Genomic DNA, 57,112 nt, shown 5'->3' on the forward strand with positions numbered 1-57,112 from the left:
TCGAGCTCGCGACATCCAACCGCCCGACGAAGATCGTGTCGATCTACGGCGGCAAGGCGTACGAAGGTCAGATCGAACAGCTCAAAGCCGGCGCGCAGATCGTCGTGGGCACCCCCGGGCGTCTGCTCGACCTCGCCTCGCAGCGCCTGCTCTCGCTCAAGAACGTCAGCGAACTCGTGCTCGACGAGGCCGACAAGATGCTCGACCTCGGCTTCCTCGCCGACATCGAGAAGCTCGTCGCCCAGACGCCGCCGACCCGGCACACGATGTTGTTCTCGGCCACGATGCCCGGCCCGATCGTCGCGCTCGCGCGCCGGTTCATGACCCGCCCGATCCACATCCGGGCGACCGATCCCGATGAGGGCCTCACCCAGGCGAACATCAAGCACCTCGTCTACCGGGCGCACTCGCTCGACAAAGACGAGGTGATCGCCCGCATCCTCCAGTCCGAGGGCCGCGGCAAGACGATCATCTTCACACGCACGAAGCGCGCAGCAGCCAAGCTCGTCGAAGAGTTGAACGACCGCGGCTTCAACGCCGCTGCCGTGCACGGCGACCTGAACCAAGACCAGCGCGAGCGTGCGATGGCCGCGTTCAAGGCCGGCAAGAAAGACGTACTCATCGCCACGGATGTCGCGGCTCGAGGCATCGACGTCGATGACGTGACGCACGTCATCAACCACACCATCCCCGACGACGACAAGGCGTACCTGCACCGCGTGGGCCGCACCGGCCGCGCGGGCAAGACCGGCATCGCCGTGACCTTCGTCGACTGGGACGACCTGCACAAGTGGGCGCTCATCAACCGCGCCCTCGAGTTCGGCCAGCCCGAGCCCACCGAGACGTACTCGTCGAGCCCGCACCTGTTCCACGACCTCGACATCCCGGCCGGCACCAAGGGTCGATTGAAGCCCGCCTCCGCGGTTGCCGCACCGACCCGCTCTGCGACGGCCGGTCGCAGCGAGGGTCGTTCTGAAAGCCGTTCTGAGGGGCGCGCAGAAGGCCGCTCAGAGCGGTCGGATGCCGCAGCGGAGCGCGCACCCCGGAACCGCACCCGCAGTCGCACCCGCGGCGGTAAGCCCGCCGGCGAAACCGCGGCGCCGACCGAGTCCGCAGCCGCAGCGCCCGAGGCATCCTCGGCCGAAGTCGCCGTCAAGGAGCCCGGCACGGGCACGCACGACGGCAAGGGTCACGAGCACCACGACGGCAACGCGGCTCCGCAGCGTCGTCGCCGTCGTCGCGCGCCTCGCACGGGTGGCACTGCTCCGCAGGCCTGATCGCGCAGCAACCTGTCTTCGGCCGCGTCACCGGGCCCGACTCGAATTCAAGACGACCCGAAGAGCGGATGCCACGAGGCATCCGCTCTTCGTGCTCTGAGGCGCACCACGCTTTCGCCACACGCGCCGGGCGGACCTGGCCCGACAGAGGTGATCGGCCGCGGTGGTGGTCACGGCACTGCGCTACGGCAGCACGGGGGCCGAACCGCGAGCCTCGGCGATGATCGCCTCGACGACGTCGGGGGCCGTACGGCACTCGCCGAGCCGGTTGGGCTTGCCGGTGCCGTGATAGTCGCTGGAGCCCGTCACCCGGAGCCCGAACCGCGCGGCGAGTTCGCGCAGCCGGGGCTTCGCGTCGTCGCGATTCTCGGGGTGGTCGATCTCGAGCCCGAAGAGACCGGCCTCGACGAGCTGCTCGAGCCGCGCGGGCGGGATCACCCGCTCAGCGCCGCGCGTGCCGGGGTGTGCGAGCACGGGCACGCCGCCGGCGGCGCGGATGAGGCGCACCCCAGTCAGCGGATCGGGTGCGTAGTGCGGCTGGGCGTAGCCCGCGCGCGGATGCAGGATGCCGTCGAACGCCGCGGAGCGGGTGGCGACGTGACCTCGGGCCACGAGTGCGTCGGCGATGTGCGGGCGGCCGATCGTCGTGCCTGCGGCGGTCTGGGCGAGCACGTCGTCCCAGGTGAGGGCGTAGTCACGCCCGATGCTGCGTACGATCGCTTCGGCGCGCGTCATGCGCGACTCCCGGATGCGAGCTGTCTCGGCGAGCAGCGCCTCGTCGAACGGATCGATGAGGTAGGCGAGCATGTGCACGCTCGTGTAGCCCTCGCGGGTCGAGAGCTCCATGCCGGGGATGAGCGCGACGCCCGTCTCGGGCACGGCGGCCGCCGCTTCTGCCCAGCCGCTGGACGAATCGTGGTCGGTCAGTGCGATGCCCCAGAGGCCGGCGCGAGCCGCCTGCCGCATGAGCTCGGCGGGGGCTTCGGTGCCGTCGGAGACCGTCGAGTGCGTGTGCAGGTCGGCTTCGCCCGCGACGACGACGGTGGGTTCTGGCATCCTGCCATGCTATCCGTGGCCCGTCGGTGACCGGTCTCACCGGGGACTCCCAGCCGATCGGCAGCGCGTTGCCCGGCGCCGAGCATGCGCGCTCGCCTAGGGTGGATGGAATGCTCCCCCGCATCCTCGGCTGGGCCATCGTGCTCGGCACCGCCGTCGTGGCGCTCATCCTCCTCTGGCCGCAGGGCTTCGGTCTGCAGAACCAGTGGGTGGCGACACACGTCGTCGCACTTCGCGGCACGGCTGCCGCTGGTGGCGTCGTCGCACTGGTCGTGTTCCTGTTGCTCGCGCTCGCACGGCCGTTGCGCGTCTTCGCATTCGCCATGGCCGCGGTGTTCGCGCTCTTCGCCGCGGGCAACGTCGCAGTGCTGACCTCGCGCGGCTTCGGCGGTTCGAGCACCGAGTCCGGCCCCGACACGGTGACGGTGCTTTCGTGGAACACGCTCGGCGAGGTGCTCGAGGCGTCGACGATCGCCGATCTCGCGATCGAGCGCGGCGCCGATATCGTCGTGCTGCCCGAGACGACCGACCCGCTCGGCGAAGAGGTGGCGATCGAGATGCGCGAGGGCGGCAGCCCGATGTGGGTGCACACGCTCGCGTACGACGACGTCGCGAAGGCGCGCTCGACGACCATCCTGATCAGCCCCGACCTCGGCGACTACGACGTCGTCTCGGCCGATGTTCCCGGCCCGCCCGGCAACACGAACACCCTGCCGAGCGTCGTCGCCGACCCGGTGAGCGGCGACGGACCCCGCATCGTCGCCGTTCACGCCGTCGCACCGATCCGATGGGAACTGCGCAACTGGCGCAGCGACCTCGACTGGCTCGCCGAGCAGTGCGCCGGCGAGAATGTCATCATGGCGGGCGACTTCAACGCCACAGTCGATCACTTCGCCGGTCACGGTATCGACGGCGGCGACATGGGCCGGTGCTCGGATGCCGCGGTCGAGGCCGGTGCCGCGGGCATCGGCACCTGGCCCACCGCTGTACCGCCGTTCTTCGGCAGCCCGATCGACCACGTGATGGCGACCCCGAACTGGAGAGTCGAGGCGTTCGAGGTGCTCGACGGGTACGACGACGCGGGCAGCGATCACCGGCCGGTCGTCGCGACGCTCGTCGCCGCCGACTGAGCTCCTCGCTCGCTGAGCCCGTCGACATGCTCAGGGAACCGAGTTCGCGAAGTGGGAGAATGGTCGTCATGGCCAACACCAGCGACACGTCCACGACCGAGACGACGGCTCCGGCCGCGACCGAGAGCGAAAAGGGCGGCCGCGATGCGAACCGCTCGACGACGCCCGGTTCCGAGGGCTTCAAGAACTTCATCGGCAGCGGCTGGGCCGAGCGTGATGAGACGCTGCCCACTGCCCGTGAGCAGGCCGCCTTCGCCGCAGTTCGCCGCGCGAAGGTCTCGACGGCATTCACCGGACAGCGCCTGATCGTTCCCGCAGGTGACATGAAGCAGCGGGCGAACGACACCGACTACCCGTTCCGGGCGCACTCGGCGTTCGCTCACCTCACGGGTTGGGGTTCCGACTCGGAGCCCGGCGCGGTGCTCGTCTTCGAGCCGACGACCGACGGACACGAGGCGACCGTCTACTTCCGTGAGCGCGCGGGCCGCGACTCCGAGGAGTTCTATGCGAACCCCGCGATCGGCGAGTTCTGGATCGGCGCGCGTCCGTCGCTCGCGCACGTCGCCGCCGACCTGGCGATCGCGACGCGCGGCCTCGAGGAGTTCGACCGGGTGATCGACGCCGTCGACACGGCGACGCTCGTGCTGCGCGAGGCCGACGCATCCGTCACCGAGCGCGTCGACCATGCCCGCATCCGGTTCGCCGCCGAGCAGGCGCTGTCGACGAACGCGTCCGACGCCCCGTTCTCGCTCGAGGTGGGCGGCAAACACGAGCCAGATGGCGAGCTCGCTCAGGTGCTCTCAGAGCTGCGGCTCGTGAAAGACGAGTTCGAGATCGCCGAGATGCGCGCCGCGATCGATGCGACGCAGCGCGGCTTCACCGAGGTGCTCGAAGAGCTGCCCCGCATCACCGCCGAGGTGCGCGGCGAGCGCGTCATCGAAGGCGTGTTCGCCACCCGCGCCCGACTCGACGGCAATGACGTCGGCTATGGCTCGATCGCCGCGGCCGGCCCGCACGCGACGGTGCTGCACTGGACCCGCAACGACGGCCCGGTGGTGCCCGGTGACCTCGTGCTGCTCGACGCCGGCGTCGAGATGGACAGCTACTACACCGCCGACATCACCCGCACCTTCCCCGTGAACGGCACCTTCTCGACGGTGCAGCGTCAGGTCTACGAAGCGGTGCGCGAGGCTGCTGACGCGGCGTTCGCGGTCGTGAAGCCGGGCGGGATCTTCCGCGAGGTGCACGCCGCCGCGATGCAGGTCATCGCCCGGAAGACCGCCGAATGGGGGTTCTTGCCGGTGTCGGCTGAAGAGTCGCTCGAGCCCGAGAATCAGTTCCACCGCCGGTACATGGTGCACGGCACGAGCCACCACCTCGGTCTCGACGTGCACGATTGCGCGCAGGCACGGCGCAACATGTACCTGGACGGCGTGCTCGAGCCCGGCATGGTGTTCACGATCGAGCCGGGTCTCTACTTCCAACCCGATGACCTCACCGTGCCCGCGGAGTTCCGCGGCATCGGCGTGCGCATCGAAGACGACATCCTCGTCACAGTGGGCGGCGCCGAGAACCTCTCATCGGCGATCCCCCGCACGGCCGACGAGGTCGAAGCTTGGGTGCGCGGCACGCTCGTCTGAGTAACGCGTACGACTGCGCACCGCAGTCGTACGCGAGAACGCCGCCCGCGCACCGAGCATCGAACGTGCACATCTCACCCGTGGCCGGGCGGAGACTTGCACGCTCGTTCAGGCCGTCGTGCGAGCGGCGCGACGTGCCTGCCACCACGCCCAGAAGCGGCGAGCTGGCGCTTCGTGAACGCCGCGAGGCGCTTCGCCCACGCGAACTCGGTACCGAGGATCGCAAGACCCAGGAAGACGACGAGCCAGCCCGGCCCGGGCAGCGGCACGAGCGCAAGCCCGAGGAGGGCGATCAACCCGCCGAACACGCCGACGATCACGCGATACGCCCGGCGCAATGCGGGTCGGCGTTCGATGCCGCGACGGATGCCCCGGAGCATCCGCCTGATCGGTCGGTCGCTCCGCTCGCCCTCGGCGATCTCGCGGTCGAGCTCTGCCTGCGTCACCATGCGGTCACGATATATCGCGAGTCTGGGAAAGAGCTGCCGGGCGCAGCAGAGTCGCGCGGCGGCTCAGCGCTCCGAAGCGGGCGGTTCCGATGCGGCAGCGTCGGTGTCAGCCTCGGGCGCAGCGGATGCCTCATCGCCGCTCTCCGCCGTCGGCGCCAGCTCCCCGTAGCGCGGTCGGGCGGGCGCCTGCGCGGCACGAGCCGCATCGGCTTCGGCCCGCCGCGCGGCATCCGTCGCCTCGCCGTAGCTCTTCGGCTGCGACGTGGGTGGCTGCGGCTGCGACGCCGATCGCTCGGGTGCCGGCGCGTCGACGCCGAGCACACTGCGGGCACGCTCGACATGGGCCGTCTCGGCGATGATCGCATACCGGCTCGCGAGCACCTGCATGACCGACGTGAAATCGCGTCGACGCCGATTCAGCGAATAGGAGACGACGCTGAAGATCATGCCGAACCCGGCGCCGATGAGCACCGCCGAGATGAGGATGCCGACCGAGGCGCCGGTCGGCGCGAAGATGAAGAACAGCAGACCGAGGAACGTGCCGAACCACGCCCCCGACAACGCGCCGGCGCCTGCGGCCCGCCCCCAGGAGAGCTTGCCGGTGATGCGTTCGACGCTCGTCAGGTCGGTGCCGACGATCGCAAGCTCCTTCACGGGGAACTCCGCCTTGGAGAGCGCATCGACGGCAGCCTGCGCCTCGGCGTAGGTCTCGAAGCTCGCGACCGTCTCCCCCTTGGGCAGGGTCGGGAATGCTCGGCCCACACGTCCGCCGAACGGCGATTGATTACTCACCCGGTCATTCTCCCACGGCCACCTGCGCCACAGGCCGGGAAACGGACCGCACGCGGCATCCGGCACTAAGTTGGTAGGTGTGAGCGCCACGAGAGTCTTCGTCGCCCGACTCGCCGGGTGTGCCGTCTTCGACCCCGCCGGCGATCGGGTCGGCAAGGTGCGCGACGTCCTCGTCGTGTACCGCAAGAACGACCCTCCGCGGGTCGTCGGCCTCATCGTCGAGATTCCCGGCAAACGCCGCGTCTTCGTCTCGATCGGGCGGGTCACCTCAATCGGCGGCGGCCAGATCATCACGACCGGGCTCATCAATCTGCGTCGCTTCGAGCAGCGCGGCGGCGAGGTGCGCGTCATCGCCGAGATGCTCGGCCGCAAGGTCGCCTTCGTCGACGGCTCGGGCGAGGCGACGGTCGAGGATGTCGCCATCGAGGAGCAGGAACCCGGTGAGTGGGAGGTCGACCAGCTCTTCGTGCGCCGTCCGAAGGGGGCTTCGCCGTTCTCGAAGGGGCAGTCGGCGTACGTCACGTGGCGCGAGGTGCGCGAGATCAACCCTCCGGGTGAGGCGCAGTCGGCCGAGCACCTCATCGCGAGCTACTCCGAACTGAAGCCGGCCGACCTCGCGAACACCCTGCTCGATCTGCCTGCGCTACGACGTCAAGAGGTCGCCGAAGAGCTCTCCGACGACCGGCTCGCCGACGTGCTCGAAGAGATGCCCGAGTCCGACCAGGTCGTGATCCTCGCGGGCCTCGGCGACGATCGGGCCGCCGACGTGCTCGACCACATGCAGCCCGACGACGCGGCCGACCTCATCGCGCAGCTCCCCGAAGAGCGCGGGGAGCACCTCCTCGAGCTCATGGAGCCCGAAGAGGCCGAAGACGTGCGCTTCCTCCTCTCTTACGGGCCCGACACCGCGGGCGGTCTCATGACGACCGAGCCGATCATCGTCTCGGCCGATGCCACCGTCGCCGAGGGGCTCGCGCTCATCCGCCGTCACGACCTGCCGCCCGCGCTCGGCGCAGCGGTCTGCGTCACCCTGCCGCCGTACGAGGCGCCGACGGGGCGATTCCTCGGGCTCGTGCACTTCCAGCGGATGCTCCGCTACCCGCCCCACGAACGCCTCGGCACCCTGATCGACCAAGGTCTCGAGCCCGTTCGCGCCGACACCTCAGCCGCCGAGGTCAGTCGCATCCTCGCGAGTTACGACCTCGTCTCGGTGCCGGTTGTCGATGAGAAGCATCGGCTCGTCGGGGTGGTGACGATCGACGACGTGCTCGACTACCTCCTGCCCGATGACTGGCGAAGCCATCCCGAAGAAGCCGAGGTAGGGCGCCGCGCAGCAGCGCGAGCCCAGCTGACGACGGGGAGTATCCCCATCCCACACGGAAGGAGGGCAGGAGATGGCACGCGCTGACGCTGACGAGCGGCGATTCGACACCCCGAAGGGCATCCGCCGTTCCCCATCCTTCCGTGGTTCGGGCGACAGCGACCGGTTCGGTCGCTTCACCGAACTCGTCGCCCGCGGCATGGGAACCCCGGGGTTCCTGCTCGGGCTGTCGGTGTTCGCGATCGGCTGGATGGTGTGGAACACCTTCGCCCCCGAAGACCTGCGCTTCGACTCCATCGCGATCGGCTTCACGGCCCTCACGCTCGTGCTCTCGCTGCAGGCTTCGTATGCCGCGCCGCTCATCCTGCTCGCGCAGAACCGTCAAGACGATCGCGACCGCGTGCAGATCGAGCAAGACCGGCAGCGTGCTGAGCGCAACCTCGCCGACACCGAGTACCTCGCCCGAGAGGTCGTCGCGCTCCGTCTGGCCGTGAAAGACCTCGCGTCGAAGGAGTTCATCCGCGCCGAGCTCCGTGCGATCCTCGAGGAGCTCGACCGGCGCGACGAGGAGGACGCGGAGCATGCAGCACGCTGATGCCGGAGCGCCCCGGGTCCCCGGATCGCCCGACGCGGCGACGGTCGAGGCCGCGGTGCGCGCCGCGCTCACGGGCGTGATCGACCCCGAGATCCGCAAGCCCGTCACCGAGCTCGACATGGTCGATCGGGTCGTCGTCGGCGACGATGGGCGCGTCGAGGTCGGCATCAGACTGACGATCGTCGGATGCCCCGCATCCGACCGCATCGAACGCGACGTGCGGCAGGCGGCCGAGACGGTCGCCGGCGCCGGCAATGCCGACGTCGTGCTCTCGGTGATGACACCCGAGCAGCGCGCCGCCCTCACCGAGCGCCTCCGCGGCGGGCGTGCCGCCCGCGGCAATCCCTTCGGCCCCGGCAGCCTCACCCGCGTGATCGCGGTCACGAGCGGCAAGGGCGGCGTCGGCAAGTCCACGATCACCGCGAACCTCGCCGTCGCCCTCGCGGCGCGCGGGCTCTCGGTCGGCCTCGTCGACGCCGACGTGCACGGCTTCTCGATTCCCGGGCTGCTGGGGCTCGTCGACGAGTCGGGGCTCGCGGCCCGGCCGACCCGTGTCGACGAGATGATCCTGCCGCCCGTCGCGCACGGCGTGAAGGTCATCTCGATCGGCATGTTCGTCGAACCCTCCGAAGAGGGCGGGCGGGCGTCATCCGTCGCCGTCGCCTGGCGGGGACCGATGCTGCACCGAACCCTCTCCCAGTTCCTCACCGACGTGTACTTCGGCGATCTCGACGTGCTGCTCGTCGATCTGCCGCCCGGCACCGGCGATGTGGCGATCTCGCTCGGGCAGCTTCTGCCGAACGCCGAGGTCATCGTCGTCACCACGCCGCAGCCCGCCGCGGCCGACGTCGCCGAGCGTTCGGGCGTCGTCGCGCGTCAGACCGGTCAGAAGATCGTCGGCGTCGTCGAGAACATGGCCGGCTTCGCGCAGCCCGACGGCGAGGTGTTCGACCTCTTCGGCGCCGGTGGCGGCGCGATCGTCGCCGAACGCCTCTCGGCGGGCCAGCCCGCCCCGGTGCCGCTCCTCGCGAGCGTGCCGCTCAGCGTGGCGCTGCGGCGCGGCGGCGACGACGGGCTGCCGGTAGTGCTCGCCGAGCCCGACGACCCAGCCGCGCGCGCGATCGAACAGGTCGCCGCGCAGCTCGCCGCCCTCCCCCGCTCGCTCGGCGGCCGCCGACTCGACGTCACGGTCCGGTGACTGGATGCCGCGCGCCCGCCTGAACCTCCGGCCCGCGATCCTCCTCGCCATCGCGACCGTCGGCTCGGTCACGGTCGGACTCTCGGGGTGCACCCCGCAGCCGGAGTCGCCGTCGCCCCTGCCCGACGGGCTCTCGGTCAGCATCCAGCAAGGCCGCCTCGACATCGAGGCGCACCAGCTCGTCGTTCGCGTGGCGAACGATGGCGACGCGCCCGTCACGGTCGAGCACCTCGAGGTCACCTCGCCGACGCTCGCGCCCGGAATGGTGCGCGACGAGCCGTTCACCGTGGCCGCAGGCGACGCGCTGCAGGTTCGCATGGATCTCACCACGAGCGACTGCGAGGTCGACGCCGGGGCGACGACCGATGCGGAGCCGGTCGTCGACGTACAGCTCGACGTCTCGACGGAATCGGGCCGTTCATCGGGCGGGCTCACCGCCGACGACCCCTTCGGCACGCTCACCAGGGTGAACGGCGCCGACTGCCTCGCCGAGTCCGTCGACCTCGTCGCGGCGATCGAGATGCCCGAGCATCTCCGTTCGACGGGCAGCGGCACCGAGCGGCGCGCGTTCATCGACGTGCTCGTCGCGCCCGCGGCATCCGTTCAGGCTCAAGACGACGGCGGCGCCGGATCGTTCGTCATCGACCGCGTGTACGGCACGACCCTGCTGAACGCCGAGGCCGGCGTCGACTGGCCCGTCGGCGCCGAAGTGACGACCGGCGGCGAACCCTTCACGATCTCGTTGCCGGTGCGTCCGGCTCGATGCGACGCGCATGCCATCGCCGACGACAAGCGCGGCACGATCCTGCCGATCGAGATCCGCGCGAGCGATGGACACGCGGGGCGACTGGACCGTTCGTCGGGCGACACCCTGAAGGCCGAGCTCTACGCCTACTACGGCGAGCGCTGCGCGTTGCAGTGAGGTGCGCACGATGATGTCCGCCAGTGGCGTGCCGGTGCGGGGCTGGGTACAGTTCGAAGATGAGCAATGCGAACACGACAGACGATTCACGTGCCCAGGTGCTCAACGCCGAAATCGCGCGGTATGCGCAACGCGGTTGGCAGGTGCAGTCGTTGGCCGCCGGCCAGGCCGTGATGTCGCGGAACAAGCGCATCGGCTGGTTCTGGAACCTGATCCTCGTGCTGCTCACCGGCGGCCTCTGGCTGATCTACGTGATCTATCGCGCTCTCAACCGCAAGACCGAGACGGTGATCATCACGGTCGACGCCGCCGGCAGGGTCCGCACGAGCTGAACGTGCTTCAGGGACCGCGTGCACCGCTCCGGAGCGGTGCCGCCGTCAGCCCTCCGGCGTAGCGGCCGCGTCGCTCGGCGGCTCCACCACGCGTGCAAGCAGTTCGACGAGCAACCGTTCGGTGAGCGGGCCGGGCAACGCCTCGACGAGCGCGAGCACGGGGGCAAGACGATCGGGCAGCGCACCAGTCGCATTTTCTCCGCCGAGCAGCCCGAACGCACGGAGCAGCCGTGCCGCGCCGTCGGAATCGAGCCCCGCGGATGCCGCTGCGAGCGACGCAGCACCGCCTGGCAGCGTCGGCGCGAGATGTGCCACGAGCGCGTTGCCGTCAACGGGCGGCTCGCCGCGCACGGCGTCTGCTGCGGCGACGAGAGCGGCAGAGAGTTCGGGAAGCACCGCCTCGGTCACCGGCGTCACCGTGAGGTGCGTCGTATGCGGCAGGCGAATGCCGTCGGCCTGAGTGAGACCGGGCTGCAGCTGCAGGTGCCAGCCCTCGGCACGCGCGGCATCCGCCCAGTGATGCGGATCGACCCGGCGCGGCGCCGGCACGCTCTCGTCGGTGGCGACGGCGAAGAGCGGCCCGGTCGGCGCGCCGACCACCCGCAAGCCTTCGATGCCGTCGACGACTGCGCGGAGCGCATCGGTCGCGCGCGCGGTGCGCGCGATGAGCGAGGTGAAGCCGTCTTCGCCGAGCGCCTCGGTGATCGCCCACGCCGCTGCGAGCGGTCCGGCAGGTTTCGAGCCCGTGAGCGTCGGGTTGACGACGGGGTACCCGGGCCAGGCCGTGGTCGCGAAGTACTGGTGGCGCTGGCGGTCGCGACCCCGCGTGAGCAGCACCGAGACGCCCTTCGGGGCGTAACCGTACTTGTGCAGGTCGGCCGAGAGACTCGTGACTCCCGGCACCCGCAGGTCCCACTCGGGCAGCGACTTCGGCCAGAAGGCGAGCGCGAACCCGCCGATGCACGCATCGACGTGCAGGGCGATGCCTCGCCGTGCCGTGATCGCCGCAACGTCGACGACCGGATCGAGACCGGCGAACGGATAGGAGGGCGCGCTCACCACGACGAGCGCGACGTCGTCGCCCAGGCGTTCCTCGAGCGCGGCCACGGAGACCGCACCCGTGTCGGGGTCGACGGGCACCAGGTCGAGCTCGAGGCCGAAGTACTCAGCGGCCTTGTGGAAGGCCGCGTGCACGGTGACCGGCGCCACGATGCGCGGCACCCGCGGGGAGCCCGCGCGGGCTTCTCGCCACACGTCACGGGCGGACTTCACCGCGAGCAGGCAGCTCTCGGTGCCGCCCGAGGTGACCGAACCGACGATGTCGTCGTCACCCGCCCCGCCCAGCACTCGCCGGGCGAAGCCGACGAGACCCGACTCCATCACGGCGACCGAGGTGAACGTCGTCGGGTCGAGGCCGTTGACGGGTTGCACGAGACGAGCGGCGCGGGCCGCGAGCTCGTCGAGCTCCGGCAATCCCGAGTCGTAGACGTACGAGAGCACGCGGCCCCCGTGAGTCGGCGCATCGGCGGCGCGCAGCGCTTCGAGTTCGACGAGGATATCGGATGCCTCGCGTCGGAAGCCGAGCATCATGCCACCACCGTTTCGTTCGCCGCTGCGGCATCCGCCTGGATGTCGCCGCGTCTGAGCGGATATCGACGAAGCGCGACGAGGCTCGCCCCGACGAGCAGTGCGGGGATCACGCTGAAGCTGATCGCGATGCCGACGACGGCCGCCGGCGACTGCGTGACCACCTGCGAACCGGTCGACTCGACGTACCCCGTGATCGCGAGCACGATCGTGAGCACCGTCGCGCCGAGCGCCATGCCTGCCGTCTCCCCGGCGGTCCAGACGCCTCCGAAGCTGCCGGCGCGCCCGACGCCGTGCAGACGGGCATCGTGCGAGATGACGTCAGGCAGCATGGCCATCGGCAACGACTGCATGCCCGCATAGCCGGCACCCGCGAGCGCGACCGGGAGGTACACCCAAGCGCCCGGTGCCCAGATCATGCCGACGAGGCTCAGCGCCGCAATGCCGAAGAGCGTGCTCGCGAACGCGAACCCGCGCTCTTTGCCGACGCGCGCCGCGATCGCCTGCCAGAGCGGGGCGCACAACACGGCGGGCGCGATGAGTGCGACGAAGAGCAGCGTCACGGCGCGCTCGTCGCGGAGCACCCAGGTCGCCACGAACTGGGCTCCTGCGAGCATGAGTCCCGTCGCGAGCCCTTGAAGTACGAACGCGGCGAGCAGGGTGCGGAACGCCGCACTTCGACGCAGTGCGGCGAGGCCCTCGGCGTAGCCGGCGCGGAGGTCGCGCCCCGGCGGGGCATCCGTGGAAGCGATGCCCTTGGCCGCCGTCGATGTCGCGACGAACATGCCCGCCCCGATCACGAGACCGGCGACGAGGGCCATCACGAGGTAGCCGGTGTGCTCGTCAGCGAACGCGGCCCGGAGTTCGGGTCCGCCCGCGCCGAAGAGCAGGATCGCGATCGTCAACACGACGACTCGCCACGTCAGCAGCCGCGTGCGTGCGTCGTAGTCGGCGGTGAGCTCGGCGGGCAGCGCGATGTAGGGCACCTGGAAGAGGCTGAACGCCGTGGCCGTCGCGAGGAAGGCGACGAAGACCCAGATGCCGGATGCCGCGGGCGCGAGCCCCGCCGGAACCGCGAAGGTCGCGACGAACCCGATGGGAAGAGCGAGAGCGCCGACCACCATCCAAGTGCGCCGGGTACCTGTGCGGGCGAGCGCACGGTCGCTGCGTTCGCCGATCCACGGGTCGATCACGACGTCCCACACCTTCGCGGCGGTGACGACGAGACCGGCGATGAGCGCGGTCACGCCGAGCGTGTCGGTCAGGTAGTACACGAGCACGAGCCCGGGCAGCGTCGCGAAGCCACCGGTGCCGATGGAACCGATCGCGTAGCGGGTCACGACACCGCGGGAAATACTTCGCTCCATTGCGGCCATGGAGGCAGTGTACTCATCCGGCGGCGAAGTGGGTCAATTGTCCTAGACTGTGCCCATGCGCGCCCCCACGGCCTCCCTTGAACTGTTCGAGAGCCTCACCGACGATGTCGTCGCCTCCGGCTCCGAGACCATCCCCGTGCCGACCCCCTCGACTGGCGAGACGCTGCACGAACTGCCGCGATCGAGCGCCGACGACGTGCTCGACTCCGTCGCTCGCGCCCGTCTCGCGCAGCTCGCCTGGGCCCGAGCCGGTTTCGCCGAACGCCGACGCGTGCTGCTGCGCGCACACGACCTCATCCTCGAGCGTCGGGAGATGCTTGTCGACCTCATCCAGCTCGAGAGCGGCAAGACCCGCGGTCAGGCGTTCGAAGAGATCTTCGCCGCCGTCTCGGTCACCCGGTACAACGCGCTCGCCGCACACCGAGTGCTCGGCGGCCGACGGGTGCGCTCAGGGCTCCCGACCGTCGCGACCACCCGTGTGAGATTCGCTCCCAAGGGCGTCGTCGGCGTCATCACCCCGTGGAACTTCGCGCTCAGCCTCGCCGCCATGGACGTCGTGCCCGCTCTCGCGGCCGGCTGCGGTGTCGTGCAGAAGGCCGACGACCAGGGTGCGCTCTCGATTCTCGCGCTGCGCCGCGCGTTCATCGACGCGGGCGTGCCTGCAGCGCTGTGGGCGGTCGTCACCGGCCCCGCGGCCGAGGTGGGCGAAGCACTGACGGATGTCGCGGACTACATCTGCTTCACCGGCTCGACCGCGACCGGCCGCACCATCGCAGAGAAGGCCGGCCGGCGACTCGTCGGCGCTTCGCTCGAGCTCGGCGGCAAGAACGCCCTCCTCGTGCTCGACGACGTCGACCCGGTGACGGCCGCGGCGAATGCCGCACACGCCGCATTCTCAGCGATGGGCCAGGTCTGCGTATCGGTCGAGCGCATCTACGTGCACCAGAAGGTCGCCGGTGCGTTCCAGCGCGCGCTCGTCGACTGGCTCCGCCGCGCGAAGCTCGGCTCCGGCCTGGACTTCGACGCCGACTTCGGATCGCTCGCGAGCGCCGCACAGCTCGCTCGAGTGCGAGCCCACCTCGACGACGCCGTCGCGAAGGGCGCGACCGTGCTCGTCGGCGGCAACCACCGACCCGACATCGGACCGTGGTTCTTCGAACCGACTGTGCTCAGCGGCGTCACCCCCGAGATGCACGTCTACGCCGAGGAGACCTTCGGTGCGATCGCCTCGCTCTACCTCGTCGGCAGCGACGAGGAGGCGGTGCTCGCGGCGAACACGAGCGACTACGGCCTGAACGCGGCCGTCTTCACCACTTCGGCCCGACGGGCCCGACGTGTCGCCGACGCCCTCCAGGCCGGCAGCGTCAACATCAATGAGGGCTATCGCGGGTCGTTCGCCTCGGTGGCCGCGCCGATGGGCGGGGTCAAGCAGTCCGGCCTCGGCCGGCGAAACGGCGAGATGGGCCTGCTCCGCTTCGTGGAGCCGGTTACGATCTCGTCGACGACCGGACTCCTGCAACTGCCCCGCTCGGCGGGCGAGTACAAACAGCAGGTGCCGCTCCTCCTCCTGCTGGCGCAGGCCATGAAGACGCTGCGGATGCGCTGAGGCGGAACACTGCCGACTCCGAGACGGTGCCGACCCCGAGACGGTGCCGATCAGGTCGCTTCGGAGTCGAACGGTGCCGTCTCGTCGGCGCCGAGTGGTTCCCGCTTGCGCTCGCGCTGCAGGTAGGCGGAGTTCTCGTTGACCGAGGCGCGCGCCACGACGGGCGCCGCTTTCTCGTCGGCGAACGGGTCGGCGTCGGTCAGTGCTTCACGAATGATGCGACGTGGATCGTACTGGCGCGGGTCGAGCTTCTTCCAGTCGACATCGTCGAAATCGGAGCCCATCTCGTCACGCATGCGGTCTTTCGCACCGTTGGCCATGTCGCGCAGCGATCGCACGAGTCGGCCGAGTTGCGCCGCATAGTGCGGCAGCCGCTCTGGCCCGAGGAGGAAGACGGCGATCACCCCGATGATGAGGAGCTTCTCGAACGTCAGACCGAACACCCCTACAGGATAGTCGGCGGCGAGGCGTGCAGAGACCATGCCGCCCGCGCTCTAGGCTTAGGGGCTGGAAGAGTCATCCCGGGGAGCCGCCACGTGTCCGATCACGACCTGAACTGGAAGTACGTCGACGACTCGGTCGCCGTGACCGAGTCGATCGCCAAGGCGCGCCAGCAGTCACTCGAGCTCGGCATCGAACCGGTCTCGCCCGCTGTCGGCGCGCAGCTCGCCGTGCTCGCCGCCGCTTCACGCGCCGAGTCGATCATCGAGGTCGGCACCGGCGTCGGCGTCTCAGGGCTCTGGATGCTCCAGACTGCACGCCGGGCGCTGCTGACCTCGATTGACACCGAGACCGAGTACCAGCAGCATGCCCGCCAGCACTTCGCCGATGCCGGCATCGCGGCCGCACGCGTGCGCCTGATCGCGGGGCGCGCGAGCGAGGTTCTGCCCCGCATGAACGAGAGCTCGTACGACATCGTCTTCATCGACGCCGACGCGCCGTCGGTCATCGAGTACGCCGAGCACGGACTGCGCCTCGCCAAGCCCGGCGGCATCGTGCTCGTGGCTCGCGCCCTCTGGAAAGGTCGAGTCGCCGACCCGGCGCGTCGCGACGAGTCGGCGAGCGCCTATCGCACGCTCGTCGCCGAGCTCGCGACCTCGACCGCGGTCGCAACGGCCATCTCGCCGGCAGGCGACGGACTGCTGCAGATCGTGAAGCTCGGCGCCTGACGCGCGCGCCGACTTGACCTCAACAGAGGTTGAAGTTGGAGACTCGCCGAATGGAAGCGATTCGCCTGCACTCGTTCGGCCCGCCCGAGAACCTCGTCCTCGAGCATGTTCCCGACCCCGCACCCGGCCCCGGCCGAGTCCTGATCTCGGTGCGCGCGCACGGCGTACACCTGCTCGACACCACGCTGCGTCGCGGCGAGACCAGCGGCCCGCTCGGGCTCCCGACGCTGCCGACGATTCCCGGCCGCGAGGTCGGCGGCACGGTGGTCGAGGTCGGCGAAGGGGTCGACCCTGCGTGGATGGGGCGTCGCGTCGCCGCACATCTCGGTGCGACGCCCGATGGCGGCGGGTACGCGCGCCTGGCCGTCGCCCCGGCCGAGGCGCTGCATCCGATTCCCACCGGCCTCGACGAGGCGGAGGCGGTCGCGATGATCGGAACCGGCCGCATGGCGGCATACACACTCGAGATCGCCACGCTCCGCCGCGGTGACATCGTGGTCGTGACGGCCGCGGCAGGTGGCCTCGGATCGCTGTTCGTACAGACAGCCCTCGCCGCGGGCGCGCGCGTTGTGGCACTCGTCGGCGGTGAGGCGAAGGTGCGGGTCGTCGAGTCGCTCGCGCCCGATGCAGGGGCACGCCTGACCGTCGTCGACCACCGGCTCGCCGATTGGCTCCCGACGACCGGAACCGCACTCGGAGCCGCCGACGTCGGAGCCACCAACGTCGGAGCCACCATCGTCTTCGACGGTGTCGGCGGCGAACTGGGATCCGCGGCCGCATCGTTGCTCACCTCAGGCGGTCGGCTCGTCGTCTACGGCTGGGCATCCGGAGCGGCGAACCCGTTCGCCGAGGCCGACCGCGCAGCCACCGCCGGCATCGAGATTCGTCCGGCCGTCGGGCCGGGCGCGCCCCGGCCGGGCGACATGCGACCGTATCAGGAGCGTGCGCTCGCACTCGCGGCCGCGGGCACGTGGCAGGTGCTGACCCACCGGGTGCCGCTCGCCGAGGCCGCGCGAGCGCACCGCGAGCTGGAGGAGCGGCGGACCACCGGCAAAGTCGTACTCGTCTGACGGCACGTGACATACCCCGTGACACGACTCGAGCCCCGAGGCGACTCGGGGCTCGATTCGAGGAGTGACGTTGACTCAGGCGGGCTTCACAACGCCACCGAGGACGTCGTGCAGCTCCTTGGCCTCAGCGTCGTTCACCGAGACGACGAGGCGCCCTCCACCTTCGAGCGGAACTCGAACGATGATGAGCCGACCCTCCTTCACAGCCTCCATTGGCCCGTCTCCGGTGCGTGGCTTCATGGCCGCCATTGAGCTCCCCTTTCGTGGCTGAGCTTCTATTATCGGCCATCACAGGCGGCGCTGGGAAATCGCCGCGAGTTTGTGGGCAACCCGGTTGAACCGATTCGACAGCTTGAGCGAAAGGTCGAGGCAGCGGATTCGTGCTCCGATCAGGGCGGCGTCCAGTCACGGCCGTCGATCCCCCATGCGATGAGCAACCAGCCCAGCTGCAACAAGAGGGAAAGCGCTACCACGCCCCAGCGGTACCATCCGGCCCGCGGCTGCGCCAACGCACCCAAAATGGGGAACATCGGAGCCAGGATGCGGAAGGTGCTCGACTGCGGAAAGAACACCGCGAGGAGGTACAGCGCGTAGCTCGCCAACCAGAGGCGGAGGTCGATGCCGAGCCGGCGCACCGCAGGCAGGAACAGCACGAGCGCGAACCCGATGATGAGCGCAGCCACCGCGATCGTTCCGAACGGCTGGCCCAGCCACCAGTCGCCCGACTGGAACCAGGCCGTGAACGGCACGAGCTCCCGGTAGCCGATGTAGGCCGAACGCCAGGCGAGCTCTGTGGCGGTGTACCCGTGCAGCTCGCCGGTCACGGCCCACACGATGGCCGGCCACGCGAGGCCGACGAGGCCGGCGAACACGGTCACGGATGCCGCGAGCACGCGTTCCCGCATCGAAAACGGGTCGTGCTTCCGCGAGAACCACCGCCACAGCCAGTGCAAGCCGAGGGTGAGCGCGAATGCGAGCGCACCGGGGCGCGTGAACGCCCACACGGTGATCACGGGCACGAGCCATCCGTAGCGTCGATCGACGAGGAGGAGCAGCGCGAGGGCGAGCCACAGGAGGCCGAGGGATTCGGCGTATCCGAACTGCATGATCGGCGACGCCGGTGCCACCGAGAAGAGCACGACGGCGAAGAGCGCCCGGTCGGGCTCCATGAAGCGCGACATCAGCCGGTGCACGACGAGGGCGGCACCGAGTCCGGCGAGCAAGGCGATGACCGCGGATGCCGCATTCCACGGCACCCCGAACCAGGTCACGACTCCGACGAGCACCGGGTAGACGGGCAGGAATGCCCACGCGTTCTCGGCGACGTGCCCCGTCCCGGTGAGCGGCAGCTCGTGTGGATAGCCGCCGAGCCAGATGATCTGGTACCACCTGGCGTCCCAGAGGTTCGCGTACTCGAAGTAGCCGGGCTTCGCTCCGGTCCACGGGTTCGCGCCCTGCGCGCTCGCCATGACGAGCACCATCACCGTCGTGATCACGCGCGCGCCCAGGTAGATGAGCGCGACCTTCGCCCACCAGGGCGCGATCCGCCAACGCACGCGAGGCGACCAGCGCGTCACGCGGAACGGGTCGGATTCGCGGAGGGCGTCCGACGACGTGCTCATGCGTGCCTCGTTCGGATCGCCGCGCTCAGGCGGTGGCACCGGTCAGCCAGGCTCGGAGCGCGACCTCGACGTGCCGGATCTGCGACACCTCGACCCGCTCGTCGTCGGCGTGCGCCTTGAGCGGGTCACCGGGGCCGAAATTCACCGCCGGAATACCGAGGGCGCTGAAGCGCGCGACATCCGTCCAGCCGTATTTGGGGCGCGCCTCGGCTCCGACGGCACGCACGAACTGCTGCGCGAGCGGGTCGTCGAGTCCGGGCCGCGCGCCCTCGGCGCTGTCGACGATGGTCACCTCGGCGCCGGAGAAGAACTCGCGCACGAATTCGGACGCCTCGGCGACGCTGCGGCTCGGCGCGAAGCGGTAGTTGACGGTGAGCACGGCGTCGTCGGGGATCACGTTGCCCGCAATGCCGCCCGAGATGAGCACGGCGTTCAGCCCTTCACGATAGGCGAGGCCGTCGACCTCGACCGTCTCGGCCCGGTACTCGGCGAGGCGGGTGAGCACCGGAGCGAGCTTGTGGATCGCGTTCTCGCCGACCCAGCTGCGCGCCGAGTGCGCCCGCAGCCCGGTGGTGCGCACCTCCGCGCGGAGGGTGCCGTTGCAGCCGCCCTCGACCTGCCCGTTGGAGGGTTCGCCGAGGATGGCGAAGTCGGCCTCGAGCAGATCGGGGCGGGTGCCGGCCAGCATCCCGAGCCCGTTGAGGTCGGCCGCGACCTCTTCGTTGTCGTACCAGAGCCAGGTCACGTCGACGATCGGGTCGGTGAGCTCGAGCGCGAGCTTCAGCTGCACCGCGACACCCGCCTTCATGTCGACCGTGCCGCGCCCCCAGAGGTACTCCACGCCGTCTTCCGTCTCGAACCGGGTCGGCAGATTCTCGTTGATCGGCACGGTGTCGAGGTGCCCGGCGATCGCGACCCGCCGTTCGCGGCCGAGGTTCGTGCGCGCGACGACGGTGTTGCCTGAACGGATGACCTCGAGATGGGATGCCCCCGCGAACGCCTGCTCGACGAGGTCGGCGAGCAGCGACTCATCGCCCGACACGCTCGGCACATCGCAGATCGACTGCGTGATGGCGACAGAATCTGCGCTCAGATCGAGCGCGAGTGGTGATGCGGCGGGCATTCCCCGAGTCTATGCGCGGTGGTCGGACCGGCGCGGCAGCGCTGCGGTGTGAACGGGCAGTCGCCGGCAGCGACCGACTCGGATGCACCGAGAACTCGACGGCCCCCGCGGGCCTCAGTCGGGACCATGGCCTCAGGAGATATCGTTTCGTTGCTCCGACGCACGTCGAGGAGGGTCATGCGGGACGCACACGCGCACGCACAGGGGGTCACACTCGCCCAGGTCGCCGTTCGCGCCGGGGTGAGTCTGAAGACGGCATCACGGGCGCTCGGCGGAGAAAGGTACGTGAGCCAGGAGACCCTCACGAAAGTCCTTGCCGCAGCGGCGGCCCTCGGCTATCGACGCAATGCGGCGGCGAGCATGCTGGCAAGCGGACACCTCGCCGAGTCGATCGGGCTCATCGCCGGCGACTTCACCAATCCGTTCTACTCCGCGCTTGCACAGAGCGTGGAGAACGATATCCGCCAGCAGGGGATGCACTTGACCGTCGCCACGTCAGGGGAGTCTGCGGAGCAGGAGCGGCGCATCGTCGACGACCTCGCCAGCCGTCAGGCCAAAGCGCTCGTCGTCGTCTCGGCCATGTCGGATCATGCCGACTACGCGCACGTACAGGCGCGCGGAGTTCCGGTCGTCTTCGTCGATCGCCCAGCGATCGATCTCGATGCTGATTCCGTCGTGTTCGACAATCGGATGGGCGGTCGCCTCGCCGCCCAGCACCTCCTCGACACCGGCCATACCCGAATCGCGTTCGTCGGCGATTACCCGTGGCTTCCCACCTATCGAAAACGACTCGAGGGCATGGCCGCAGTCCTCGACGGATCGGCGTCATCGTCATGGCGGGATCTTCTGCGGGATGATGCCCACGATGTCGCTTCATCCCGCGCACGAACCCGCGAGCTATTGGCGCTCCCGAAGCCGCCCACGGCGATCGTCGCGGGAAACAACCGGATCCTCCTCGGAGTCCTCGAGGAGATGTCGGCGATCGGCATGGGCGACGTGCCCGCCGTCATCGGCATCGACGAACCCGAATGGGCACGCGTCATGGGGATCACCACCGTGGCGGGAGACATCGAAGAGGTCGGACACCACGCCGCCCGCTTGGCCATCTCACGACTCGCCGATCGCACTCGTCCTGTCGAACACGTTGTGCTCCCGATGCGTCTCACTCCCCGCCGGTCGACGGAGAGACACGATCCCGAATCAGAGACCCTGCGCGCCGAGTAGTGCCGTGTCGGTGGCGTATGCCGCGCCGGTCATCGATGCTTCAAAGGAGAGCTCTGCCAGGATGACCGGGAGGCCCCGGTCGCGATCATCGATGCGGCTTGGCGTCGACCAGGCGTTCGTATGCCCTGACGAGACGGGACAGCGCCGCCACATACTCGTCGTAGGTGCTCGTCGCCGCGTCGAGCACGTCAGCCGAGGCGATCGCGTTCTGGAGCTTGCGATAGGACACCGGCGTGACCTCGTCGGCCTGGACTGCCTCGGCCTTCGCACGCCAGTCGGCGACCTGTTTGACGACCTTCCACTGCAGGTGGCCGGCGGCGACGTTCAACACGCGCAGCGCCTCTGCGACTCCGCCTGTCGTCGCGGCCTCGTCCGCGTCGACGGCCTTCGCGGCGTCGATCGCTCGAGTGAAGACCGCGAAGTCGGTCACGAGATACCAGCCCGCGTCGGCGGCGAGAGGCGAGTACTTCGTGATCGCCGTGTGCAACGCCGTCTTGTCGACGTCGTACTCGAGCGAGACCCAGTCGAGATTGCCGACGTAGGTCTGGGTGGCCGTCGGCGTGCTCTGGAGCGCGAAGTAGAACGTGTGGTTGCCGGTGATCTCGGACGGGAGCGCGACCCTCGCGGTGGCGTAGGTGCCCCAGCTCGAGCCTGTGGGCTGGAGCGGGACGATGACGAGCGGCTCGCCGGACATCTCGTCCACGTAGACGGCGAGTCGACCGTCGACCACCTTGCTCGTCGGCGCGTCGTAGCGCACGCTGAGCGTGGATGCGCTGCGAGTACCGAGGTCGACATCGCGGTAGCGGATCCACGCGCCGTCCTTCGTGCCGGCGAGCTGGCCACCCACCGATCCGGCCTCGGTCTTGAGGTCTGGACCCGAGAAGTCGGTCCCTTCCACGAGCCCCGAATCGTCGGCGTTCAGCATGCCGTAGCCCGTGCGGAGCGATTCGAACTGGACCGTCTTCGACGTCTCGACGGTATCCGCCGCAGACTGGAACTGGAACCAGTCGACGTTCGCGACCCAGCTCTGGCCCGAAGCGAGGGCACCCGTGAACGCGAAGTACACGTCGTTGACACCGGCGAGCTTCGCGATCTCATCCGCGGTGAACGTGTGCGCGAGCGCCGTGTAGTTCGCCCAGCCGTTCGTGGTGGGCAGCGGGACCGTGGTCACGAGTGGACCGGTCGCTGAGCCGGTGCGAATCTCGACCGCAGAGCTCGCCGATGCCGAGCCGGGGTTGTGAGCGTAGTCGATCACAACCGACGCGAGCGGGGACTCGGAGAAGTCGAGCCCGCGGAACGCGAGCCACGCCCCCGGCGAGACCCCGCCGACGTTGGTCCCACTGCCGCCGGCCTCGGTCTTGAGCGAACCACCGGACCACTGGTCGTAGCTCTCGGCCTGCAGCGCCCGGTAGCTGTCGCCACTGATCGCGAGGCCATCGGCCGCGGCCCGCAAGAGGGCGAGGGCCGTGGAAAGCGTGCGCTCCGACGAGGCCCCGTCGTCCAGCGCCGCCTTCGCCCTGGCGACAGCAGCGTCGAGCGTCGCGTACGTTGCCGCGGAATAGCCGTCGACCGTCACGAGGTGCGCATCGTCGTACAAGGACTGCAGCTCGGAGCGCGTGCTCGAGGAGGGTGACACGGTGAACGGGACGAGCGCCGTCGTCCCGGCACCGGTCACCTGGGCCGCTGTGGCACCCTCGAGTGCCGAGTCTGCGAACAGCGCTGTGAAGTGCGTGCTCGTCGTGCTCTCCGGCTTTCCCTTGAACGTGACCTGGACCGTGGTGTCGCTCATCCGCCTGACGGTGGCGTGGACGCCCGGGTCGAGACCGGGGAACGTGACGGCTCCCTTCGAGAGCGCAGGGCGGTTCTTGCCGGCGAACGTCGCGCCGCCACTGAGGGTGATGTCGATCGTGCTCCGCACGGCGCCGTGCGCGCCCGCAGTGAGGGTGGTGGTGCTCGGCGTCAGGAGGTGACCGGCGAACCGGACCTTGAGGGCGAGTTCCCGCTCGGCAGTGCTGGGCGCTGTGCCGGAGAATGCGTCGGGCGCGAAGGCGACGGCGAGCGCGTCGGTCGAATCATCGACGAGGTGGCGGGCCGCCTTGCCCGCCAAGGTCAGGTCGAGCGTATTCGTCCCCGACTTCGTCGCGACGAGCGTGAGGCCGGTCGGCACGCCGGTGGCCTCGACGTGCGAAGTCAGGTCTGAACCGATCTCGCCGGTGAACGTCGCCCCACTCACCTGCACGGCGATCGCGTCGTCGATCGAGCCGTCGTTCGCACCGGACTCCTCGAATACCTGCGCCGTCGTGGAGACGGCGTCCGCCGGATGGTACAGAGCGCTGCTGACATGGTCGTTGAGCGAGTCCGCCGCGACGCCGTCGGCTCCCCATGACGATGGGCTCGAGCCCATCGTGAAGTGCAGGATGCCACCCGCGTTCATCTCCGCGGCGGTGAGCCAGGTGCGGTTCAGCGGCTGGCCGTTGAGCGTCGCGCTCTGGATGTAGTGATTCGTCGGGCTGACGCCGGGCGCCTCGACGACGAAGTCCTTGCCCCCGGGGTACTCGATCGTCGTGCGGTCGAAGATCGGCGTCGTGATCTGGAACGAGTCGCCTCCGGCCATCACGGGATACAGCCCGATCGCGCTCGACACGAAGTACCCCGACATCGTTCCGGCGTCGTTGTCCATCGTCTGGAGCAGGCCCTTGGGATCGTTCTGGAACACCATGCGCTTCGACGGCGTCGTACTGCTGCCGTCGGCGGTGTAACGGACGCACACCGGCTCGGTGACCGCTCGGTACGTCCAGTCCTGCGTCTGTGCGGGCTGTCCGACGTAGTTGAAGAGGAATGGCGCGTGAACCGAGATCTCGTTGGCGAACAGGTGGAGATTGCGCGAGCAGTCGTCGGGCGCCTGGTTGCCGAAGAAGAAGTTCACGGCCTTCGCCGCCTCCGACTTGCCGCCCATGAGATCGACCATGCCGCCGAGGTCCTGGGCGTCGTACCAGTTGTACTGCCACAGCGTGCCCTGGTAGAGACCGCTGCTCCAGCTCTCCGGGTTCTTCACTGTGAAGCCCGCCGAATCGTCGTTGCTCGATCGCGGCATGATGAGGCCGACCTCGTCGACACCTGCCGCGACGCCGGTCGCCTTGGTCGCGTTGCCGTCCTTCGTCAGTGCGTCGGTATCGAACGCCTTCGCCCAGCGCGCGCCCTCGACGCGGTAGTGCTCGGCGTCGGTCGTCTCGCCGATCGCGTCGGCGATGACCGAAAGACCATAGGCGTCGTAGGAGTACCCGAGGAGACCGCCGCCGACGGAATCGAGGTTCGTCAGGCTCGCGGAGCTTCCGGTCTGCGCGACGAGCGCTGGGTACGCCTGTTCGAGCCCCTGCAGCTGGACGCCCTTCGAGATCGCATCCGCCACGACGACCGGGGCGCGCTCCCAGCGCACCGTCGGCACGGACTGCAGCAGACCCCCGACCGAGCCCTTCCCGCTCGTTGCGACGCCGGCGTAGAGGTCGACGAGCGACTGGACGACGTCGCGATAGACGTCGGGGAAGACCGAGGCCACGGCCGCGTACTTGTGGAAGTCATCCCACAACGACCACGAGTCGTAGTGCGTGTACCCCGATGCCTGGTAGATGACACCGTCAGCACCCCGGTACGTCCCATCCGTCGATGTCGCGTTCATCGGGGTGCCGGCGAGCCGGTAGAGGTGCGTGTAGAACTGTGCCTTCAGATCGCCCGTGGGGTCATTCGTCGCGGTGGCATCGACGTCGACCTTGCCGAGGCGATCGTTCCACTCGTTCTTCGTCGCGGCGCGGACCTCGTCGAACGTCTTCCCGCCGACCTCGACGGCCGCGTCGCGTTCCGCTTGCTCTGCGCTCACCGCGGAGAGCGTGACCCGCAGGCCCACGTGCTCGCCCGCAGCGGCGTCGAAGTTGAGAACGGCCCCGATGTCGGTGCCGTTCTGGGTGGTCGCGGTGGAGCTGAGCCCAGCGCCGCCCCACGTCTGGACGGAAGACGTCGGAACCGTGGTCTCCGCGTAGTAGTAGAGCTTGTACGACGAGTTGTAGAAGAAGCCGGTGAAGGAACCGGAGATCGTCGTGTTGCCGTGCGTGCTCGCCCCGATCGTGAGGTCGGTGGCTTTGCGACCATTACCGGTGTGCTTGAGGTCGACCACGAGGGAGGCGTGGCCGCCGGTGCCGAAAGCGTAGTCGTGAACGCCCGTGCGAGTAGCGGCGGTCACCTGGGCGTCGATGCCCTTGCCCGACTCGTCGAGGCCGACCCGGTAGAAGCCGGCCGTCGCTGTCTCGTCCTTGACGCCGTCGGTCGTCCGGATCGCCTTGCCGTAGCTGCTCGTCGAAGGCCGGGACGTGTAGCTCTGGTAGGTGGGCACGACGAGCACATCGCCCGCCCCTCCCCCACCCCCGACCCCGTCGAGTGCGAGGTTCGTGAATCCCAGGAGCGTGCGAGCCGTGTACTCGTACCCCACGTGGTTGCCGGGCGTTGTCGTCGGGGTGACGGTCGCCAGCCCATACGGAGCGAACGCCCCGGGGCCGTCCTGGCCGTGGTCGCCCTCGGTGCCGATGAACGGATTGACGTACTGGCTGTAGTCCGTCGAGTGTGTCGAGGCCTGTGCCGCATTCGCCGGCCCTGCCAGCGGTAGGACGGCCGACACGAGCAGCGCGAGTGCGATGGGCAGAGCGGCGAGTCGTGAACGGGCGGCGCGGATCGACGGTGCGTTGTTCACCTGGGGCGGATCCGGATAGGACAGCGCTGTCATGCGGTGAAGTTTAGCAGCCACTGCTCGGCCGTGTCCTGCACTCCATCCATCGCATCCATCGCTCCTCGGTCAAGAGCCGGGCCGGACACCCCACGTCACACGCGCAGCGCATCGCTACTCTTGAGGCATGCCCGCGAACGACGACGCCATCACTCCTCCCCGCACGGCCTCCGCCACCGGGCTCGCGACGATCGCCGGCGACGGCACGGTGCTCGACGCGTGGTTCCCCGCGCCGAGGCTCGGGACCGAGGCGTCCCCTCTCGCAGCTGAGCATGCGGCGCTCGCGGGCGACGATGCACGCCGCAACGTGCGCGTCGAGGCCGTCGACGTCACGATCGACCTCGACGCACCGCCCGCCGGCACCGCCGACGCCTATCTCCGGCTGCATGTACTCTCGCACCTGCTCGCAGCGCCGAACACCGTGAACCTCGACGGCATCTTCGCCCACTTACCCGCGGTCGTCTGGACGAACGCGGGACCGGTGCATCCGAAGGACTTCGACCGTTCGCGGCCCGCCCTGCAGCGCGCCGGCATCCAGGCGACGAGCCTCGACAAATTCCCGCGGCTGCTCGATTACGTCACTCCCGACCGCGTACGCATCGCGGATGCCGCTCGGGTGCGCCTCGGCGCGCACCTCGCTCCCGGTACCACCGTCATGCACGAGGGCTTCGTGAACTTCAACGCCGGCACGCTCGGCACCTCGATGGTCGAGGGCCGCATCTCCCAAGGCGTGGTCGTGGGCGACGGCTCCGACATCGGTGGCGGCGCGTCGATCATGGGCACTCTCTCGGGCGGCGGCACCCAGCGTGTCACGATCGGCGAACGCGCGCTGCTCGGCGCGAACTCCGGCATCGGCATCTCGATCGGCGACGACAGCGTCGTCGAGGCCGGCCTCTACGTGACCGCGGGCACCAAGGTCGTGCTGCTCGGCGGGGCGGGTGCACGCCCCAGCACCGTGAAGGCCGTCGTGCTCTCGGGGGTGCCCAACCTCCTGTTCCGTCGCAACTCGCTGAACGGTCAAGTCGAGGCCATCTCCCGCACCGGCGAGGGCATCCTGCTGAACGCATCACTGCACGCCTGAGCTGCAGGGCTGGGCTTCGGTTGCCGATGCCGAGCCGTCGACCTTCTCGACTACAGTTGTGACCCAGGCCGCCGCGGGGCGGTCTCGTCTTGCGCATCACGAAGGAGTGGCGTGGGTACCGACGCACCGAGAACCCGCCGGCATCGGGGAGTGAGCTTCCTCATCGGTCTGCTCGTCACCGTGCTCGTGCTCGCCGTCGTGGCGTCCGGCGTCGGCTGGTGGACCGTGCAGCGGTCGTTCCCGACGACGAGTGGTCGCATCGAGGTTCCGGGCCTCACCGCGACCGCCACCGTCTACCGTGACGACGCCGGCATCCCGCAGCTCTATGCCGAGACCGACCACGACCTCTTCTTCGCCCAGGGATACGTGCACGCCCAAGACCGGTTCTGGGAGATGGACTTCCGCCGCCATGTCACCGCCGGCCGTCTCGCCGAGCTGTTCGGCGAGTCGCAGGTGGGCACCGATGCGTTCATCCGCACTCTCGGTTGGCGAGGCATCGCCGAGCAGGAGTACGGCCAGCTCGACGGGGTGTCGAAGGCGTACTACGACGCCTACGCCGAGGGCGTGAACGCCTACCTCGCCGAGCGCAGCGGCGCCGACCTCTCCCTCGAGTACGCCGTGCTCGGTCTGCAGCGCCCCGGCTACTCCCCCGAACCATGGTCGGGCGTCGACTCGATCGCATGGCTGAAGGCGATGGCGTGGGACCTGCGCTCGAACCTCGGCGATGAGATCGATCGAGCACTCCTGTCGACCGTGCTCCCGCCCGAAGAGGTCGCGCGGCTCCACCCCGATTTCGCCTGGGGGCAGATGCCGACGATCATGGGCCCGCCGCCCGCTGCGGCGCCGGCAGCGCTCTCGGTCGCGCCGCTGGCCGCGACCGATGACGACCCGACAGGCGAGGGCGATTCGAGCGAAGCGGATGCCGCGGCATCCGGACTCGGCTCCGACTACGCCGCTGCACTCACGAGCCTCAGTGCGACGATCGACGGAGTGCCCGAGATGCTCGGGCCCGAGGGCGGCGACCTCGGTTCGAACTCGTGGGTCGTCTCCGGCGCTCTGACCGAATCCGGGCTCCCCCTTCTCGCCAACGATCCGCACCTCGGCCCGGCCATGCCCTCCATCTGGACGCAGATGGGCCTGCACTGCGTCACGATCAGCGACGCGTGCGGTTTCGACGTCGCGGGGTACTCCTTTTCGGGCCTGCCCGGCATCATCATCGGGCAGAACGACAGCATCGCCTGGGGGTTCACCAACCTCGGACCCGATGTCGCCGACCTCTACCTCGAGCGCATCGACGGCGACGCATACGAGCTCGACGGCGCCCTTGTACCGCTCACCCTTCGTGAGGAGACGATCGACGTCGCGGGCGGCGATCCCGTCACGATCACCGTGCGATCCACCGCACGCGGACCGATCGTCACCGATATCGGCGAGGACTTCAGCGCGGTCGCGAGCGAGTTCCCCGCAGCATCCGGCCAGACAGATGGGCAGTACGCGGTCTCGTTGCAGTGGACCGCGCTGACAGCCGGCAACTCGGCCCGTGCGATCTTCGCGCTCGACCGCGCGCGCGACTGGAACGCGTTCCGCGCCGCCGCGGCGCTCTTCGACGTGCCGGCGCAGAACCTCGTCTACGCCGACGTCGCGGGCAACATCGGCTATCAGGCCCCGGGTCGCATCCCGGTGCGCAAGTCGGGCGACGGCACGATGCCCCTGCCCGGTTGGACGAGCGCCAACGGCTGGGAGGGCACGATCCCGTTCGATCAGCTGCCGTCCATGCTGAATCCCGCCGCCGGCTACATCGTGACGGCCAACAACCCGGCGGCCGGGCCCGACGGCCCGATGCTCACGGAAGATTGGGACTACGGCTATCGTGCTTCGGCCATCGACCGGATGCTTCACGCACAGCTCGACGCGGGTGAGAAGCTCACCGTGGACTCGCTCGCGGAGATCCAGCTCGACACGAGCGACGCGAATGCGAACGCCTTGCTTCCGCAGATCGCCGCGCTCGATCTCACGGGCGATGCCGCGCGCGGTGCGGCCCTCCTCGACGGTTGGAACGGCGACGCCGATGTCGACAGCGCGCAGGCCGCCTACTTCGCGGTCTTCTGGCGCACGCTCCTCGACGGCATGTTCGCCGAGCTGCCCGAATCGACGCGGCCGCAGGGCGGCGACCGTTGGTTCAACGTCGTCGGCACCCTCCTCGGCGAACCCGATGCATCGTGGTGGACCAACGACGACGAAGGAGTCGTCGGCCGCGATGCGATGATCGCGCACGCCCTCGAAGCGGCATGGAGCGAGGCTGAAGACCGCATGGGCGGCGACGCCGATTCCTGGCGCTGGGGCCGCCTGCACACCCTGACGCTGACCAACCAGAGTTTCGGCGAGTCGGGCATCGCCCCGATCGAGTGGCTCTTCAACCGCGGACCCTTCGAACTCGGCGGCGGCTCCTCGATCGTCAACGCCATCGGGTGGGATACGAGGGTCGGCTACGGCGTGGACTGGGTGCCGTCGATGCGCATGGTCGTCGACCTCGACGATCGCGATGCCTCCCGCTGGATCAACCTCACGGGTGCGTCAGGTCACGCGTTCCATCCGCACTACGCCGATCAGGCGCCCCTCTGGCAGCATGGCGAGCTTCGCGACTGGGCGTTCACCGCCGAGGCCGTGGAAGCGGCCGCGAACGAGACGCTGTACCTGACCCCGGCCGGCTGACCTCGGCCGATCGAGCCGACAGTCACCGTCGCTGGCGCAACGCGCGAGACGACAACGGCGATCTGGCGCGAGCGTGGCCGGCCACTACGACGAAACGCCGGTACCGCCCGAAGGCAGCACCGGCGTTTCGACGCGCGACGGTTCAGACCGAGGGGTAGTGCCGCTCGGCCTCACCGATGTAGAGCTGCTGCGGGCGGCCGATCTTCGTCTGCGGATCGAGGTTCATCTCACGCCAGTGCGCCATCCAGCCTGGCAGTCGGCCGATCGCGAAGAGCACGGTGAACATCCGCGTCGGGAAACCCATCGCCTTGTAGATGACGCCCGTGTAGAAGTCGACGTTCGGGTAGAGCCGGCGTTCCTTGAAGTAGTCGTCTTGCAGGGCGAACTGCTCGAGCTCCTTCGCGATGTCGAGCAGCGGGTCGGCCACGCCGAGCCCCGCGAGCACCTCATCGGCCGACTGCTTGACGATCGTCGCACGCGGGTCGTAGTTCTTGTAGACGCGGTGCCCGAAGCCCATGAGCTTCACGCCGTCTTCTTTGTTCTTCACGCGCTCGACGAACTTCTCGACGCCTTCGCCGGAGTCGCGGATGCGTGCGAGCATCTGCAGCACCGCTTCGTTCGCGCCGCCGTGAAGCGGGCCCGACAGGGCCTGGATACCGGCGGAGATCGAGGCATAGAGGTTCGCGCCGGTCGAGCCGACGAGCCGCACGGTCGACGTCGAGGCGTTCTGCTCGTGGTCTTCGTGCAGGATCAGGAGCCGGTCGAGCGCGGTGGAGAGCACCGGGTCGACCTGGAACGGCTCGGCCATGTTGCCGAAGTTGAGCTTCAGGAAGTTGTCGACGAACGACAGCGAGTTGTCGGGGTAGAGGAACGCCTGCCCGAGCGACTTCTTGTGGGCGTACGCAGCGATGACCGGCAGCTTCGCGAGGAGGCGCACCATGGTCAGCTCGACCTGCTCGGGGTCGTTCGAGTCCGTCGAGTCCTCGTAGTACGTCGAGAGCGCCGACACGGCACTCGAGAGCACCGACATCGGGTGCGCCGTGTGCGGCAGCGACGAGAAGAATCGCTTGAGGTCTTCGTGCAGCAGCGTGTGGTGGCGGATCTTCTCATCGAACTCGCCGAGCTGATCGGCCGTCGGCAGCTCGCCGTAGATGAGCAGCCACGCGACCTCGAGGAACGTCGAGTTCGCAGCGACCTCTTCGATCGGGTACCCGCGATAGCGGAGGATGCCCTGCTCGCCGTCGATGTAGGTGATCGCCGATCGCGTCGAGGCGGTGTTCACGAACCCGTAGTCGAGCGCGGTGAGCCCGGTCTGGCGGGTCAGCGTCGACACATCGATGCTCGAGTTGCCCTGCACGGCGGCGCGGACGGGGAACTCGGCGGTCGTGTCGCCGAAGCTGAGGGTTGCGGTCTGGGGGGTCTCCCCTGCCGCATTGTTCACGACGTCGCTCACGGCGCCTCCTGTGATCGTCACTTGCGCGGTCACCTGCTTTCCGGGCGTGACCGTTAGGGGCGGGTCCGCGGCCCGATTACAGCCTAGACGGGCTCTGAGCACACTGTTACATCCGCTAACAGATCACGGCTTCCGTTGGTGGTGGCCACAATGACGAAACGAAAGCCGGCGACGAGCGAGCGGATGTCACGCCGCGGCGGCGGCCCCAAGTCGTTCGGCGGCGAGTCCGATGTGCGCGTCGCTCGCGGTCAGCGAGAGGCGGACATGCTCGGGATGGTGCACGCCGTAGAAATGGCCCGGACCAGCCACGATGCCGAGGTCGGCGAGGCGCCCGATCGAGTCCCACGCATCGCGGCCCTCGGTCGCCCAGAGGTAGAGCCCCGCTTCGCTGCGGTCGATGCGGAACCCCGCCACCTCGAGAGCAGGCTTCAGCAGTGCGCGACGGGATCGGTAGCGCTCTTTCTGCGCGGCGACGTGCTCGTCGTCGCGGAGTGCGGCGACCATCGCCGCCTGCGACGGCTGTGGAACCATGAGTCCCGCGTGCTTGCGCACTGTCGTGAGCCGCCCGATGACCGTGCTGCAGCCGGCGACGAAGGCGGTGCGGTAGCCGGCCATGTTCGACTGCTTCGACAGCGAGTACGCGACGAGCGTGTTGCGGCGGCTCTCGCCGATCACCCGCGGGTCGAGCAGGCTCGGCACCGGGGCATCCGCCCACTCGCCCTCCCAACCCAGCTCGGCGTAGCATTCGTCGCCCACGATGACCGCGCCCAGTTCGAGCGCCCGCTCACGCGCAGCGCGCAGCTCGTCGATCGTGAGCACGCGGCCGTCGGGGTTGCCCGGGCTGTTCAGCCAGACGAGCCTGGTGGCGGCCGGCCATTCGGCCGGGTCATCGGAGGCCATCGCCGTCGCACCGACGAGCACGGCGCCCATCTCGTAGCTCGGGTACGCGGCGCGTGGGTGCACGACGACGTCGCCCTCGCCGAGGCCGAGCAGGAACGGCAGTAGCGCCACGAGCTCTTTGGAGCCCACTGTCGGCAGCACGTTCGCCTCGGTGAGCCCGGTCACGCCGCGGCGACGCGCGAACCAGTCGACGATGGCGCCGCGCAGTTCGCCGGTACCCGTTGTCTGGGGGTAGGCGTGCGCGTCACTCGCCGTCGCGAGCGCCTCGCGCACGAAATCGGGGGTGGGGTCGACCGGCGAACCGATGGACAGGTCGACGACCCCATCGGGGTGCGCCGCGGCGCGCTCGCGATAGGGGGCCATGAGGTCCCACGGGTAGTCGGGCAGCTCGCCGCGCGCCATGCTCAGTGAGCCTGGGGAGGAAGCACCGCGATCACGGGGTGATCTTTCGGGATGACACCGATCTTCGCCGCGCCGCCGGGCGAACCGATGTCGTCGAAGAACTCGACGTTGGCCTTGTAGTAGTCGGCCCAGATCTCGGGCAGGTCGTCTTCGTAGTAGATGGCCTCGACCGGGCAGACCGGCTCGCAGGCACCGCAATCGACGCACTCGTCGGGGTGGATGTAGAGCGAACGCTCACCCTCGTAGATGCAGTCGACAGGGCACTCGTCGATGCACGCACGGTCTTTCACGTCGACACATGGAAGGGCGATGACATAGGTCACGGTGGTTCGCTGTCCCTTCGGAAGGCTGGAGCTTCAGTCTAGGCGTCACGCGGCTCGGTCGAGGGCAGCTTCGGCCATGCGACCACGAGCACCGCGATGAGTGCGGGTGCGATCGTCCACACGGTGCCCGTGACATCTCCGACGATGATCACGGACCCGCCGGGGCCTGGCAGCGTGAGCAGGGCGACCGCGACGATGATGCCCGCAGCGGCGGCCGCGGCGGCGATCCGGCCGCCCGCGACCAGGCGCATGCCGAGGAGCAGCGCCGCGACACCGACGAGCGCGGCGACGAGCCCCAGTGGAATTGTGAGGTCTGCGATCTGCAGGGTCATGCGGTGGCCGACCGTCGCGAGGGCACCGTAGACGAGTCCGATCAAGAACGAGATGACGACGGCGGCGATGCGGTTCGTCGGGCTCGTCATTCCGGCTGCTGCGTCACGGTGTACGAGACGGTTTCGCCGTCACCGGCCACGAGCACGAAGTACTCGCCGTTGGAGAAGACCACGGCGTCGGCACCCTCGCCTGACACGCTCGTGTCTTTCGTGAACCCTGCAGCCTCGAGGGTGCTGGTGGCGTCGGCGACCGGATCGGCGGCCGTCGAAGTGATCATGACGATCCAGCCCTCGCTGCCGCCGGCACCGGCGCCGAATGCGATCTCGCCGTCGATCAGGGGCACGGACTCTGGGAAGTCGGCGGGCAACTCGCCGTCGAGACTCACCTCGCCGCCTGTCGCGTCTTCGACGGCGTCTTCGAGGCCCTTGTTCACGAGCTCGCCCGGGTTCGGGAAGCAGCCCGACAGGAGCGCCACGGTCACGGCCGCGATCGCCGCAGCGGTGCTCACGCGACGGCGCGTACTGGAGAGTCGCATGAGTGGCTCCTTGGTGCAGGCGATCAGGTGAAGAGTTCGGGGAACGGCGGAACGCAAGCATCCGCACCCTCGATCGAATTCTACCCGCCCGCCGGGGCCCGGGCGATGGCGTACCGTGGATCGGGACACGGAACGGGCCGTGCGGGAAGGATCGATGACGATGGCCGAGACCGGTACCGAGGCATCCGCACCCGAAGTCCGCGTGGAACGCGACGACGCCCTCGCGATCGTCACGATCGATCGACCCAAAGCGCTGAACGCCCTCTCGCCCGCCGTGCTGACGGCGCTCGTCGGGGCGTTCGAAGGCCTCGCCGCCGACGGCGCCGCCGTGCGCGGCGTGATCCTCACGGGCGCCGGCGACCGGGCATTCGTCGCCGGCGCCGACATCCGTGCCATGGCCGACTTCACTCCCGAGCAGGGTGAGGAGACGGCGCGGCTCGGTCACCGTGTCGCGGACGCCATCGAACGCCTGCCCGCTCCGGTCATCGCCTGCGTCGACGGATTCGCGCTCGGCGGCGGGCTCGAGCTCGCCCTCGCTTGCGATTTCATCTACGCGACGGATGTCTCGAGCTTCGGCCAGCCCGAAGCTCACCTCGGTCTCATCCCCGGCTTCGGCGGCACGGTGCGCTTGCCCCGCGCGGTGGGCCTCGCCTGGGCGAAGGAACTCATCTACACCGGCCGGCGCATCGATGCGGCCGAGGCGGCATCACTGGGTCTCGTCAATCGCACCTTCACCGATCGCGAGTCGCTGTTCGAAGGCGCCCGGGCGACGCTCGCCGAGATCGGCGAGAACGCCGCGCCGGCGGTCGGCCTCGCCAAGCGAGTGCTCGTCGCTGCGGCCGGCCGGCGCACCGAGAGCGCGAGCGAACTCGAGATCGCCGGGTTCGGCGACGCGTTCCGCACCGATGACATGCGCGAAGGCGTGGCCGCCTTCATCGAAAAGCGCGACCCGCACTTCTCCGGCGCCTGAGTTCCGGGGCCGACGAGGCAGGTCAGCGCGTCAGCGGATCAGCGCGTCAGGCGATGTGGGCGCCGAGCCAGGCGAACCCGTCGAACCGTATACCGTCGATGCCGAACATCTCGAGGTGCATGTGCGGGCCGGTCGACTGGCCGGTCGTCCCCACGAGGCCGACCTGCTGCCCGGCGATGACGCGCTGGCCCGCCGAGACGGCGAGCGACCCGAGTTGCATGTGTGCGTACGAGCTCGTGATGAGTTCACCGCCGATGTTGTGCTGCACCTCGACGTTGACTCCGAGGCCGCCGCCGCTCTCGGTCGCGAGCACGACCACGCCGTCGGCGAGCGACATCACCGGGGTTCCGTTGCCGGGGTTGAAGTCGACCCCGTCATGGTTCGTCGAGCAGCCGGCGCACGGCGCGGAACGCGGGCCGAAACCCGAACTCCGCCGGTCGGGAGTCAGCACAGGCCAGACGACCGCCCCGGTGTCGATGAGCGAGACGCTGCCGAGGCTCGCGACCTGCGAGGTGATCGGCGGTGGCGCTGCCTCGACGTTGTAGTGCTCGGCCGCGAGCGTCGACATGACACCGTCGCCACCGACCTCGATGGTCTGCGGTTCGTAGTGCACCGTGTCTTCGCTCGGAGCGTAGACCGAGGCACGCGGCTCTGCGTCGGTCGCCGTGATGGCCAGGGCGGGAACGCTCGTGGCGACCATCATCGCGGCGACGAACGACATCGCCACGACGGAGAAGATCGGCCGGTATGAGGCGCGGGCTCCGCGAGGCGTACGCGGACTGTCGGAGACGGCTGCGGTAGGCGTGGGGCGGGCAGGAGCGGGTGTGGCCGCGCAGCGGCCGTGCATGGGGGAAGTCATAGATTGGGGGGCGTTGCGTATCGGGGGAATCGGGTTCGAGAGAGTCCGGGTTCGAGACAATCTCAGCTACCGTACGCAGCGACTCTGGGAGGAATCTTCGCGGAGTATGCGGTTTCCCTGAGTGCCGCTGAGAGCGGTCTCACGGCGGCCCGCCGGGGAACGACGAAGCGGATGCCGCGGGCCCGTGTGGCCCGCGACATCCGCTCGCTTCACTCAGTGCTGCTGCGCGCTGCTCAGCCTTGCTTCTTCAGGCGCGAGGTTGCGCGAGCGCGTGCGGTGGCATCGAGTTCGACCTTGCGGATGCGCACGATCGCCGGGGTCACCTCGACGCACTCGTCTTCACGCGCGAACTCGAGGCACTGCTCGAGCGAGAGTTGACGCGACGGGGTCATCGACTCGAACGTGTCGGAGGTCGACTGACGCATGTTCGTCAGCTTCTTCTCTTTGGTGATGTTCACGTCCATGTCGTCGCTGCGCGAGTTCTCGCCGATGACCATGCCCTCATACACCTCTTCGGTGGGGTTCACGAAGAAGGTCATGCGCTCTTGCAGAGCGATGATGGCGAACGGCGTGACGACGCCGGAACGGTCGGCGACGATCGAGCCGTTGTTGCGCGTGACGATCGAGCCGGCCCACGCCTCGTAGCCGTGTGAGATCGCGTTCGCGATGCCGGTGCCGCGAGTCGTCGTGAGGAACTCCGTGCGGAAGCCGATGAGGCCGCGGCTCGGCACGATGAACTCCATGCGCACCCAGCCCGTGCCGTGGTTCGCCATGTTGTCCATGCGGCCCTTGCGGGCGGCGAGCAGCTGCGTGATCGCGCCGAGATACTCCTCTGGGGCGTCGATCGTGAGGTGCTCGTAGGGTTCGTGCACCTTGCCGTCGACCTGCTTCGTGACCACCTGCGGCTTGCCGACGGTGAGTTCGAAGCCCTCGCGGCGCATCTGCTCGACGAGGATGGCGAGGGCCAGTTCACCACGGCCCTGTACCTCCCACGCGTCGGGGCGACCGACGTCGACGATCTTGAGCGAGACATTGCCGACGAGTTCGCGGTCGAGGCGGTCTTTCACCATGCGCGCGGTGAGCTTATGACCCTTCACCTTGCCGACGAGCGGCGAGGTGTTCGTGCCGATCGTCATCGAGATGGCCGGCTCGTCGACCGCGATGATCGGCAGGGGGCGCACGTCTTCGGGGTCGGCGAGGGTATCGCCGATCATGATGTCCGGGAAGCCCGCGACAACGGCGATGTCGCCGGGGCCGGCGCTCTCGGCCGGGTAACGGTCGAGCGCCTTCGTGAGGAACAACTCGGTGACGCGCACGTTCTCGACGGAACCGTCATGCTTCACCCAGGCCACCGTCTGGCCCTTCTTGATGGTGCCGTGGAAGACGCGGAGGAGCGCGAGCCGGCCGAGGAACGGCGACGCGTCGAGGTTGGTGACGTGCGCCTGCAGCGGGTGCTCGTCGTCGTAGACGGGCGCAGGAATGTGCTCGAGGATCGCTTCGAAGAGCGGCTCGAGATCGTCGTTGTCGGGAAGCTCGCCGTTGGCGGGCTTGTGATGGCTCGCGGCGCCGTTGCGACCCGACGCGTAGACGACGGGCACGTCGAGGATCGCGTCGAGGTCGAGGTCGGGCACGTCGTCGGCGAGATCGGAGGCGAGGCCGAGCAGCAGATCTTGGCTCTCGGCGACGACCTCATCGATGCGCGCGTCGGGGCGGTCGGTCTTGTTGACGAGCAGGATGACGGGCATGCGGGCCTCGAGTGCCTTGCGCAACACGAAGCGGGTCTGCGGCAGCGGGCCTTCGCTCGCGTCGACGAGCAGCACGACACCGTCGACCATCGACAGGCCGCGCTCGACCTCACCGCCGAAGTCGGCGTGGCCGGGGGTGTCGATCACGTTGATCGTGATGGGGCCGTTCGTGGCGTGCGTGCCCTTGTACGAGATCGCCGTGTTCTTGGCGAGGATCGTGATGCCCTTCTCACGCTCGAGCTCGTTCGAGTCCATGGCACGCTCTTCGAGGTGCGCGTGCGCGGCGAACGAGTCGGTCTGTCGGAGCATGGCGTCGACGAGGGTCGTCTTGCCGTGGTCGACGTGTGCGACGATCGCGACGTTGCGCAGATCGTTCCGGGTGGCGTTCGCCATAGTTGGTCCTCGAGGGTGCCGGCTGCCGAGCCGCCGCCCGCCAGGCTTGCGCATGGCACGGCGACAGCGTGGAAGCGCTGTGATGTAGGTCTGTGGGGAGCGCAGATGCCGCAGTGACGGTGTGCGCCCCACTAGCCTACCCTGCCGGAGGACCCCGAGTCTGGGAACGCGCGAACGCCCGGCATCAGTGGGTACGGATGCCGGGCGCTCGCGAGTGCGTGGGCCGGAAGTGTCTACGCGCCGAGCTCGATGCTCGCACCCGGGATCGCCGCGAGGAGATCCTTCGTGTACTGCTCCTGCGGGTGGTCGAACACCTCGTCGGTGGTCGCTGCCTCGACGATCTTGCCCTTCTGCATCACGCAGACGTTGTCGGCGATGACCCGCACGACCGCGAGGTCGTGGGTGATGAAGAGGTACGTCAGCCCGAGCTCGGCCTGCAGGTCGGCGAGCAGGCGCAGGATCTGAGCCTGCACGAGCACGTCGAGCGCCGAGACTGCTTCGTCGAGTACGACGATCTCGGGCTTCAACGCGAGCGCACGTGCGATCGCGATGCGCTGACGCTGACCGCCCGAGAGCTCGTTCGGGTAGCGGCTGATGAGCGTGCGCGGCAGCGACACCTGGTCGAGCAGCTCGTACACCCGTTCGCGCCGAGAGGCCTTCGAACCGACCTTGTGCGTGAACAACGGCTCGGCGATGGTGTTGCCGATGTTGCGCAGCGGGTTCAGCGAACCGTACGGGTCCTGGAAGACCGGCTGCATGCGGCTGCGCAGATCGAAGAGCTCCTTGCCGGTGACGCTGGCGAGGTCGTGGCCGCCGACGACGATCTTGCCGCTCGTGGTGTCTTCGAGCTTCAACAGCATCTTCGCGACAGTCGACTTGCCGGAACCGGACTCGCCGACGAGCGCCGTGGTGGTGCCCTTGGCGATCTGGAACGACACCTTGTCGACCGCGGTGAACTCGCCCGAGCCGCGGATCTTGAAGACCTTGGTGAGATCTTCGACCACGATCGCCGGCGGCGCCGCGGGGGCAGCCGCGAGTGCCTCGGCGCGAGCCTCGGCAGTGGCGATGAGGTCGATCGTGTCGCCCGCGGCATCCGCTGCGCCCTCGATCATGGCGGACTCGGCCGCCGCGATCGATCCCGAAGCCTGGATGCGACGCGAGGCGAGGCTCGGTGCCGCGGCGACGAGACGCTGCGTGTACGGGTGCTGCGGGTTCTGCAGGATATCGGCCGACGGACCGGACTCGACGACCTTTCCTTTGTACATGACCACGAGCTGTTCGGCGCGCTCGGCTGCAAGGCCGAGGTCGTGCGTGATGAACAGCAGGGTCGTGCCGAGTTCGCGGGTCAGCGACTCGAGGTGGTCGAGGATGACCCTCTGCACCGTGACGTCGAGAGCCGAGGTCGGCTCGTCGGCGATGAGCAGCTGCGGGTCGGCTGCGAGGCCCATGCCGATGAGCACGCGCTGCCGCATGCCGCCCGAGAACTGGTGCGGGAACTGCTTCATGCGGCGGTCGGCGTCTCCGAGACCGGCCTCTTTCAGCACCTCGATGGCCCGCTTCTTGACCTCTTTGCGACCGGTCGCGATGCCATTGGCCTTGATGGCCTCTTCGACCTGGAAACCGATCGACCACACGGGGTTGAGGTTCGACATCGGGTCTTGCGGCACGAAGCCGATCTTGCGGCCGCGCACGGCCTCCATCTCTCTCGCGCTGGCCTTCGTCAGATCTTGGCCGTCGAGGAGGATCTGGCCACCCGAGACGTGACCGGTGCCGGGGAGCAGGTTGATGATCGCGTGGGCGGTCGTCGACTTGCCGGATCCCGACTCCCCCACGATCGCGAGACTCTGCCCGCGGTAGAGGGTGATGTTCACGCCGTCGACGGCCTTGACGATGCCGTCTTGGGTGTTGAACCCGACCTGAAGATCTTTGATCTCGAGGAGCGGGCGTTCGGCGCCCGCGGCGCGTTCTGATTGCACGTTCGATCCGTTCGAAGTCTCGCTCATCGCTGTGCCCTCGCCTTCGGGTCGAGCGCGTCGCGCACGACCTCGCCGAGCATGATGAAGCTCAGCACGGTGACCGACAGCGCGATCGAAGGAAGGATCAACGTCTGGGGCGCCGTGCGCAACGACGTCTGCGCCTGGCTGATGTCGTTGCCCCACGACATGATGTCGGTCGGCAGGCCGACTCCGAGGAATGACAGCGTCGCTTCGGCAACGATCGCCGATGCGAGCGAGATCGTCGTGATGACGATGACGGGCGCGATCGAGTTCGGCAGCACGTGACGCAGCAGGATGCGGAACCGGGAGACACCGAGCGCCGTCGACGCCATCACGAAGTCGGCGTTCTTCACGCGCAGGATCTCGGCACGCAGCACACGTGCTGTAGCGGGCCAGGCGAACAATCCGATGGCGAGTGAGATCACCCACACGTTCCGATAGCCCGAGAACACCGACATGATGACGACGGCCGCGAGGATGTAGGGGATCGAGAAGAAGATGTCGCCCAGGCGCGAGAGCACCGAGTCGAGCCATCCACCGTAGAAGCCCGCGAAGGCACCGAACACGACGCCGAACAGGGCGACGAGGAACGTCACGATGAGTCCGACGGCCAGCGACGTCGACGTACCGTGGATGATTCGCGAATAGATGTCGCAGCCCTGCTTCGTGAAGCCGAGCGGGTGGCCCTCGGCCGGGCCGGCGTTGCTGTTCGCGAGGAGGCAGTCGTTGTTCGGCGGCGTCTGCGTGAACAGGCCGGGGAAGAGTGCGACGACGACCACGAGGACGATCAGCACGGAGGAGATCCAGAACATCGGGCGCTTGCGCACGTCGTTCCAGGCATCGGTCCAGAGGTTCGAGGGCTTGCCCTCGGCCTTGACCACGTCGATGCCGACGAGCGGCGTCTCCTCGAGCGGAGCGACGAAGTGCTGCTGGTCTGGTCTGGTGTTACTTTGCATAACGGATCCTCGGGTCGAGAACGGCGTAGAGGAGATCTACCAGCAGGTTCACCACGAGGTAGATCAGCACCATGATCGTCACGAAGGAGACGACGGTCGGTCCCTCACCTCGGATGATCGCCTGGTAGAGCGTGCGGCCCACTCCCGGCACGTTGAAGATGCCCTCGGTGACTGTGGCGCCGACCATGAGCGTGCCGAAGTCGACGGCGAGGTAGGTCACCACAGGGATGAGCGAGTTGCGCAGGATGTGCACGGGAACGATGCGCCGACGGGAGAGACCCTTGCTCGCGGCGGTGCGAACGAAGTCCTGCCCATCTGTATCGATGACCGACGCCCTCGTCAGTCGAACGATCTGGGCGAAGCTGATGGTGGCCAAGACTATGGCGGGCAATATCAAGTCTTGCGTTGGCGCGCCTGTACCGACCGTGGTTCTGAACCACCCCAGATAGATGCCGAAGAACCACTGCATCACGAACGCGAGCACGAAGATCGGCAGCGAGATGAGGATGAGGCTCACGACGAGCGCGCTCGCGTCGAAGATGCCGCCCTTGCGGAGGCCGGACACGAGGCCGATGGTGATGCCGGCGACCATCTCGAAGAACACGGCCATCGCCGCGAGGCGGAGCGTGACGGGGAACGTGGCCATCAGGATCTCGGAGACGGGCTGGCCCGAGAAGGAGACGCCCAGGTCACCGCGGAAGATGTTGCCGAGGAAGATGAAGTACTGGATGATGAACGGCTGGTCGAGGTGATACCGCGCGCGAAGGGCTTCGACGACCGACTCGGGCGGAGTCTTGTCGCCGAACAGCGCGACGATCGGGTCGCCGGGCATGGCGAAGACCATGAAATAGATCAGGAACGTGGTGCCGAGCAGGACCGGGATCGCCTGCAGCAATCGGCGCAGGATATAGCCGGCCATGGATCAGGCCCTGCAATCTGCGAATGTGGACATGTTGAAAGAAACCTCACCATTGTGCGAGTTCGACTCCACGATATTACGCCGATCAGGCGAATACCGTGGATACGTGGGAGGGGGGGCGGCAGCCTCATCGGCTGCCGCCCCCCGCGGGCGTCTCAGAGTCTAACCCCGAGGCGTCCTTGATCGAGAATTACTCGCTCTTGGTGATCTGGCTGTACAGCGGCACCGAGTTCCAGCCGAACTCGACGTTGTCGACGAGTTCGCTCCAGGCGCCGTTGACCGTGGAGTACCACAGCGGGATGACCGGAAGCTCCTGGAACAGGATCTCCTGACCGGCCTGGAACTTCTCGTTGGCGGCGGCGACATCAGTCTCCGCGAGGCCCTCGCTCAGCAGCGCGTCGAACTCGGGGTTCGAGTAGTCGCCGTCGTTGGAGCCGGCACCCGTTCCGTAGAGCGGGCCGAGGAAGTTGAAGAGCGCCGGGTAGTCCGCCTGCCATCCCGAACGGAAAGCCGTCTGGATGGTGCGGTCGGTGATCTTCGTGCGAGCCTCGGCGAACGTCGGGTACGGGTCGCCCGAAGCGTCGATGCCGAGGTTGTTCTTCAGGTTGTTCGACACAGCGTCGACCCAGGCCTGGTGGCCGCCGTCGGCGTTGTAGGCGATCTTGAAGGTGCCGTCCCAGGGGGCGATGGCGTCGGCCTGAGCCCACAGTGTCTTCGCCTCGTCGGGGTCGTAGTCGAGCACCTCGGCACCCGGGATGTCTTCCGAGTAGCCGTCGATGACCGGCGACGTGAAGTCGTGCGCCGGGGTACGGGTGCCGGCGAAGATCACGTCGGTGATCTCTTCACGGTTGATCGCGTGCGAGATCGCCTGGCGGCGGAGGCTGCCCTCTTCACCCGAGAAGTGCGGCAGGCGCGCCGGGATCGTGAACGACTGGAAGATCGCAGCGGCCTGGGTGACCGAGCGGTCGGCGAACTCGTCTTCGAAGGTCTCGAGAGCCGAGTCGGGAATCGCGTCGAGCACGTCGAGGTTGCCGCCCTGGAGGTCGGCGTACGCGGCATCCTGCGAGGCGTAGAAGATGATGCTCAGACCACCGTTGACCGCCTTGCGGGGGCCATCGTAGTCGGGGTTCACGACGAGGTCGATCTTCTCGTTGTGCTTCCAGGCGCCTTCGCCGTCGAGCATGTACGGGCCGTTGCCGACGGGGTTCTCGCCGAAGGCGGCGGGGTCGTCGAGCGCGCCCTCGGGGAGCGGGTAGAACGCCGAGTAACCAAGACGCAGCGGGAAGTCCGACTCGGGCTGGCTCAGCGCGACCGTGAAGGTCGTGTCATCGACGACCACGAGGCCCGGGAGCTCGGGCACGGACTCGTCGTAGCTGAAGCCCTCGATCGACTCGAAGAAGTACTGCGAGAGCTGCTCGTTGGCCGTGTCGGCGCCGTAGTTCCACGCGTCGACGAACGAGCTCGCCGTGACGGGCGAGCCGTCGGAGAAGGTCTGGTCGGCCTTCAGCGTGATCGTGTAGTTCTGCGCGTCGTCGGTCGTGATCTCGTCGGCGACGTCGTTGTGAGCAGCACCCTTGGCGTCGTAGTAGACGAGGCCCGCGAACGTCGCGTCGAGGATCTTGCCGCCACCGACCTCGTTGGTGTTGGTGGGGAGCAGCGGGTTCTGGGGCTCGTTCCCGTTGGTCGTGATGATCGCAGTGGCATCGCCCGCGGGTGCCGACGGGTCAGCGTCGCCGCTCGTGCAGCCCGACAGCGTCAATGCGCCGGCGGCAGCAAGAGCAATGGCGGCTACGCCGATTCTCTTGATCTTCAATGTTCCTCCTGATGAGATGTGCGACGGCAGCACGGCTCGTGGCCGCGCTGGAGCGCTGGTAGATCGAGACTATGAACCCGGTCACCCCTATGCAAACCAGATGAGCAAACCGTTACCGACGCGCAACCTAGCGACCCGCACCTCGCCGAAATTCGTCATCTTCCCGCACGATTCTTGCGTCACGGCCCGTCATGCGAAGATTGCCACATGTCTTCTGCACGACGACTGCGGCTCGAGGTCGCCATCGTGCTCGGGTTGTCCCTCGGGGCATCCGCTGTCTACTCGATCGTCGCGATCGTCGCGAAGCTCACCGCCGAGACGCCGCTCGGCGAGCAGTCGGTCGCCCTGAACCCGTCACGAGCACCGCGCGAGTGGCTCGATTTCACCTACCAGTTCCTCGACGTCTTCTTCGGCCTCTTCGTCGTCGCACTCGTGCTCTATCTCCTGTGGCAACCCGGCACGAACCCGTTCCGGCGTATCGGCCTCGACCTCACGAGACCGGGTCGCGACGCGGCATCCGGAGTGCTGCTGGTGGTCGCGATCGGCGTGCCGGGGCTCGCCCTGTACGCTCTCGGCCGCGCCCTCGGCATCACGGTCGCCGTGCAGGCGTCGCCGGCCGATTGGCTGTGGTGGACCGTGCCGATCCTCGTGTTCCGGGCGTTGGAGGCGGCGCTCACCGAAGAGGTCATCGTCGTCGGATACCTCTTCACCCGATTCAGGGAGCTCGGCGTCGGCCCATGGGCGACGATCGTCTCGAGCGCCCTGCTCCGAGGCAGCTACCACCTCTACCAGGGCATCGGGCCGTTCTTCGGCAACGCGGCGATGGGCATCGTCTTCGGCTGGTGCTACGTGCGTTGGGGCCGCACGATGCCGCTCGTCATCGCGCACTGGATCCTCGACGTCGTCTCGTTCGTCGGTTATCCGCTCGCCGTGGCGTGGTGGCCCGCGTTCTTCGCAGCGTCGACCGGCTGATCCGACGACCGGCCGGTCGTCGGCGCCGGGGTCGGCAGCGGTGCATGAGCGGGCGATGCCGGATGCCGCCGGCGCGGCGCCTGCGGCATGTGCTCGCTCCGCGCGAGGGCGATGACCGTCGTGGGCATGGGCGGCAGCACTTCCTCGGCCGGCTCGACCCGCAAGTCGGAGTCCGTGCCGCGCACGCGCGCCATGTCGAGGCTGCTGCGTCTGGTCGGCGTGCAGACCGCGGAGAAGCCCTCACCGCCGTAGAGCCCGGCGCGTGCGAGGTCGCTGAACGATTCGCCGCGGCGGAGCGCCTCGGCCATGCCGGGGTCGCGCCGCTCGACGAGCCCGGCGCGCTGCTCGAGGCCGAAGACGCGCGAGGCCGCGACGGAGCATCCGACGAACGCGCCGACAAAGCCGACGGTGGACAGGAGGGCGAGGAGATCGATCGATGACATGAGCACCCCCAACGTGCGAGTGAACCTCAGTGTAGACCTGAGGTTCACTCGGGTACAGGGGGGCGGAGACGATCAGCCCCCGACCTTCTCCCCCGCCGGGGTGAGCACCCACCACACCTCCCCGACGCCCTGCCCATTGGTGTCGCCGGCGGCGGCGTCACCCGCGAAGTAGTAGAGCGGCCAGCCGTTCAGGGTCGCCTGGGTCTCACCGTCGACGCCGGTGATGGTGCCGATCTCGCCGGTGACTCCCTCGACGTCAAGTGCGTCCGATTCGGTCGTCACTGCGGGCCAGTTGGTCGCGCAGTCCCCCTCGCACGTACTGGCGCCACCGCCCTGGGTGTCGTTGTCGAACATGTAGACGGTCATCCCCGACCCGTCGACGACGATCTCGCCGAGGTCTGAGTCGGCGGTCGCGAGGAGCGCGTCCGTCTCCATCGAGCCGCCTGACGGTGCCTCGGTGTCGGTCGAGGCGCCGTAGCCGTCGCCGGCGGGCGCCTCCCCGGCAGGGGACGAACAGCCGGCCAACGCCACGGCGAGCGTCACGACGGCCAATCCGGTTGCGATGCGCAGCTTCATGGCGAACCCTTCTCTCTCGTGCTCGGACCGCGTGCGCGGTCACCGGGAACACGTCGCCCGCCCTCGAAAGGTTCACTGCGACGGAGGACTCAGTCCGGCTCTCCGCGCATGAGCACCCGCCCGCTGCCGATCGCGCGAATCTCGAGTGAAGCGATGTCGTCGAGATCGACGGCCGTTCCCGCGGCGAGCGTGGCCGTCGTTCCCGGACTGGCGCGCCAGCTCGAGACTTCACGGCCCTCGCCGTCACGGTCGACGACGAACAACGCGTACGGCCGGCCGCCTTCCGGCGCATCGGATGAGTCGTCACCCTCGTACCGGCAATCGAGATCGATGCTCGTCCCCCATGGCGCCGGGGTGAGCGTCACCGTCGCACTGAGCGGTACGTCCGTGATGGTCTCGAGCGCGACGGACTGCACGTCGGATGTCGACCGGTCGATCGCGAGCGGCACCACGATCGCCGCGAGCACGACCGCGACGGCGGCAACGGCAGCGGCGACCGCGCCGGAGATGCGGATGCGGCGCCGGCGCGCCCTCCGCCGCCCGTCCTCCCGGCGCACCGCAGCCAGGATGTCGGCTCGAGGAGCCGCGGCGACCTCGGTGTCGTCGAGGAGGTCACCGGCGCGTTCCTCCGACAATCGCGCGAGCAGGCCCGGCATCGGGGCGAGCTCCGCGACGGATCGCCGACACTCGTCGCACGTCGCGATGTGCTCTTCGAATGCGCGGCGCTCCGCGGGCGAGAGCGCACCGAGCACGTAGGCCGCATCCCATTCGGCGAAGTACGCGTGATCGGGAGTCATCGCGTCACTCCTTTCTCCTGCAGTGCGAGGCGGAGGGCCCGGAGCCCGTAGTGAAGGCGGGACTTGACCGTGCCCTCGGGGATCGCGAGACGACGGGCGACCTCGGCGATGCTGCATCCGCCGTAGTACGCGTGCACGATGACGGACCGGTGCTCGAGGTCGAGTGAAGCGAGCGCCTCCTCGATCAGCAGGCTCTCGAACAGGGCGTCGGTGCCGTCGTCCCGCCCCCGGTCGGGCGTCTCCGCGACGCCGATCTCGTGCCGCCGACGAGCGCTCCGCACCTCGTCGATCACGAGATTCCGCGCGACCGTGAACATCCAGGAGCGTGTCGACGCGGGTTCCTGCGCGAGGATGCGCGGACTCCGCCAGGCGCGAAGCAGGGTCTCCTGCACGATATCTTCGGCGCCCGTCGGGTCGCCCGTGAGGTGCACGACGTAACGCCAGATCGATGGCCCGTGGGCGTCGTACAGCGCGACAAGACGACGGTCGTCCTCGGATGGCATCGGTCACCTCCTGCACTCACAACGAAGTCGCGGGGCATTCGGTTCACGCGAACCCGGCGCCCGTGAACCAGTCGGACGACCGCATCGTTTCCTCACCATGGATGTTTCGTTGATCGACGTCTCGGCCGCAGACGACGTGCTGCAGCTCGGAGGACTCCCCCTCCACCCGCTCATCGTGCACGCGGTGGTGGTGCTCACGCCGCTCACGGTACTCGCGCTGCTCCTGGGCTCGTTCTGGCCGGCAGCCCGCCGGCGCCTCGGGATCGCGACGCCGCTCGGCGCGCTCATCGTGCTCGTGCTCGTGCCGATCACCGTCGCGGCCGGGCAGTCGCTCTCCGAGATGATCGGCCCGATCCCAGCGATACGGCGTCACCAACAGTTCGGGGAGATGCTGCTGCCATGGTCGATCGCGCTCTTCGTCGTCGCTGCGGCGCAATGGGCGTGGTTCCGGTACGGCGACGCGCGGGTGCAGCGCGCATCGCCGATCGCGGCGCGCGCTGCGGCGATCGGCCTCACCGTGGCATCCGTCGTCGTCGGTGTCGGCACGCTCGTCGTGCTCGTGTTCATCGGTGACTCCGGAGCCCGCGCCGTGTGGGGCGGGCTCCTCGGTTGATCCGCCGGTCGAGGAAACCGCTACGCGAACGCCTCGACCGGCGGGCAGGCGCACACGAGGTTGCGGTCGCCGTAGGCCTGGTCGATGCGGCGCACCGGCACCCAGTACTTGCCGCGCACCAGCGAGTGCACTGGGTACACCGCCTGCTCGCGCGTGTACGGGTGGGTCCACTCCCCCGCAATGACCGACTCCGCCGTGTGCGGGGCGTTCACGAGCGGGTTGTCGTCGGCCGGCCACTCGCCCGCCGCGACCGCGTCGGCCTCGGCCTTGATGGCGACCATCGCCTCGATGAAGCGCTCGAGCTCGGCCAGGTCTTCCGACTCGGTCGGCTCGACCATGAGTGTGCCCGCGACGGGGAACGACATCGTCGGCGCGTGGAAGCCGTAGTCGACGAGGCGCTTGGCCACGTCATCGACCGTCACACCCGTCGCCGCCGTGAGGGGGCGCAGGTCGAGGATGCACTCGTGCGCGACGAGCCCGTTGTCGCCCGTGTAGAGCACCGGGAAGTGCTCGCGCAGGCGCGACGCCACGAAGTTCGCTGCGAGCACCGCCGACGCGGTCGCCTGCTTCAGGCCCTCTGAGCCCATCATGCGCACGTACGCCCACGAGATCGGCAGGATCGACGGGCTGCCGTACGGCGCCGCCGAGACCGGTCCGCCGTCGTGGGTGACCCCGCCCGAGTGGTCGGCGCGTTGCGCCATCGGGTGCCCGGGCAGGTACGGCGCGAGGTGCGCCTTCGCCGCGACCGGGCCGACGCCCGGGCCGCCGCCGCCGTGCGGGATGCAGAACGTCTTGTGCAGGTTCAGGTGCGAGACGTCGCCGCCGAAGTCGCCGAAGCGCGAGTACCCGAGCAGCGCGTTGAGGTTCGCGCCGTCGACGTAGACCTGGCCGCCCGCGTCGTGCACGGCCTGCGTGATGTCCTTCACCTCGTGCTCGTAGACGCCGTGCGTCGACGGGTACGTGATCATGAGGGCGGCGAGGCTCTCGGCGTGTTCGGCGATCTTCGCGCGCAGGTCGTCGAGGTCGACATTGCCGAGTTCGTCGGTCGCCACGACGACGACCCTCATGCCGGCGAGCACGGCGGATGCCGCGTTGGTGCCGTGCGCGCTCGACGGGATGAGGCACACCGTGCGCTCGGTCTCGCCGTTGGCGTGGTGGTAGCCGCGGATCGCGAGGAGGCCGGCGAGCTCGCCCTGGCTGCCCGCGTTCGGCTGCAGCGACACCGTGTCGTAGCCGGTGACCTCGGCGAGCCAAGTCTCGAGCTGCTCGATGAGGCCGAGCGTGCCGACGACGTCGGCCTCGGGTGCGAAGGGGTGCAGGTTCGCGAACTCGGGCCAGGTCACCGACTGCATCTCGGTGGCGGCGTTGAGCTTCATGGTGCACGAGCCGAGGGGGATCATGCCCCGGTCGAGCGCGTAGTCGCGGTCGGCGAGGGTCTTCAGATAGCGCATCATCTGCGTCTCGGAGTGGTGCGTGTTGAACACCGGGTGCTCGAGGTAGCCGCTCGTGCGCCGCAGCTCGCCGCTCGCGATGGCCGGCGCGATTGCGGTGGCGATCGCGACCTCGGTGCGCTCGGGCAGCCCGAACGCCTCCGCGACGAGGGAGAGCTCGGCTTCGGTGGTCGTCTCATCGACGGCGACGTGCACGGTCGCCTCATCGGCCTCCCACACGTTCACGCCGAGCTTCCGGGCGCGTTCGACGACGTTGCGGGCGAGCCCGGGCACATGCACCCGGATCGTGTCGAAGTAGTCGTCGTTCGCGAGGGTCAGGCCGTAGCCGGTGAGCACCTCGGCGAGCGCGGTCGCCTTCGCCGCGGTCGAGACCGCGATATGACGGATGCCCCGGGGCCCGTGGTACACGGCGTACATCGACGCCATGACAGCGAGCAGCACCTGGGCGGTGCAGATGTTCGAGGTCGCCTTCTCGCGGCGGATGTGCTGCTCGCGCGCCTGCAGGGTGAGGCGGTACGCGGGCGCGCCGACGGCGTCTTTCGAGACGCCGACGAGGCGGCCGGGCAGTTGGCGTTCGAGGCCCTTGCGCACAGCCATGTAGCCCGCGTGCGGTCCGCCGAAGCCCATGGGCACGCCGAAGCGCTGCGTGGTGCCGACGGCGACGTCGGCGCCGAGCTCGCCCGGGCTCGTGATGAGGGCGAGCGCGAGCAGATCGGCGGCGAGGACGACGAGGCCGCCCTGCGCCTTCGAGGTCGCGATGACGGATGCCGGGTTCCACACACGGCCCGACGCGCCCGGGTATTGCACGAAGAGGCCGAAGTGCTCGCCGAGGCTCTCGAGGCTCGGGCCGTCGTCGCCGAGGCGGGCGAGGTCGGCGAGCGGTGCGACGACGAGGTCGATGCCGACCGCCTTCGCGCGGGATTCGAGGAGCGCGTGCGTCTGGGGCAGCGTGTCGGCGTCGACGATGAATCGATTCGACGTCGACTTCGAGGCACGGCGGGCGAGGAGCATCCCCTCGACGACCGCGGTGCCCTCGTCGAGCATCGACGCGTTCGCAGTGTCGAGGCCCGTGAGGTCGGTGACCATCGTCTGGAAGTTGATGAGCGCCTCGAGCCGGCCCTGGGAGATCTCTGGCTGGTAGGGCGTGTACGCCGTGTACCAGCTGGGGTTCTCGAGCACGTTCCGCTGAATCACCGAGGGCGTGATCGTGCCGAAGTAGCCGAGGCCGATCATCGACGTGCGCACGGTGTTCTGCTCGGCGAGCGCGGCGAGTTCGGCGAGCGCCTCGCGCTCGGTCGCCGCGGTCGGGATCGCCGAGTTCAGCACCTCGCCCATGCGGATCGACGTGGGCACCGCGGCCGCCATGAGGGCGTCGAGGGAGTCGTAGCCGAGTTCGGCGAGCATGAGCCCGTGGTCGCTCGGGCTCGTGCCGATGTGGCGGCGACCGAACGCGTCGAGGTCGAATGCTGAGGAGGCGGTGGTGGTGGTGCTCATGTGGTTCGTTACTCTCCGACCAGTGCGCGGTACTCGTCGTGCGTGAGGAACTTCGGCAGGCTCGAGGTGTTGACCTTGATGAGCCAGCCCTCGCCGAAGGGGTCGCTGTTGACGAGTTCGGGCGAGTCGACGGCGGCCTGGTTCGCCTCGACGACCTCGCCGTTGACGGGAGCGAAGAGCTCGCCGACCGACTTCGTCGACTCGATCTCGCCGATGACGGTGCCTTTGGTCACGGTCGTGCCCGCCGCGGGCAGCTCGACGAAGACGACATCGCCGAGCTTGTCGGCGGCGTAGTCGGTGATGCCGATCGTGGCGACGTCTCCGTCGACGGCGATCCACTCGTGTTCTTCGGTGTAGTGCAGTGCGGTCTGGTCGGTCATGGGGTGCTCCTCGAGGACTCGTGCGGTGTGCTGACGTTGCGGTGTGCGGTCGTGCTGGATCAGGCGGTGCGCTTGTAGAAGGGCAGGGCGACGACGGATGCCGCGATGCGCGTGCCCCGCACGTCGACGAAGAGTTCGCGACCGGGCTCGGCGGCGACGGGGGCGACGAAGGCCATGGCGATGGGGTGGCCGAGCGTCGGCGAGAGCGCTCCGCTCGTGACGATGCCGACCCGAGTCGCGGACTCGTCATCGCCGTCGAAGACCTCGTAGTCGGCACGGGCCGCGCGACGGCCCTCGGCGGCGAGACCGACGAGCACCGGGGCATCCGCTGCGGGGCCTTGCTCGATGGCGGCGCGGCCGACGAAGTCGTCGGGCTTGGCGAGTGCGACGACGCGGCCGAGGCCGGCCTGCACCGGCAGGATGCCGCGGCTGAGTTCGTGCCCGTAGAGCGGCATGCCCGCCTCGAGGCGCAGCGTGTCGCGGCTCGCGAGGCCGCACGGCGTCACCCGCGGGCCGCCGGTCTCGGCGAGCGCCTCCCACAGTCGAGCGGCACGATCGGGGGCGAGGTAGAGCTCGAAACCGTCTTCACCCGTGTAGCCGGTGCGGGCGACGAGCACGGGCTCGCCCTCGAACGTGGCCGGGAAGGCGCGGTAGTACTTGAGGGCGTCGAGCTTCGCGTCGAAGTCCTCTTCGTCGTTACCCGGCCCGTCGACGCCGAAGCCCGGCGTCTCGAGCAGCACGGCGCGCGCATCGGGCCCCTGGATCGCGATGAGGGCGATGTCGTCGCTCTCGTTTTCGACGATCGTGTCGAAGCCCGCGGCGCGGGTGCGGAGCTCCTCGGCGACGATGTCCGCGTTCGAGGCGTTCGCGACGACCATGTAGCGGTCGACGCCCGTGCGGTAGACGACGAGGTCGTCGATGATGCCGCCGCCGTCGTCGAGCAGTAGCGAGTACTTCGCCTGGCCGATCTCGATCGCCGAGAGCTTGCCTGCGAGCGCGTGGTCGAGCGCAGCCGCAGCCTCGGGGCCGATGAGCACGATCTCGCCCATGTGGGAGAGGTCGAAGAGGCCCGAGTGGTGCCGCACCGCGTGGTGCTCGGCGAGGTCGCTCGAGTAGCGCACGGGCATCTGCCAGCCGGCGAAGTCGGTGAAGCTCGCGCCCGCCGCGCGGTGCACGGCGTCGAGCGGGCTGCGCCGCTCGGCGCTGGACTGCTCAGTGCTGGACTGCTCAGTGCTGGACTGCTCAGTGCTGGCGGTACCGGGGTCGTTGGTCACGAGAGTTCTCCAGACGTGCCGGCTCTCGCCGGCGTTGTCACGGTCGCGGAAGCTTGCCGTGTGGGAACTCCCCCTCTGTCATGAGCCTGAGAGTTTCACGCGGGTCGAAGCGCTTTCACCGTGGGCGGCCCCGTGTTTGCGCGAAGATCTCGAGTCGCGTCGCCTTCGGCGTCGCTGCTCGATCTGCTCCGCGCTCCGCACGGAGCACTTTTCAGAGCGGCCTCGTCATCGCGGTGTAGTGACCTGAGAGATTGGCGGGGAGGCTTGCTCCTTCGGTGCCGGTCGGGCGCTGTTCTTCAGCGCTCACCGGCTCTCCCGCGACGCGTCGATGGCCCGGTATGAGATTGTGCTCCGATCCTAGCAGCGGGGCCGGCCGCACGGCGGCGAGTGCCGGCCGCGCGCCGCGGCGCACGGCCGGCGCCGCAGGAGTGGTGTTCGAGTCGAATTGACTGTAAGCTCGCCCTCAATGGAGTTCGAGTCATCCTGACCCGAAGACTGGAAGTACGTATGCCGCAGGCTCCCGAAATGACACGGGAGGCGCCGACGCGCCTCGCCGTCTCGACGGTGATCTTCGCGTTGCGCCCGGATCACGCCGGTCGGCCGGTGCTCTGGACCCCGCTCGTGCGCCGCACGCGGGAGCCGCAACTCGGGCTCTGGGCCTTGCCCGGCGGGTGGCTGCCCCCGAACGAAGAGCTCGAGGCCGCCGCCGCGCGCACCCTCCGGCTCACGACAGGCCTCGCCCCCAAATACCTCGAGCAGCTCTACACCTTCGGCGAGGTGGATCGCTCCCCCGGTATCCGGGTCGTCTCCGTCGTCTACTGGGCGCTCGTGCAGAGCGACGAAGCCGCGCGCGCGACTGCCGGCCCGAACGTGCGGTGGGTGCCGGCCGACACTCCGCCGAGACTCGCCTTCGACCACAACCGCATCGTCGAGTACGCACTCTGGCGCCTGCGAACGAAGGTCGAGTACGCCGAGATCGCTCACGCCTTCCTCGGCGAGACCTTCACCCTCGCCGAACTGCGCGAGGTGTACGAGGCCGTGCTGCAGCGCCAGCTCGATCCGGCGAACTTCCGGCGCACGATGATCGCGTCGGGTCGGTTGCGCGAGACCGGCGACCGCCTGGCCGGTGCCCCGCACCGCCCCCCGAAGCTCTACCGCTACGATCCGTCCGCCCTCACGGCCGGGGCCGCCGAACCGTTCACGCGAACCGAACCATTCATGAGGGAGCGACCCGCATCATGACCATCTCCATCGACGACGCCCGCACCGGCGGCGGCACCCGCACCGCGGCATCCGTCGACCGCACCATCCGGTCGATCAGCGCCGGCTCGACCGCCGGCGAGACCTGCGCCCCCGAGCTCGCGAAGGGCCCGTGGGAGTTCGACCAGGGAGCGGCAGGTTACGGCCCCGGCTCATCGATGGGCGACGTCATCCCGACCGGGTCGCCGCGCCAGGGCGCGCTGCCCGAGGCGTACCGCACCGCGTCGAACGATGAGCTGCACGCGCGCATCCGCGCCGCGAAGGCGACCCTCGGCGAGCGCGTCGTCGTGCTCGGTCACTTCTACCAGCGCGACGAGGTCATCGAGCACGCCGATTTCGTGGGCGACTCGTTCCAGCTCGCAAACGCGGCGCTCGACCGGCCCGACGCCGAGGCCATCATCTTCTGCGGCGTGCACTTCATGGCCGAGACCGCCGATCTGCTGTCGACGCCCGAGCAGGCCGTGATCCTGCCGAACCTCGCTGCCGGCTGCTCGATGGCCGACATGGCCGACGAGAGCTCGGTCGAGGAGTGCTGGGAGCAGCTCGCCGAGGTCTACGGCGACCTCGACGCGGTCGGTGCCGACGGGCGTGTGCCGGTCATCCCCGTGACCTACATGAACTCGAGCGCCGCACTCAAGGGCTTCGTGGGTCGCCACGGCGGCATCGTCTGCACCTCGTCGAACGCGCGCACCGTGCTGGAGTGGGCGTTCGAACGCGGGCAGCGGGTGCTCTTCTTCCCCGATCAGCACCTCGGCCGCAACACGGCGAAGGCGATGGGCGTGCCTCTCGAGCAGATGCCGATGTGGAACCCGCGCAAGTCGCTCGGCGGCAACACCGCTGCCGAACTCGACGACGCACGGGTGCTGCTCTGGCACGGCTTCTGCTCGGTGCACAAGCGGTTCACCGTCGAGCAGATCGCCGCGGCACGCCTCTCGCACCCGGGCGTGCAGGTCATCGTGCACCCCGAGTGCCCGATGCCCGTCGTCGATGCAGCGGATGCCGCGGGCTCGACCGACTTCATCGTGAAGGCGATCCAGGCAGCGCCGGCGGGCTCGACGTTCGCGATCGGCACCGAGATCAACCTCGTGCAACGACTCGCGGCCGAATACCCGCAGCACACGATCTTCTGCCTCGACCCGGTGGTGTGCCCGTGCTCGACGATGTACCGCATCCACCCCGGCTACCTCGCGTGGGTGCTCGAAGAGCTCGTCGAAGGCCGCATCGTCAACCGCATCACCGTGGCCGAGGCGGTCGCCGACCCGGCGCGCCACGCGCTCGAGCGCATGCTCGCGGCGAAGCCCACCACCGCTCGTCGAGGAGCGACGAAGGAGCGTATCGAGACCCCCACCGGCAGTCCTGACACGCTCGCCGGCACCCACCCCTCGACCAGCGAGAACGTGGCCTGACATGGCGCACGTTCTCGTGATCGGCGGCGGCATCGCGGGTCTCTGGACCGCCGTCAGAGCCGCCGACGCCGGGCACGACGTCGAGCTCGTCACGAAAGTGGAGCTCGCCGAGGGCAACACCCGCTATGCGCAGGGCGGCATCGCTGCGGCACTCTTCCCCGACGACTCGGCTGAGCGTCACTACGCCGACACGATCGAAGCCGGCGCCGGCCTCGCCGATCCGGCCGCGGTGCGCGTACTGGTCGACGAGGGACCCGAGCGGGTACGCGACCTGATCCGATTCGGGGTGGCCTTCGACCGCGACGAATCCGGCCTCGAGCGCGGCCTCGAGGCCGCGCACTCCCGGGCCCGCATCCTGCACGCGGGCGGCGACGCCACCGGCGCGGCGATCGAGCGGGCGCTCGTCGACACCGTGCGGCGGCGCGCCGTGCTGGTCGATGAGCAGACGATGCTCGTCGACCTCGTCGTCGAAGGCGGCCGCGCCGTCGGCGCACAGCTGCTCGAGGCATCCGGAGCCGTCGTCGTGCGCCGCGCCGACGCGATCGTGCTGGCCACCGGCGGCATCGGATGCCTCTACCGGCATACGACGAACCCCGCCGTGGCGACCGGCGACGGCGTCGCCGCCGCGTGGCGTGCCGGCGCGGTCGTCGCCGACCTCGAGTTCACCCAGTTCCATCCCACCGCCCTCGCGGCGCCCGGTACGCCGCTCATCTCCGAAGCCGTGCGCGGCGAGGGGGCGGTGCTGCGCGACGCGCAGGGGCGCCGATTCATGTTCGACGTCGACCCGCGCGGTGAGCTGGCTCCCCGCGACATCGTGGCCCGCGCGGTGTGGCGGCGCTCGCTCGAACAGGGCGGCGCCCCTGTGCTGCTCGACGCGACGACGCTCGGCGGCCAGACACTCGCACGTCGCTTCCCCGGGCTCGACGCGGTCGTGCGCGCCGCAGGCTTCGACTGGTCCCGCGAGCCGGTGCCCGTGACGCCGGCCGCGCACTATGCGATGGGCGGCATCGTGACAGATCTCGACGGCCGTACGAGCCTGCCGGGCCTCTTCGCGGTCGGCGAGGTGGCCCGCACGGGCGTGCACGGTGCGAACCGGCTCGCCTCGAACTCGCTGCTCGAGGCGGCGGTGTTCGCCGACCGCGCTGCGCGAGCGATCGGCAACGAGTCCGCCAGCGCGTTCGCGCACGAGTCCGCGCACGCGGGGTCTCGCGTGCACAACTCCGGAGATGCGGCGCGACTCGCCTCGCCCCGAACACCGACACACCGTGCAAGGTTCGAGTTCTCCGGAGTTGTGCGCGACGACCACTCGGACACCGGGGCCTCGGCGGCACGCGCAACCGTCGATCGCGAGCAACTGCAGGTGCTCATGTGGCAGCACGTCGGGCTGGAGCGCGACGAGGCGGGGCTCGGCGAGGCATCCGCTCGGCTCGATGCGTGGCGCGCGCCCGAACCGCGCGACCGCTGCAGCGCCGAGGATCGCAACCTGCTCGACCTCGCGCGGCTGACCGCCCACGCCGCTCGAGCACGGCGCGTGAGCAGCGGCGCCCACTTCCGCACCGACGACACCGGAGCGCCCGGCGCCGCCCGCGAGCACCCTATCCCGACAACACTCGACCGAGAGGCAGCCTGATGACCGACGCCCGAGAGATCGACCGCATCGTCGGCACTGCGCTCGACGAGGATGCCCCGTGGGGCGATCTCACCTCCGAGATGCTCATCCCGGCGGAGGCGACCGCAACCGCCGTGCTGATGGCCCGCGAGCGCGGTGTGCTCAGCGGCATCAGCGTCTTCGCCGCAGCCTTCCGCCTCGTCGACCCGGCCGTCGCCGTCGAGGCCTTCGCGGCCGATGGCGAGCCCTTCGAGGCGGGCGCGGTACTCGCCAGCGTCACCGGGCCGGCACGCGGCATCCTGCGCGCCGAACGCATCGGGCTGAACTTCGTGCAGCGGATGTCGGGCGTCGCGACCCAGACGGCACGCTACGTCGCCGAAGCCGCCGGCACGCGGGCTCGCATCGTCGACACCCGCAAGACCACCCCGGGGCTGCGCAGCCTCGAACGGCAGGCCGTGCGCGACGGCGGGGGGCGGAACCACCGCCGCTCCCTCTCCGACGCGGTCATGGCGAAGGACAACCACCTCGCGGTGCTCACGGCGGGCGGCCACGACCTCGCGACCGCACTGCGGGCCGCGCGCGGGCGGATGCCGCACACCGCGCACCTCGAGGTCGAGGTCGACCGGCTCGATCAGGTCGAAGCCGTGCTCGCCGGCGGCGCAGACACCGTCATGCTCGACAAC

At 69.1% G+C, this 57,112-nt stretch carries 49 protein-coding genes and 1 riboswitch (2 of these 50 cut by a window edge); of the genes, 21 read left to right on the forward strand and 28 right to left on the reverse strand.

Annotated elements, in window-relative coordinates; genetic code table 11:
- On the forward strand, positions 1-1,277 hold the 3' portion of the coding sequence (locus tag AC1C2R_RS19290; protein ID WP_495380965.1) for a DEAD/DEAH box helicase. The gene continues 271 nt to the left of window position 1, outside the view; 1,277 of the gene's 1,548 nt are visible here — the last part of the coding sequence; the start codon falls outside the window, past its left edge; its stop codon occupies positions 1,275-1,277.
- Positions 1,278-1,460: 183 nt separating this feature from the next.
- Here AC1C2R_RS19290 and AC1C2R_RS19295 read toward each other — a convergent pair whose 3' ends face one another.
- The gene (locus tag AC1C2R_RS19295; protein ID WP_495380966.1) at positions 1,461-2,333 is read right to left on the reverse strand and encodes a PHP domain-containing protein; all 873 of its coding nucleotides are present in this window, start codon (positions 2,331-2,333) and stop codon (positions 1,461-1,463) included.
- 110 nt (positions 2,334-2,443) lie between these two features.
- On the opposite strand from AC1C2R_RS19295, the gene AC1C2R_RS19300 reads away from it, so the two are divergent.
- Positions 2,444-3,463 carry an endonuclease/exonuclease/phosphatase family protein gene (locus tag AC1C2R_RS19300; protein ID WP_495353486.1) on the forward strand — a complete coding sequence of 340 codons (1,020 nt, stop codon included), beginning with the start codon at positions 2,444-2,446 and terminating at the stop codon, positions 3,461-3,463.
- Positions 3,464-3,531: 68 nt separating this feature from the next.
- Positions 3,532-5,103: an aminopeptidase P family protein gene (locus tag AC1C2R_RS19305; protein WP_495353485.1), complete on the forward strand. Its 1,572-nt coding sequence runs from the start codon at positions 3,532-3,534 to the stop codon at positions 5,101-5,103.
- Between the two features lie 74 nt (positions 5,104-5,177).
- On the opposite strand, the gene AC1C2R_RS19310 is transcribed toward AC1C2R_RS19305, so the two are convergent.
- Positions 5,178-5,552, reverse strand: a complete 375-nt coding sequence (locus AC1C2R_RS19310) for a PGPGW domain-containing protein (protein ID WP_495380967.1) — start codon at positions 5,550-5,552, stop codon at positions 5,178-5,180.
- Positions 5,553-5,615: 63 nt separating this feature from the next.
- The gene (locus AC1C2R_RS19315; RefSeq protein ID WP_495380968.1) at positions 5,616-6,344 is read right to left on the reverse strand and encodes a YflT domain-containing protein; all 729 of its coding nucleotides are present in this window, start codon (positions 6,342-6,344) and stop codon (positions 5,616-5,618) included.
- A gap of 79 nt (positions 6,345-6,423) precedes the next feature.
- Here AC1C2R_RS19315 and AC1C2R_RS19320 point away from each other — a divergent pair, with 79 nt between their 5' ends.
- Genes AC1C2R_RS19320 through AC1C2R_RS19340 form a run of 5 tightly spaced genes read left to right on the forward strand, consistent with a single transcriptional unit; the run spans position 6,424 to position 10,712 of the window.
- The gene (locus AC1C2R_RS19320; protein WP_495353482.1) at positions 6,424-7,752 is read left to right on the forward strand and encodes a magnesium transporter MgtE N-terminal domain-containing protein; all 1,329 of its coding nucleotides are present in this window, start codon (positions 6,424-6,426) and stop codon (positions 7,750-7,752) included.
- Positions 7,739-8,260 (forward strand): DUF1003 domain-containing protein, encoded by a 522-nt coding sequence (locus AC1C2R_RS19325; RefSeq protein ID WP_495380969.1) that lies wholly within the window; start codon positions 7,739-7,741, stop codon positions 8,258-8,260. Before AC1C2R_RS19320 ends, AC1C2R_RS19325 begins: the two co-directional genes overlap by 14 nt.
- Positions 8,247-9,458 (forward strand): Mrp/NBP35 family ATP-binding protein, encoded by a 1,212-nt coding sequence (locus tag AC1C2R_RS19330; RefSeq protein WP_495380970.1) that lies wholly within the window; start codon positions 8,247-8,249, stop codon positions 9,456-9,458. The genes AC1C2R_RS19325 and AC1C2R_RS19330 overlap by 14 nt, the downstream gene beginning before the upstream one ends.
- A 4-nt stretch (positions 9,459-9,462) precedes the next feature.
- The gene (locus AC1C2R_RS19335) at positions 9,463-10,380 is read left to right on the forward strand and encodes a hypothetical protein (RefSeq protein WP_495380971.1); all 918 of its coding nucleotides are present in this window, start codon (positions 9,463-9,465) and stop codon (positions 10,378-10,380) included.
- Positions 10,381-10,439: 59 nt separating this feature from the next.
- The gene (locus AC1C2R_RS19340; protein ID WP_495353478.1) at positions 10,440-10,712 is read left to right on the forward strand and encodes a DUF8108 domain-containing protein; all 273 of its coding nucleotides are present in this window, start codon (positions 10,440-10,442) and stop codon (positions 10,710-10,712) included.
- A 45-nt stretch (positions 10,713-10,757) separates the two neighbouring features.
- On the opposite strand, the gene AC1C2R_RS19345 is transcribed toward AC1C2R_RS19340, so the two are convergent.
- Together AC1C2R_RS19345 and AC1C2R_RS19350 are read right to left on the reverse strand one after the other, a co-directional pair.
- The gene (locus tag AC1C2R_RS19345; RefSeq protein ID WP_495380972.1) at positions 10,758-12,302 is read right to left on the reverse strand and encodes a pyridoxal phosphate-dependent decarboxylase family protein; all 1,545 of its coding nucleotides are present in this window, start codon (positions 12,300-12,302) and stop codon (positions 10,758-10,760) included.
- Positions 12,299-13,675, reverse strand: a complete 1,377-nt coding sequence (locus tag AC1C2R_RS19350; protein WP_495380973.1) for an MFS transporter — start codon at positions 13,673-13,675, stop codon at positions 12,299-12,301. Before AC1C2R_RS19350 ends, AC1C2R_RS19345 begins: the two co-directional genes overlap by 4 nt.
- 55 nt (positions 13,676-13,730) lie before the next feature.
- Here AC1C2R_RS19350 and AC1C2R_RS19355 point away from each other — a divergent pair, with 55 nt between their 5' ends.
- Positions 13,731-15,281, forward strand: coding sequence for a succinic semialdehyde dehydrogenase (locus AC1C2R_RS19355; protein WP_495380974.1), 1,551 nt, complete (start codon positions 13,731-13,733; stop codon positions 15,279-15,281).
- 50 nt (positions 15,282-15,331) lie between these two features.
- On the opposite strand, the gene AC1C2R_RS19360 is transcribed toward AC1C2R_RS19355, so the two are convergent.
- Entirely contained in the window at positions 15,332-15,763 is a 432-nt protein-coding gene (locus tag AC1C2R_RS19360) for a twin-arginine translocase TatA/TatE family subunit (protein ID WP_495353474.1), read from the reverse strand.
- 54 nt (positions 15,764-15,817) lie between these two features.
- Between AC1C2R_RS19360 and AC1C2R_RS19365 the strand changes: the two genes are divergently transcribed.
- Both AC1C2R_RS19365 and AC1C2R_RS19370 read left to right on the forward strand, forming a co-directional pair.
- Positions 15,818-16,450 carry an O-methyltransferase gene (locus AC1C2R_RS19365; protein ID WP_495353473.1) on the forward strand — a complete coding sequence of 211 codons (633 nt, stop codon included), beginning with the start codon at positions 15,818-15,820 and terminating at the stop codon, positions 16,448-16,450.
- A gap of 50 nt (positions 16,451-16,500) precedes the next feature.
- On the forward strand, positions 16,501-17,520 hold the full coding sequence (locus AC1C2R_RS19370; RefSeq protein WP_495380975.1) for an alcohol dehydrogenase catalytic domain-containing protein: 1,020 nt from the start codon (positions 16,501-16,503) through the stop codon (positions 17,518-17,520).
- Positions 17,521-17,595: 75 nt separating this feature from the next.
- Here the strand turns inward: AC1C2R_RS19370 and AC1C2R_RS19375 are convergent, their stop codons facing one another.
- The 3 genes from AC1C2R_RS19375 to dapE form a co-directional block, all read right to left on the reverse strand.
- A complete protein-coding gene (locus AC1C2R_RS19375; protein WP_495353471.1) occupies positions 17,596-17,769 on the reverse strand; it encodes a DUF3117 domain-containing protein in 174 nt (57 codons plus the stop codon).
- 140 nt (positions 17,770-17,909) lie between these two features.
- Positions 17,910-19,142, reverse strand: coding sequence for a hypothetical protein (locus AC1C2R_RS19380; protein ID WP_495380976.1), 1,233 nt, complete (start codon positions 19,140-19,142; stop codon positions 17,910-17,912).
- 25 nt (positions 19,143-19,167) lie between these two features.
- On the reverse strand, positions 19,168-20,265 hold the full coding sequence (dapE, locus tag AC1C2R_RS19385; RefSeq protein WP_495380977.1) for a succinyl-diaminopimelate desuccinylase: 1,098 nt from the start codon (positions 20,263-20,265) through the stop codon (positions 19,168-19,170).
- A gap of 177 nt (positions 20,266-20,442) precedes the next feature.
- Here dapE and AC1C2R_RS19390 point away from each other — a divergent pair, with 177 nt between their 5' ends.
- Positions 20,443-21,489 carry a LacI family DNA-binding transcriptional regulator gene (locus AC1C2R_RS19390; protein ID WP_495380978.1) on the forward strand — a complete coding sequence of 349 codons (1,047 nt, stop codon included), beginning with the start codon at positions 20,443-20,445 and terminating at the stop codon, positions 21,487-21,489.
- Between the two features lie 85 nt (positions 21,490-21,574).
- On the opposite strand, the gene AC1C2R_RS19395 is transcribed toward AC1C2R_RS19390, so the two are convergent.
- Complete coding sequence (locus AC1C2R_RS19395; RefSeq protein WP_495380979.1) at positions 21,575-26,260, reverse strand: GH92 family glycosyl hydrolase; 4,686 nt, start codon at positions 26,258-26,260, stop codon at positions 21,575-21,577.
- A gap of 127 nt (positions 26,261-26,387) precedes the next feature.
- On the opposite strand from AC1C2R_RS19395, the gene dapD reads away from it, so the two are divergent.
- Positions 26,388-27,341, forward strand: a complete 954-nt coding sequence (gene dapD / locus AC1C2R_RS19400) for a 2,3,4,5-tetrahydropyridine-2,6-dicarboxylate N-succinyltransferase (RefSeq protein WP_495380980.1) — start codon at positions 26,388-26,390, stop codon at positions 27,339-27,341.
- A 111-nt stretch (positions 27,342-27,452) separates the two neighbouring features.
- Positions 27,453-30,053 (forward strand): penicillin acylase family protein, encoded by a 2,601-nt coding sequence (locus AC1C2R_RS19405; RefSeq protein ID WP_495380981.1) that lies wholly within the window; start codon positions 27,453-27,455, stop codon positions 30,051-30,053.
- 142 nt (positions 30,054-30,195) lie between these two features.
- On the opposite strand, the gene AC1C2R_RS19410 is transcribed toward AC1C2R_RS19405, so the two are convergent.
- From AC1C2R_RS19410 to AC1C2R_RS19430, 5 genes are all read right to left on the reverse strand, one after another.
- Positions 30,196-31,506 carry a citrate synthase gene (locus tag AC1C2R_RS19410; RefSeq protein ID WP_495353464.1) on the reverse strand — a complete coding sequence of 437 codons (1,311 nt, stop codon included), beginning with the start codon at positions 31,504-31,506 and terminating at the stop codon, positions 30,196-30,198.
- A 186-nt stretch (positions 31,507-31,692) separates the two neighbouring features.
- A complete protein-coding gene (dapC, locus tag AC1C2R_RS19415) occupies positions 31,693-32,808 on the reverse strand; it encodes a succinyldiaminopimelate transaminase (protein ID WP_495380982.1) in 1,116 nt (371 codons plus the stop codon).
- Positions 32,809-32,810: 2 nt separating this feature from the next.
- The gene (gene fdxA, locus AC1C2R_RS19420) at positions 32,811-33,131 is read right to left on the reverse strand and encodes a ferredoxin (protein ID WP_495353462.1); all 321 of its coding nucleotides are present in this window, start codon (positions 33,129-33,131) and stop codon (positions 32,811-32,813) included.
- Between the two features lie 38 nt (positions 33,132-33,169).
- Positions 33,170-33,553 carry a DUF6113 family protein gene (locus tag AC1C2R_RS19425; protein ID WP_495353461.1) on the reverse strand — a complete coding sequence of 128 codons (384 nt, stop codon included), beginning with the start codon at positions 33,551-33,553 and terminating at the stop codon, positions 33,170-33,172.
- The gene (locus AC1C2R_RS19430; RefSeq protein ID WP_495380983.1) at positions 33,550-33,999 is read right to left on the reverse strand and encodes a hypothetical protein; all 450 of its coding nucleotides are present in this window, start codon (positions 33,997-33,999) and stop codon (positions 33,550-33,552) included. The genes AC1C2R_RS19425 and AC1C2R_RS19430 overlap by 4 nt, the downstream gene beginning before the upstream one ends.
- A gap of 160 nt (positions 34,000-34,159) precedes the next feature.
- Here AC1C2R_RS19430 and AC1C2R_RS19435 point away from each other — a divergent pair, with 160 nt between their 5' ends.
- Positions 34,160-34,969: an enoyl-CoA hydratase/isomerase family protein gene (locus tag AC1C2R_RS19435; RefSeq protein ID WP_495380984.1), complete on the forward strand. Its 810-nt coding sequence runs from the start codon at positions 34,160-34,162 to the stop codon at positions 34,967-34,969.
- 46 nt (positions 34,970-35,015) lie between these two features.
- Here AC1C2R_RS19435 and AC1C2R_RS19440 read toward each other — a convergent pair whose 3' ends face one another.
- From AC1C2R_RS19440 to AC1C2R_RS19465, 6 genes are all read right to left on the reverse strand, one after another.
- On the reverse strand, positions 35,016-35,690 hold the full coding sequence (locus AC1C2R_RS19440) for a M23 family metallopeptidase (RefSeq protein WP_495381112.1): 675 nt from the start codon (positions 35,688-35,690) through the stop codon (positions 35,016-35,018).
- 371 nt (positions 35,691-36,061) lie between these two features.
- Positions 36,062-37,966, reverse strand: coding sequence for a translational GTPase TypA (gene typA / locus AC1C2R_RS19445; RefSeq protein ID WP_495353458.1), 1,905 nt, complete (start codon positions 37,964-37,966; stop codon positions 36,062-36,064).
- Positions 37,967-38,199: 233 nt separating this feature from the next.
- On the reverse strand, positions 38,200-39,969 hold the full coding sequence (locus AC1C2R_RS19450; protein WP_495380985.1) for a dipeptide ABC transporter ATP-binding protein: 1,770 nt from the start codon (positions 39,967-39,969) through the stop codon (positions 38,200-38,202).
- Complete coding sequence (locus tag AC1C2R_RS19455; protein WP_495353456.1) at positions 39,966-40,919, reverse strand: ABC transporter permease; 954 nt, start codon at positions 40,917-40,919, stop codon at positions 39,966-39,968. Before AC1C2R_RS19455 ends, AC1C2R_RS19450 begins: the two co-directional genes overlap by 4 nt.
- Positions 40,909-41,838, reverse strand: coding sequence for an ABC transporter permease (locus AC1C2R_RS19460; protein ID WP_495353455.1), 930 nt, complete (start codon positions 41,836-41,838; stop codon positions 40,909-40,911). Before AC1C2R_RS19460 ends, AC1C2R_RS19455 begins: the two co-directional genes overlap by 11 nt.
- Positions 41,839-42,028: 190 nt before the next feature.
- A complete protein-coding gene (locus tag AC1C2R_RS19465; protein ID WP_495353454.1) occupies positions 42,029-43,651 on the reverse strand; it encodes a peptide ABC transporter substrate-binding protein in 1,623 nt (540 codons plus the stop codon).
- A 207-nt stretch (positions 43,652-43,858) separates the two neighbouring features.
- On the opposite strand from AC1C2R_RS19465, the gene AC1C2R_RS19470 reads away from it, so the two are divergent.
- Positions 43,859-44,623 carry a CPBP family intramembrane glutamic endopeptidase gene (locus tag AC1C2R_RS19470; protein ID WP_495380986.1) on the forward strand — a complete coding sequence of 255 codons (765 nt, stop codon included), beginning with the start codon at positions 43,859-43,861 and terminating at the stop codon, positions 44,621-44,623.
- Here AC1C2R_RS19470 and AC1C2R_RS19475 read toward each other — a convergent pair.
- From AC1C2R_RS19475 to AC1C2R_RS19490, 4 genes are all read right to left on the reverse strand, one after another.
- Complete coding sequence (locus tag AC1C2R_RS19475) at positions 44,569-45,066, reverse strand: hypothetical protein (protein ID WP_495380987.1); 498 nt, start codon at positions 45,064-45,066, stop codon at positions 44,569-44,571. The two genes, AC1C2R_RS19470 and AC1C2R_RS19475, sit on opposite strands and share 55 nt — an antisense overlap.
- Before the next feature lie 72 nt (positions 45,067-45,138).
- Complete coding sequence (locus AC1C2R_RS19480) at positions 45,139-45,642, reverse strand: COG4315 family predicted lipoprotein (protein WP_495380988.1); 504 nt, start codon at positions 45,640-45,642, stop codon at positions 45,139-45,141.
- 89 nt (positions 45,643-45,731) lie between these two features.
- Complete coding sequence (locus AC1C2R_RS19485) at positions 45,732-46,439, reverse strand: zf-HC2 domain-containing protein (RefSeq protein WP_495380989.1); 708 nt, start codon at positions 46,437-46,439, stop codon at positions 45,732-45,734.
- Positions 46,436-46,942: a sigma-70 family RNA polymerase sigma factor gene (locus tag AC1C2R_RS19490; RefSeq protein ID WP_495353449.1), complete on the reverse strand. Its 507-nt coding sequence runs from the start codon at positions 46,940-46,942 to the stop codon at positions 46,436-46,438. Before AC1C2R_RS19490 ends, AC1C2R_RS19485 begins: the two co-directional genes overlap by 4 nt.
- A gap of 97 nt (positions 46,943-47,039) precedes the next feature.
- Between AC1C2R_RS19490 and AC1C2R_RS19495 the strand changes: the two genes are divergently transcribed.
- Positions 47,040-47,555: a DUF2231 domain-containing protein gene (locus tag AC1C2R_RS19495; RefSeq protein WP_495380990.1), complete on the forward strand. Its 516-nt coding sequence runs from the start codon at positions 47,040-47,042 to the stop codon at positions 47,553-47,555.
- A 20-nt stretch (positions 47,556-47,575) separates the two neighbouring features.
- On the opposite strand, the gene gcvP is transcribed toward AC1C2R_RS19495, so the two are convergent.
- From gcvP to gcvT, 3 genes are read right to left on the reverse strand one after another with little or no spacing between them, the layout of a single operon-like run.
- On the reverse strand, positions 47,576-50,500 hold the full coding sequence (gene gcvP, locus AC1C2R_RS19500) for an aminomethyl-transferring glycine dehydrogenase (protein WP_495380991.1): 2,925 nt from the start codon (positions 50,498-50,500) through the stop codon (positions 47,576-47,578).
- Between the two features lie 8 nt (positions 50,501-50,508).
- Positions 50,509-50,880, reverse strand: coding sequence for a glycine cleavage system protein GcvH (gcvH, locus tag AC1C2R_RS19505; RefSeq protein ID WP_495353446.1), 372 nt, complete (start codon positions 50,878-50,880; stop codon positions 50,509-50,511).
- A 59-nt stretch (positions 50,881-50,939) separates the two neighbouring features.
- The gene (gcvT, locus tag AC1C2R_RS19510; RefSeq protein WP_495380992.1) at positions 50,940-52,154 is read right to left on the reverse strand and encodes a glycine cleavage system aminomethyltransferase GcvT; all 1,215 of its coding nucleotides are present in this window, start codon (positions 52,152-52,154) and stop codon (positions 50,940-50,942) included.
- Between the two features lie 221 nt (positions 52,155-52,375).
- Positions 52,376-52,482: riboswitch (glycine riboswitch) on the reverse strand.
- Between the two features lie 197 nt (positions 52,483-52,679).
- Between gcvT and AC1C2R_RS19515 the strand changes: the two genes are divergently transcribed.
- The 4 genes in view from AC1C2R_RS19515 to nadC are tightly spaced (at most 1 nt apart) and all read left to right on the forward strand, a layout consistent with a single transcriptional unit that may run on beyond the window.
- The gene (locus AC1C2R_RS19515; RefSeq protein WP_495353444.1) at positions 52,680-53,396 is read left to right on the forward strand and encodes an NUDIX hydrolase; all 717 of its coding nucleotides are present in this window, start codon (positions 52,680-52,682) and stop codon (positions 53,394-53,396) included.
- Entirely contained in the window at positions 53,393-54,820 is a 1,428-nt protein-coding gene (gene nadA, locus AC1C2R_RS19520) for a quinolinate synthase NadA (RefSeq protein ID WP_495380993.1), read from the forward strand. The genes AC1C2R_RS19515 and nadA overlap by 4 nt, the downstream gene beginning before the upstream one ends.
- A gap of 1 nt (position 54,821) precedes the next feature.
- Complete coding sequence (gene nadB / locus AC1C2R_RS19525; protein ID WP_495380994.1) at positions 54,822-56,450, forward strand: L-aspartate oxidase; 1,629 nt, start codon at positions 54,822-54,824, stop codon at positions 56,448-56,450.
- A protein-coding gene (gene nadC, locus AC1C2R_RS19530; protein ID WP_495353441.1) for a carboxylating nicotinate-nucleotide diphosphorylase crosses the window boundary here: on the forward strand, positions 56,450-57,112 show its 5' portion. Its footprint extends 192 nt past the window's final position; 663 of the gene's 855 nt are visible here — the first part of the coding sequence; it begins with the start codon at positions 56,450-56,452; the stop codon falls past the right edge of the window. The genes nadB and nadC overlap by 1 nt, the downstream gene beginning before the upstream one ends.

The sequence above is a fragment of the Agromyces sp. Y182 genome, assembly GCF_059445385.1.

Coding starts and splice junctions, on each gene's coding strand:
- nadA (WP_495380993.1), top strand. CDS start 53,393: ATGACCATCTCCATCGACGACGCCCGCACCGGCGGCGGCACCCGCACC.
- AC1C2R_RS19295 (WP_495380966.1), bottom strand. CDS start 2,333: ATGCCAGAACCCACCGTCGTCGTCGCGGGCGAAGCCGACCTGCACACG.
- AC1C2R_RS19430 (WP_495380983.1), bottom strand. CDS start 33,999: ATGCGACTCTCCAGTACGCGCCGTCGCGTGAGCACCGCTGCGGCGATC.
- AC1C2R_RS19425 (WP_495353461.1), bottom strand. CDS start 33,553: ATGACGAGCCCGACGAACCGCATCGCCGCCGTCGTCATCTCGTTCTTG.
- AC1C2R_RS19355 (WP_495380974.1), top strand. CDS start 13,731: ATGCGCGCCCCCACGGCCTCCCTTGAACTGTTCGAGAGCCTCACCGAC.
- AC1C2R_RS19475 (WP_495380987.1), bottom strand. CDS start 45,066: ATGTCATCGATCGATCTCCTCGCCCTCCTGTCCACCGTCGGCTTTGTC.
- AC1C2R_RS19495 (WP_495380990.1), top strand. CDS start 47,040: ATGGATGTTTCGTTGATCGACGTCTCGGCCGCAGACGACGTGCTGCAG.
- dapE (WP_495380977.1), bottom strand. CDS start 20,265: ATGCCCGCCGCATCACCACTCGCGCTCGATCTGAGCGCAGATTCTGTC.
- AC1C2R_RS19450 (WP_495380985.1), bottom strand. CDS start 39,969: ATGAGCGAGACTTCGAACGGATCGAACGTGCAATCAGAACGCGCCGCG.
- AC1C2R_RS19485 (WP_495380989.1), bottom strand. CDS start 46,439: ATGACTCCCGATCACGCGTACTTCGCCGAATGGGATGCGGCCTACGTG.
- AC1C2R_RS19310 (WP_495380967.1), bottom strand. CDS start 5,552: ATGGTGACGCAGGCAGAGCTCGACCGCGAGATCGCCGAGGGCGAGCGG.
- AC1C2R_RS19460 (WP_495353455.1), bottom strand. CDS start 41,838: ATGGCCGGCTATATCCTGCGCCGATTGCTGCAGGCGATCCCGGTCCTG.
- AC1C2R_RS19440 (WP_495381112.1), bottom strand. CDS start 35,690: ATGTCGTTCGTCGCCGCGATGATGGTCGCCACGAGCGTTCCCGCCCTG.
- AC1C2R_RS19330 (WP_495380970.1), top strand. CDS start 8,247: ATGCAGCACGCTGATGCCGGAGCGCCCCGGGTCCCCGGATCGCCCGAC.
- dapC (WP_495380982.1), bottom strand. CDS start 32,808: ATGGCGCGCGGCGAGCTGCCCGACTACCCGTGGGACCTCATGGCCCCC.
- AC1C2R_RS19340 (WP_495353478.1), top strand. CDS start 10,440: ATGAGCAATGCGAACACGACAGACGATTCACGTGCCCAGGTGCTCAAC.
- AC1C2R_RS19470 (WP_495380986.1), top strand. CDS start 43,859: ATGTCTTCTGCACGACGACTGCGGCTCGAGGTCGCCATCGTGCTCGGG.
- AC1C2R_RS19375 (WP_495353471.1), bottom strand. CDS start 17,769: ATGGCGGCCATGAAGCCACGCACCGGAGACGGGCCAATGGAGGCTGTG.
- AC1C2R_RS19395 (WP_495380979.1), bottom strand. CDS start 26,260: ATGACAGCGCTGTCCTATCCGGATCCGCCCCAGGTGAACAACGCACCG.
- AC1C2R_RS19490 (WP_495353449.1), bottom strand. CDS start 46,942: ATGCCATCCGAGGACGACCGTCGTCTTGTCGCGCTGTACGACGCCCAC.
- AC1C2R_RS19350 (WP_495380973.1), bottom strand. CDS start 13,675: ATGGCCGCAATGGAGCGAAGTATTTCCCGCGGTGTCGTGACCCGCTAC.
- nadB (WP_495380994.1), top strand. CDS start 54,822: ATGGCGCACGTTCTCGTGATCGGCGGCGGCATCGCGGGTCTCTGGACC.
- AC1C2R_RS19300 (WP_495353486.1), top strand. CDS start 2,444: ATGCTCCCCCGCATCCTCGGCTGGGCCATCGTGCTCGGCACCGCCGTC.
- AC1C2R_RS19380 (WP_495380976.1), bottom strand. CDS start 19,142: ATGAGCACGTCGTCGGACGCCCTCCGCGAATCCGACCCGTTCCGCGTG.
- AC1C2R_RS19370 (WP_495380975.1), top strand. CDS start 16,501: ATGGAAGCGATTCGCCTGCACTCGTTCGGCCCGCCCGAGAACCTCGTC.
- gcvH (WP_495353446.1), bottom strand. CDS start 50,880: ATGACCGACCAGACCGCACTGCACTACACCGAAGAACACGAGTGGATC.
- AC1C2R_RS19435 (WP_495380984.1), top strand. CDS start 34,160: ATGGCCGAGACCGGTACCGAGGCATCCGCACCCGAAGTCCGCGTGGAA.
- AC1C2R_RS19305 (WP_495353485.1), top strand. CDS start 3,532: ATGGCCAACACCAGCGACACGTCCACGACCGAGACGACGGCTCCGGCC.
- AC1C2R_RS19325 (WP_495380969.1), top strand. CDS start 7,739: ATGGCACGCGCTGACGCTGACGAGCGGCGATTCGACACCCCGAAGGGC.
- AC1C2R_RS19455 (WP_495353456.1), bottom strand. CDS start 40,919: ATGCAAAGTAACACCAGACCAGACCAGCAGCACTTCGTCGCTCCGCTC.
- AC1C2R_RS19345 (WP_495380972.1), bottom strand. CDS start 12,302: ATGATGCTCGGCTTCCGACGCGAGGCATCCGATATCCTCGTCGAACTC.
- AC1C2R_RS19335 (WP_495380971.1), top strand. CDS start 9,463: ATGCCGCGCGCCCGCCTGAACCTCCGGCCCGCGATCCTCCTCGCCATC.
- AC1C2R_RS19515 (WP_495353444.1), top strand. CDS start 52,680: ATGACACGGGAGGCGCCGACGCGCCTCGCCGTCTCGACGGTGATCTTC.
- AC1C2R_RS19480 (WP_495380988.1), bottom strand. CDS start 45,642: ATGAAGCTGCGCATCGCAACCGGATTGGCCGTCGTGACGCTCGCCGTG.
- AC1C2R_RS19360 (WP_495353474.1), bottom strand. CDS start 15,763: ATGGTCTCTGCACGCCTCGCCGCCGACTATCCTGTAGGGGTGTTCGGT.
- AC1C2R_RS19390 (WP_495380978.1), top strand. CDS start 20,443: ATGCGGGACGCACACGCGCACGCACAGGGGGTCACACTCGCCCAGGTC.
- dapD (WP_495380980.1), top strand. CDS start 26,388: ATGCCCGCGAACGACGACGCCATCACTCCTCCCCGCACGGCCTCCGCC.
- typA (WP_495353458.1), bottom strand. CDS start 37,966: ATGGCGAACGCCACCCGGAACGATCTGCGCAACGTCGCGATCGTCGCA.
- gcvP (WP_495380991.1), bottom strand. CDS start 50,500: ATGAGCACCACCACCACCGCCTCCTCAGCATTCGACCTCGACGCGTTC.